63 protein-coding genes and 1 tRNA gene (1 of these 64 running past the window's edge) are annotated in these 57,671 nt (G+C 32.6%); 52 read left to right on the forward strand and 12 right to left on the reverse strand.

Translation table 11 applies throughout. The annotated features are described in order from the left end of the window. Positions 1-546: 546 nt before the first annotated feature. Positions 547-774: a CDGSH iron-sulfur domain-containing protein gene (locus IW20_RS06260; RefSeq protein ID WP_035619983.1), complete on the reverse strand. Its 228-nt coding sequence runs from the start codon at positions 772-774 to the stop codon at positions 547-549. Between the two features lie 475 nt (positions 775-1,249). Between IW20_RS06260 and metG the strand changes: the two genes are divergently transcribed. The 8 genes from metG to IW20_RS06305 all read left to right on the forward strand — a co-directional run bounded on the left by metG (position 1,250) and on the right by IW20_RS06305 (position 9,370). Further along, complete coding sequence (gene metG, locus IW20_RS06265; RefSeq protein ID WP_035619986.1) at positions 1,250-3,307, forward strand: methionine--tRNA ligase; 2,058 nt, start codon at positions 1,250-1,252, stop codon at positions 3,305-3,307. A 231-nt stretch (positions 3,308-3,538) separates the two neighbouring features. Continuing rightward, positions 3,539-3,814, forward strand: coding sequence for a hypothetical protein (locus IW20_RS06270; RefSeq protein WP_035619989.1), 276 nt, complete (start codon positions 3,539-3,541; stop codon positions 3,812-3,814). 174 nt (positions 3,815-3,988) lie between these two features. Continuing rightward, complete coding sequence (locus IW20_RS06275) at positions 3,989-4,876, forward strand: DMT family transporter (RefSeq protein ID WP_035619992.1); 888 nt, start codon at positions 3,989-3,991, stop codon at positions 4,874-4,876. A gap of 265 nt (positions 4,877-5,141) precedes the next feature. After that, positions 5,142-5,849 (forward strand): HAD family hydrolase, encoded by a 708-nt coding sequence (locus tag IW20_RS06280; protein ID WP_035619995.1) that lies wholly within the window; start codon positions 5,142-5,144, stop codon positions 5,847-5,849. Then, positions 5,849-6,478 (forward strand): chloramphenicol acetyltransferase, encoded by a 630-nt coding sequence (locus IW20_RS06285; protein WP_035619998.1) that lies wholly within the window; start codon positions 5,849-5,851, stop codon positions 6,476-6,478. The genes IW20_RS06280 and IW20_RS06285 overlap by 1 nt, the downstream gene beginning before the upstream one ends. A 165-nt stretch (positions 6,479-6,643) precedes the next feature. After that, complete coding sequence (locus tag IW20_RS06290; protein ID WP_035620001.1) at positions 6,644-7,780, forward strand: OmpA family protein; 1,137 nt, start codon at positions 6,644-6,646, stop codon at positions 7,778-7,780. Positions 7,781-8,016: 236 nt separating this feature from the next. Beyond that, positions 8,017-8,535 carry a ferritin gene (locus IW20_RS06295; protein WP_035620004.1) on the forward strand — a complete coding sequence of 173 codons (519 nt, stop codon included), beginning with the start codon at positions 8,017-8,019 and terminating at the stop codon, positions 8,533-8,535. Positions 8,536-8,890: 355 nt separating this feature from the next. After that, positions 8,891-9,370 carry a hypothetical protein gene (locus tag IW20_RS06305; RefSeq protein WP_035620007.1) on the forward strand — a complete coding sequence of 160 codons (480 nt, stop codon included), beginning with the start codon at positions 8,891-8,893 and terminating at the stop codon, positions 9,368-9,370. A gap of 21 nt (positions 9,371-9,391) precedes the next feature. Here the strand turns inward: IW20_RS06305 and IW20_RS06310 are convergent, their stop codons facing one another. Beyond that, complete coding sequence (locus IW20_RS06310; RefSeq protein ID WP_240478463.1) at positions 9,392-9,826, reverse strand: SRPBCC family protein; 435 nt, start codon at positions 9,824-9,826, stop codon at positions 9,392-9,394. A 209-nt stretch (positions 9,827-10,035) separates the two neighbouring features. Further along, a tRNA-Leu gene (locus IW20_RS06315) sits at positions 10,036-10,115 on the reverse strand. Positions 10,116-10,342: 227 nt separating this feature from the next. On the opposite strand from IW20_RS06315, the gene IW20_RS06320 reads away from it, so the two are divergent. From IW20_RS06320 to IW20_RS06335, 4 genes are all read left to right on the forward strand, one after another. Beyond that, entirely contained in the window at positions 10,343-11,284 is a 942-nt protein-coding gene (locus IW20_RS06320) for a ribose-phosphate pyrophosphokinase (protein WP_035620008.1), read from the forward strand. Between the two features lie 119 nt (positions 11,285-11,403). After that, positions 11,404-12,015 carry a 50S ribosomal protein L25/general stress protein Ctc gene (locus IW20_RS06325; protein ID WP_035620009.1) on the forward strand — a complete coding sequence of 204 codons (612 nt, stop codon included), beginning with the start codon at positions 11,404-11,406 and terminating at the stop codon, positions 12,013-12,015. A gap of 429 nt (positions 12,016-12,444) precedes the next feature. Further along, positions 12,445-13,071, forward strand: a complete 627-nt coding sequence (gene pth, locus IW20_RS06330; protein ID WP_035620011.1) for an aminoacyl-tRNA hydrolase — start codon at positions 12,445-12,447, stop codon at positions 13,069-13,071. A gap of 140 nt (positions 13,072-13,211) precedes the next feature. Next, the gene (locus IW20_RS06335; RefSeq protein ID WP_035620012.1) at positions 13,212-13,820 is read left to right on the forward strand and encodes a superoxide dismutase; all 609 of its coding nucleotides are present in this window, start codon (positions 13,212-13,214) and stop codon (positions 13,818-13,820) included. Between the two features lie 509 nt (positions 13,821-14,329). Here IW20_RS06335 and IW20_RS06340 read toward each other — a convergent pair. The 4 genes from IW20_RS06340 to IW20_RS06355 form a co-directional block, all read right to left on the reverse strand. Continuing rightward, entirely contained in the window at positions 14,330-16,228 is a 1,899-nt protein-coding gene (locus IW20_RS06340; protein ID WP_035620013.1) for an amidophosphoribosyltransferase, read from the reverse strand. 90 nt (positions 16,229-16,318) lie between these two features. Next, positions 16,319-17,242: a PfkB family carbohydrate kinase gene (locus IW20_RS06345; RefSeq protein WP_035620015.1), complete on the reverse strand. Its 924-nt coding sequence runs from the start codon at positions 17,240-17,242 to the stop codon at positions 16,319-16,321. Between the two features lie 202 nt (positions 17,243-17,444). Then, positions 17,445-17,843, reverse strand: coding sequence for a hypothetical protein (locus IW20_RS06350; protein WP_035620018.1), 399 nt, complete (start codon positions 17,841-17,843; stop codon positions 17,445-17,447). Positions 17,844-17,877: 34 nt separating this feature from the next. Continuing rightward, a complete protein-coding gene (locus tag IW20_RS06355) occupies positions 17,878-18,498 on the reverse strand; it encodes an RNA polymerase sigma factor (RefSeq protein WP_051885604.1) in 621 nt (206 codons plus the stop codon). A 128-nt stretch (positions 18,499-18,626) separates the two neighbouring features. Between IW20_RS06355 and IW20_RS06360 the strand changes: the two genes are divergently transcribed. Next, positions 18,627-18,974 (forward strand): DUF6249 domain-containing protein, encoded by a 348-nt coding sequence (locus IW20_RS06360; RefSeq protein WP_035620020.1) that lies wholly within the window; start codon positions 18,627-18,629, stop codon positions 18,972-18,974. Between the two features lie 58 nt (positions 18,975-19,032). On the opposite strand, the gene rnhA is transcribed toward IW20_RS06360, so the two are convergent. Further along, complete coding sequence (gene rnhA, locus IW20_RS06365) at positions 19,033-19,515, reverse strand: ribonuclease HI (protein ID WP_035620021.1); 483 nt, start codon at positions 19,513-19,515, stop codon at positions 19,033-19,035. Between the two features lie 222 nt (positions 19,516-19,737). Continuing rightward, positions 19,738-20,304 carry a phosphoribosylglycinamide formyltransferase gene (gene purN, locus IW20_RS06370; protein ID WP_035620023.1) on the reverse strand — a complete coding sequence of 189 codons (567 nt, stop codon included), beginning with the start codon at positions 20,302-20,304 and terminating at the stop codon, positions 19,738-19,740. Between the two features lie 175 nt (positions 20,305-20,479). Here purN and IW20_RS06375 point away from each other — a divergent pair, with 175 nt between their 5' ends. From IW20_RS06375 to IW20_RS06400, 6 genes are all read left to right on the forward strand, one after another. Next, entirely contained in the window at positions 20,480-20,716 is a 237-nt protein-coding gene (locus IW20_RS06375) for an acyl carrier protein (protein ID WP_007137004.1), read from the forward strand. Between the two features lie 193 nt (positions 20,717-20,909). Then, on the forward strand, positions 20,910-22,163 hold the full coding sequence (fabF, locus tag IW20_RS06380) for a beta-ketoacyl-ACP synthase II (protein WP_035620027.1): 1,254 nt from the start codon (positions 20,910-20,912) through the stop codon (positions 22,161-22,163). Between the two features lie 7 nt (positions 22,164-22,170). Continuing rightward, the gene (gene rnc, locus IW20_RS06385) at positions 22,171-22,911 is read left to right on the forward strand and encodes a ribonuclease III (RefSeq protein WP_035620031.1); all 741 of its coding nucleotides are present in this window, start codon (positions 22,171-22,173) and stop codon (positions 22,909-22,911) included. A 114-nt stretch (positions 22,912-23,025) separates the two neighbouring features. Beyond that, positions 23,026-23,514 (forward strand): IPExxxVDY family protein, encoded by a 489-nt coding sequence (locus IW20_RS06390; RefSeq protein WP_035620033.1) that lies wholly within the window; start codon positions 23,026-23,028, stop codon positions 23,512-23,514. Positions 23,515-23,519: 5 nt separating this feature from the next. Then, a complete protein-coding gene (gene pyk / locus IW20_RS06395; protein ID WP_035620036.1) occupies positions 23,520-24,950 on the forward strand; it encodes a pyruvate kinase in 1,431 nt (476 codons plus the stop codon). Between the two features lie 213 nt (positions 24,951-25,163). Next, positions 25,164-26,291 carry a serine hydrolase domain-containing protein gene (locus IW20_RS06400; RefSeq protein ID WP_035620040.1) on the forward strand — a complete coding sequence of 376 codons (1,128 nt, stop codon included), beginning with the start codon at positions 25,164-25,166 and terminating at the stop codon, positions 26,289-26,291. A gap of 62 nt (positions 26,292-26,353) precedes the next feature. Here the strand turns inward: IW20_RS06400 and IW20_RS06405 are convergent, their stop codons facing one another. Both IW20_RS06405 and IW20_RS06410 read right to left on the reverse strand, forming a co-directional pair. After that, entirely contained in the window at positions 26,354-26,818 is a 465-nt protein-coding gene (locus IW20_RS06405) for an OsmC family protein (protein ID WP_035620042.1), read from the reverse strand. Positions 26,819-26,859: 41 nt separating this feature from the next. Further along, positions 26,860-27,858, reverse strand: coding sequence for a GntR family transcriptional regulator (locus IW20_RS06410; RefSeq protein ID WP_035620044.1), 999 nt, complete (start codon positions 27,856-27,858; stop codon positions 26,860-26,862). 102 nt (positions 27,859-27,960) lie between these two features. Between IW20_RS06410 and IW20_RS06415 the strand changes: the two genes are divergently transcribed. Together IW20_RS06415 and IW20_RS06420 are read left to right on the forward strand one after the other, a co-directional pair. Then, positions 27,961-29,013 carry an aldose epimerase family protein gene (locus IW20_RS06415; protein ID WP_051885606.1) on the forward strand — a complete coding sequence of 351 codons (1,053 nt, stop codon included), beginning with the start codon at positions 27,961-27,963 and terminating at the stop codon, positions 29,011-29,013. 64 nt (positions 29,014-29,077) lie between these two features. Next, entirely contained in the window at positions 29,078-30,763 is a 1,686-nt protein-coding gene (locus IW20_RS06420) for a sodium/sugar symporter (protein ID WP_035620046.1), read from the forward strand. Between the two features lie 29 nt (positions 30,764-30,792). Here IW20_RS06420 and IW20_RS06425 read toward each other — a convergent pair whose 3' ends face one another. Continuing rightward, complete coding sequence (locus IW20_RS06425) at positions 30,793-32,055, reverse strand: NAD(P)/FAD-dependent oxidoreductase (protein ID WP_035620048.1); 1,263 nt, start codon at positions 32,053-32,055, stop codon at positions 30,793-30,795. A 101-nt stretch (positions 32,056-32,156) separates the two neighbouring features. Here IW20_RS06425 and IW20_RS06430 point away from each other — a divergent pair, with 101 nt between their 5' ends. The 31 genes from IW20_RS06430 to IW20_RS06580 form a co-directional block, all read left to right on the forward strand. After that, entirely contained in the window at positions 32,157-33,677 is a 1,521-nt protein-coding gene (locus IW20_RS06430; protein WP_035620050.1) for an HAL/PAL/TAL family ammonia-lyase, read from the forward strand. Positions 33,678-33,715: 38 nt separating this feature from the next. Then, positions 33,716-34,948, forward strand: coding sequence for a WG repeat-containing protein (locus tag IW20_RS06435; protein WP_035620051.1), 1,233 nt, complete (start codon positions 33,716-33,718; stop codon positions 34,946-34,948). Between the two features lie 130 nt (positions 34,949-35,078). Further along, entirely contained in the window at positions 35,079-35,810 is a 732-nt protein-coding gene (gene fabG / locus IW20_RS06440; protein WP_035620052.1) for a 3-oxoacyl-ACP reductase FabG, read from the forward strand. 21 nt (positions 35,811-35,831) lie between these two features. Further along, positions 35,832-37,067, forward strand: coding sequence for a beta-ketoacyl-[acyl-carrier-protein] synthase family protein (locus IW20_RS06445; protein ID WP_035620055.1), 1,236 nt, complete (start codon positions 35,832-35,834; stop codon positions 37,065-37,067). Continuing rightward, positions 37,060-37,314 carry an acyl carrier protein gene (locus IW20_RS06450; RefSeq protein ID WP_035620058.1) on the forward strand — a complete coding sequence of 85 codons (255 nt, stop codon included), beginning with the start codon at positions 37,060-37,062 and terminating at the stop codon, positions 37,312-37,314. Before IW20_RS06445 ends, IW20_RS06450 begins: the two co-directional genes overlap by 8 nt. Then, complete coding sequence (locus IW20_RS06455) at positions 37,314-38,195, forward strand: LpxL/LpxP family acyltransferase (RefSeq protein WP_035620063.1); 882 nt, start codon at positions 37,314-37,316, stop codon at positions 38,193-38,195. Before IW20_RS06450 ends, IW20_RS06455 begins: the two co-directional genes overlap by 1 nt. Positions 38,196-38,355: 160 nt before the next feature. Continuing rightward, positions 38,356-39,258, forward strand: a complete 903-nt coding sequence (locus IW20_RS06460; RefSeq protein ID WP_035620065.1) for an NADPH-dependent FMN reductase family protein — start codon at positions 38,356-38,358, stop codon at positions 39,256-39,258. 10 nt (positions 39,259-39,268) lie between these two features. Then, entirely contained in the window at positions 39,269-40,402 is a 1,134-nt protein-coding gene (locus IW20_RS06465) for a beta-ketoacyl-ACP synthase III (protein WP_035620068.1), read from the forward strand. A 3-nt stretch (positions 40,403-40,405) separates the two neighbouring features. After that, the gene (locus IW20_RS06470; protein WP_035620072.1) at positions 40,406-40,834 is read left to right on the forward strand and encodes a hypothetical protein; all 429 of its coding nucleotides are present in this window, start codon (positions 40,406-40,408) and stop codon (positions 40,832-40,834) included. Between the two features lie 8 nt (positions 40,835-40,842). Beyond that, positions 40,843-41,301, forward strand: a complete 459-nt coding sequence (locus IW20_RS06475; protein WP_035620075.1) for an ABC transporter permease — start codon at positions 40,843-40,845, stop codon at positions 41,299-41,301. A gap of 285 nt (positions 41,302-41,586) precedes the next feature. Further along, positions 41,587-41,991: a hypothetical protein gene (locus tag IW20_RS06480; protein ID WP_035620215.1), complete on the forward strand. Its 405-nt coding sequence runs from the start codon at positions 41,587-41,589 to the stop codon at positions 41,989-41,991. Next, positions 41,991-42,989, forward strand: coding sequence for a BtrH N-terminal domain-containing protein (locus IW20_RS06485; RefSeq protein WP_035620078.1), 999 nt, complete (start codon positions 41,991-41,993; stop codon positions 42,987-42,989). The genes IW20_RS06480 and IW20_RS06485 overlap by 1 nt, the downstream gene beginning before the upstream one ends. 60 nt (positions 42,990-43,049) lie before the next feature. Next, positions 43,050-43,748: an ABC transporter ATP-binding protein gene (locus IW20_RS06490; RefSeq protein WP_035620218.1), complete on the forward strand. Its 699-nt coding sequence runs from the start codon at positions 43,050-43,052 to the stop codon at positions 43,746-43,748. Beyond that, the gene (locus tag IW20_RS06495; RefSeq protein ID WP_035620080.1) at positions 43,738-45,021 is read left to right on the forward strand and encodes an ABC transporter permease; all 1,284 of its coding nucleotides are present in this window, start codon (positions 43,738-43,740) and stop codon (positions 45,019-45,021) included. The genes IW20_RS06490 and IW20_RS06495 overlap by 11 nt, the downstream gene beginning before the upstream one ends. Next, positions 44,996-45,445 (forward strand): acyl-CoA thioesterase, encoded by a 450-nt coding sequence (locus tag IW20_RS06500; protein ID WP_035620083.1) that lies wholly within the window; start codon positions 44,996-44,998, stop codon positions 45,443-45,445. The genes IW20_RS06495 and IW20_RS06500 overlap by 26 nt, the downstream gene beginning before the upstream one ends. A 15-nt stretch (positions 45,446-45,460) precedes the next feature. Continuing rightward, complete coding sequence (locus tag IW20_RS06505; protein ID WP_035620086.1) at positions 45,461-45,922, forward strand: pyridoxamine 5'-phosphate oxidase family protein; 462 nt, start codon at positions 45,461-45,463, stop codon at positions 45,920-45,922. Positions 45,923-45,924: 2 nt separating this feature from the next. Next, positions 45,925-47,076: a beta-ketoacyl-[acyl-carrier-protein] synthase family protein gene (locus IW20_RS06510; protein WP_035620093.1), complete on the forward strand. Its 1,152-nt coding sequence runs from the start codon at positions 45,925-45,927 to the stop codon at positions 47,074-47,076. 48 nt (positions 47,077-47,124) lie between these two features. Further along, on the forward strand, positions 47,125-47,616 hold the full coding sequence (locus IW20_RS06515) for a hypothetical protein (protein WP_035620094.1): 492 nt from the start codon (positions 47,125-47,127) through the stop codon (positions 47,614-47,616). Positions 47,617-47,647: 31 nt separating this feature from the next. Continuing rightward, positions 47,648-48,337 (forward strand): hypothetical protein, encoded by a 690-nt coding sequence (locus IW20_RS06520; RefSeq protein WP_035620095.1) that lies wholly within the window; start codon positions 47,648-47,650, stop codon positions 48,335-48,337. Positions 48,338-48,443: 106 nt separating this feature from the next. Next, positions 48,444-49,082 (forward strand): 3-oxoacyl-ACP synthase, encoded by a 639-nt coding sequence (locus tag IW20_RS06525; RefSeq protein WP_035620097.1) that lies wholly within the window; start codon positions 48,444-48,446, stop codon positions 49,080-49,082. Positions 49,083-49,084: 2 nt separating this feature from the next. Beyond that, entirely contained in the window at positions 49,085-49,342 is a 258-nt protein-coding gene (locus IW20_RS06530) for a phosphopantetheine-binding protein (protein WP_035620100.1), read from the forward strand. 276 nt (positions 49,343-49,618) lie between these two features. Continuing rightward, the gene (locus tag IW20_RS06535) at positions 49,619-50,821 is read left to right on the forward strand and encodes a beta-ketoacyl-[acyl-carrier-protein] synthase family protein (protein WP_035620103.1); all 1,203 of its coding nucleotides are present in this window, start codon (positions 49,619-49,621) and stop codon (positions 50,819-50,821) included. Next, on the forward strand, positions 50,818-51,879 hold the full coding sequence (locus tag IW20_RS06540) for a beta-ketoacyl synthase N-terminal-like domain-containing protein (RefSeq protein WP_035620105.1): 1,062 nt from the start codon (positions 50,818-50,820) through the stop codon (positions 51,877-51,879). The genes IW20_RS06535 and IW20_RS06540 overlap by 4 nt, the downstream gene beginning before the upstream one ends. Beyond that, positions 51,876-52,652, forward strand: coding sequence for a polysaccharide deacetylase family protein (locus tag IW20_RS06545; RefSeq protein ID WP_035620106.1), 777 nt, complete (start codon positions 51,876-51,878; stop codon positions 52,650-52,652). The genes IW20_RS06540 and IW20_RS06545 overlap by 4 nt, the downstream gene beginning before the upstream one ends. Then, positions 52,642-53,277, forward strand: coding sequence for a LolA family protein (locus IW20_RS06550; RefSeq protein ID WP_035620107.1), 636 nt, complete (start codon positions 52,642-52,644; stop codon positions 53,275-53,277). Before IW20_RS06545 ends, IW20_RS06550 begins: the two co-directional genes overlap by 11 nt. Then, positions 53,243-53,881 (forward strand): hypothetical protein, encoded by a 639-nt coding sequence (locus tag IW20_RS06555; protein WP_035620109.1) that lies wholly within the window; start codon positions 53,243-53,245, stop codon positions 53,879-53,881. Before IW20_RS06550 ends, IW20_RS06555 begins: the two co-directional genes overlap by 35 nt. A gap of 30 nt (positions 53,882-53,911) precedes the next feature. Beyond that, positions 53,912-54,523 (forward strand): porin family protein, encoded by a 612-nt coding sequence (locus IW20_RS06560; RefSeq protein WP_035620110.1) that lies wholly within the window; start codon positions 53,912-53,914, stop codon positions 54,521-54,523. A gap of 10 nt (positions 54,524-54,533) precedes the next feature. Continuing rightward, positions 54,534-54,905 carry a hotdog family protein gene (locus IW20_RS06565; protein ID WP_035620113.1) on the forward strand — a complete coding sequence of 124 codons (372 nt, stop codon included), beginning with the start codon at positions 54,534-54,536 and terminating at the stop codon, positions 54,903-54,905. A 2-nt stretch (positions 54,906-54,907) separates the two neighbouring features. After that, the gene (locus IW20_RS06570) at positions 54,908-55,393 is read left to right on the forward strand and encodes a hypothetical protein (RefSeq protein WP_035620114.1); all 486 of its coding nucleotides are present in this window, start codon (positions 54,908-54,910) and stop codon (positions 55,391-55,393) included. A 17-nt stretch (positions 55,394-55,410) separates the two neighbouring features. Beyond that, positions 55,411-56,604, forward strand: a complete 1,194-nt coding sequence (locus tag IW20_RS06575; RefSeq protein WP_035620116.1) for a DUF2062 domain-containing protein — start codon at positions 55,411-55,413, stop codon at positions 56,602-56,604. Positions 56,605-56,686: 82 nt separating this feature from the next. Beyond that, positions 56,687-57,671 carry the 5' portion of a 1-acyl-sn-glycerol-3-phosphate acyltransferase gene (locus IW20_RS06580; RefSeq protein WP_035620117.1) on the forward strand. 2,699 nt of this gene lie beyond the right edge of the window, so the window shows 985 of its 3,684 coding nt (coding positions 1-985); its start codon is at positions 56,687-56,689; its stop codon lies off the right edge, out of view.

Here is a 57,671-nt window from a genome sequence, read left to right on the forward strand (position 1 = left end):
CGTTTGTCGTTGTTGCGGGTGCAAAACTACCACCTTTATCTAGATAAACAACACCTTTTCTTGAGTATTTTTCGTTTATTTTTTATTCTTTTCTTAACTCTCTGATAACACAAAGATTACAATTTAACAAAATTTAGCATTTTTAAGATTTTTCTTAACTCCGCTGTGTTTTCAATAAAAAACCCTCTTTAAAACGTGTCACTATTACGAGTTTTTCACTAAAAGCACACGTTTATTAATAACTCAATCATATAAACCCTCTTCTTTCCCAATCTAAAAGAAACAATCATATCTCTTTTCTCCTGGACACTCCAAATAAACCATTATGCATACCTATATTATAGTATACTCAAAATAACGCTCATTCCTTTTAACCATCTTACCTCCTAGCCCTGATAGTAGCAGAAATCTGATCCTATATATAGTATAGCCAAATACCACTCATATATATAGGGAGAAAAACTCTCCTTATATATAGGTACAAAAAACAAGAAGCCCTCTCATAATTTGATAGGGCTTCTTATTAGCTTTTTGAGAACTGAATTCTTAACTCGTTTTCATTGGTGGCAAATCGAATGCTTTTGAATCGTGCTCGAAGTTGTTACGGTGTGAACCATCGCAAAAAGGTTTGTTTATAGATAGTCCGCAACGGCAAAGTCCTAATGCTGCTCTTCCTTGTAATCCGTACACTGTTCCTTCTGAATCTAGGATTTCGAAATCACCTTCTATCTTAATAGATCCGTTTTTATTAATTATTAGTTTAGTCTTACTCATAATGTTCTTTTCTTTTTTTGCATCAAAGATTGCAAAATATATTCCGAACGATTTGCATTGGTTTATGGTTTTTATGGATTGGAGGCTTAGTTTAAATTAATTCTACTTTATGAGGTTGTTGTGCTTAGCTATTACGCGAAGTTGCGCAAAGGCTACGCAGAGATTCGTAAAGGTTTTACAAGACTTCGACAGTGTTATTATTGCTTGGTTACTTTGTAACTCTGCTACGCTATATATTTAATACTTATAATGTATAAATCTTGGTGTTTTCTAGCCCAGATAGGAACGGCATCCTTTGCTTGCCTTCTTTAGGCAAGTAAAGATAAAGTGGATAGCTGGAAGGAGCTCCTAATAAAAAACAATATCCCGAAGCGTCGGGACTCGATTCTATTGCTTATTTTTGCACAGAATTTATAATGTTAAAACCTAAAGTCGGTTTATTTGCGGCTTTATCAGAAAAATAAAAATCAATTTTATGTTACAAAATCCTAAGAGATATACCATTACTGCTGCTTTACCTTATACGAACGGACCGATACACATTGGCCATTTGGCGGGCGTTTACGTGCCATCTGACATTTATTCACGCTACTTACGTATGCAGGGAAAAGATGTGGCTTTTATTTGCGGAAGCGATGAGCATGGTGTGGCGATTTCTATGAAAGCTAAAAAGGAAGGTATTACTCCGCAAGAGGTAATTAATAAATATGACGGAATTATCCGTAAATCTTTTATCGATTTCGGAATTTCTTTTGATAATTATTCTAGAACTTCGGCTAAAATTCATCATGATACGGCTTCGGAGTTTTTTAGAACGTTGTATGATAAAGGTGATTTTATTGAAGAGGTTACGGAACAATTATATGATGCTAAGGCTAATCAGTTTTTGGCAGATCGTTTTGTGATTGGAACTTGTCCTAAATGTGGCAATGAAGAGGCTTACGGTGATCAGTGCGAAAAATGTGGGTCTACGCTTAATGCAACTGATTTGATTAACCCGAAATCGACTATTACTGGTGAAACTCCTATTTTAAAATCGACTAAACACTGGTTTTTACCTCTAGACAGATATACTGATTTCTTGACGGAATGGATTTTGGTTGGTCATAAAAATGATTGGAAACCTAATGTTTATGGTCAAGTAAAATCGTGGGTTGATGGCGGACTTGAACCTCGTGCTGTAACTCGTGACCTTGATTGGGGTATTGATGTTCCTGTGGAAGGTGCTGAAGGAAAGAAATTATATGTTTGGTTTGATGCTCCAATTGGTTATATCTCGTCGACTAAAGAATGGGCTGCTCGCGAGGGTAAAGATTGGGAACCATACTGGAAGGATGAAGATACGAAACTCGTTCATTTTATTGGGAAAGACAATATTGTTTTTCACTGTATCATTTTCCCTGCGATGCTTAAAGCTGAAGGCAGTTATATTTTACCGGACAATGTTCCTGCAAATGAATTTTTGAATTTGGAAGGAAATAAACTTTCGACTTCTAAAAACTGGGCGGTTTGGTTACACGAATATTTAGAAGATTTTCCTGAGAAGCAAGATGTTTTGCGTTATGCACTTACAGCTAATGCTCCGGAAACTAAAGATAATGATTTTACCTGGAAGGATTTTCAGGCTAGAAACAACAACGAATTAGTTGCCGTATTTGGTAACTTTATTAATCGCGTTGTGGTTTTGACTAATAAATATTACGACGGTTTTATTCCTACTCCTAATGAATTAATGGAGATTGACGAAGCTACTCTAGCTGAATTAAAAGCATATCCTGCTGTTATTTCTAGCTCAGTGGAGCGTTACAGATTCCGTGAAGCTTTGGGCGAATTAATGAATGTTGCTCGTTTAGGTAATAAATATCTTGCTGATGAAGAGCCTTGGAAAGTTATGAAGGATAATCCGGAGCGTGTAAAAACTCAGATGTATGTAGCTTTACAAATTGCTGCTGCGTTGAGTATTTTATCTGAACCGTTCTTACCTTTTACTGCTGCTAAATTATCGAGAATATTAAAGAATGAAGATAAACTAAAATGGAGTGACATTGCTGAAATTTCGGATTTAATTCCTGCTGGACACCAGATTGGAGAAGCAGAATTACTTTTTGCTAAAATCGAAGATGAAGAAATCCAGAAACAAATAGATAAATTGGAAGCTACAAAAACTGCTAATCTTGCTGAAAGCAAGCAACCTGAACCTCAGAAAGATTTAATTCAGTATGAGGATTTCGCCAAAATGGATTTACGCGTAGGAACAATTATTGAAGCTGAAAAAATGCCCAAAGCTAATAAGCTTTTGATTCTTAAGGTTGATACTGGAATTGATGTTCGTACGATTGTTTCGGGAATTGCTGAAAGCTTTACTCCTGAAGAAATTGTTGGTAAACGTGTAACTGTGTTAGCAAACTTAGCTCCAAGAGCTTTACGTGGTGTTGAAAGTCAAGGTATGATCTTGATGACTACAAATGCTGAAGGAAAATTGGTTTTTGTAAACCCAGATGCTGATGTTCCTAATGGAGAAACGATAAACTAAACCCTTAAATAAAACATAAGAATTTTCTTGTGTTTTATTACTATTTAATCGATTTATATTTATAAGTTTGTATTGACAAAATACCTTAAGGAGCAATCCTGAAACTATATTATAAATTAACATAAGCGATTCCCTCGCCATGATGTCCCTGTGGAAACTATGGGAAATCTATCCTTACGGGTATTTTGTCACATCTAAAGCGAGGGTTTCGTGTGTTTAATATTTTCGATTATGACAAAAGAAAATCAAAAACCATCATATAATGATGTAATGCCATCGGTGGCAAATTTCCTTTCGGCTCTTTGGCTTGAAGGTGAATTTAGAAACCAACCTGAATATCTTGTAGAAATATTCGACATGATTCTAGAATCTGAAATTGGGAATAATCTCGATATCAGAACTAAAATGATTGGTTGTATAAAAACCAGTCGGATGCTGGCCAAAGCGTTGGAACCTTTTTCGGATAAACAAATAGAGAAAGCTTGTAATAAAATTATTAGTGCTTAACATCAAAATAATAAAACGCGTGAATTTCTTAATTGATTCACGCGTTTTTTGCTTTTAAACACATCGCAAATAATTTTAATTTGCTGTATTTTTGCTCAAAAAAACTCTTTTCAAGAGGCATAATTTAAAAGTCTTAATTTAAGTATATTGTACTAGGCTTGAAAAACTTTAAAAATGAAAATTACAAAACCAAGATTAGCCCTAATCTGTGGAATACTCTGTATATCGATTTTCCCAATATTGATTAAACTCCGTTTGACTCCAGGGTTAATTTCGGCTTTTTACAGAATGGCAATTGCTGTAAGCTTACTTTTACCTTATGTACTTCTTACAAAGAATTTCAAACTCCCAAATACTAAATTCGTTATCCTAGCGGCACTTTGTGGTGTTTTGTTCGGGTCGGATGTTGCCGTTTGGAATATTGCCATACAAGAATCGAGTGCTACGCAAGCTTCATTGCTTACCAATTTATCTCCGCTTTGGGTTGGTATTGGTTCGTTTTTATTTTTAAAATCTAAACCTGCAACTAATTTCTGGATAGGAACTGTTGTAGCATTATTTGGGATGATTACTTTGGTTGGATTCAGCTTTTTTATTAATCTAAGTTTTGATTCCGCTTTTCTTTTAGCTGTATTGTCTGGTATTTTATACTCTATATATTTATTGGTTAGTAAAAATGTACTTTCGGAAGTTGATGTTTTATCGTTTATGACGATTAGCTTATTGGCATCAAGCATTTATTTAGGAATTCTTTGTTATTTTTTAAATGAGCCTTTTACCGGATTTTCAAACACTGGCTGGTTTGTATTGGTGCTTCAGGCTGTAATTTGCCAATTGTGTGCTTGGCTTTCTATAAGTTATGCAACACAACATATGCGCGCTACGAGAGTTTCTTTAAGTTTATTGAGTCAGGCAGTGTTAACATCTATTCTGGCATGGTTATTTCTGGATGAAATGATTACTTTGCAAATGATTATTGGAGGAATTATTTTATTATTCGGAATTAGAATTACATTTTACGATAAAACAATTACGCTTAAAAATTTATTTTCTAAGAATTAAGATTGGGAAAAGCACACGATTTTGTGTAGCTTTATTAATTCGTTAAGCAAAATAGTACGCAGATTTATGAGATAAAGCTAGGAATGCGAAAATAGAACGCAGATGACGCAGATTCGCTAATGCGAAAACGCAGATAAAAACGGATTTTTTAATTTTTATCAAAAAATGTTCTCGTAGATTTGGCTGATTCAGCAGATTATTTTTTAATAATTCGTGGTGAAAAACTTTAAACAAAGAAAACTTCAAACTTTAAACAAAATTTTAAATGTTACATAAAGACAAAATATCAAAACTTAAAGTAATCGCATTTGATGCCGATGATACTTTATTTGTAAACGAACCTTATTTTCAGGAAACAGAACAAAAATTTTGTGTGTTGATGGAAGATTATCTTTCGCATCAAGGTTTATCTCAAGAATTATTTAAAACTGAAATTCAGAATCTATCTTTATATGGTTACGGAATTAAAGGATATATTCTTTCGATGATTGAAGCCGCGATACAAATTTCGAATAATACGATTTCTATCGAGGTTATTGCAAAAATCATTGAATACGGAAAAGAATTACTTGAAAAACCTATCGACTTGCTTGATGGTGTTGAAGAAACTTTACAAGCGCTTCAAGGCAAATATAAACTTGTTGTTGCTACAAAAGGAGATTTAAAAGACCAACACAGTAAATTACATCGTTCTGGTTTAGGGCATTATTTTCACCATATCGAAGTAATGTCGGATAAACAGGAAGTGGATTATGAAAAACTATTGAAACGTTTGGATATTAAAGCCGATGAATTCTTAATGATTGGAAATTCTTTAAAATCGGATGTTTTACCTGTTTTAGGAATTGGAGGATATGCAGTTCATATTCCGTTTCATACAACTTGGGAACACGAAAAAATTAGTCATAAAGTAGAACACGAAAACTTCTTCGCTTTTGAAAAAATAACCGAAGTAGTAAATAAATTATTATAATGAAAACCCTTTTGGATTTGGAAACTTGGAACAGAAAAGAACATTTTCTGTTTTTCAAGCAAATGGATGAGCCTTTTTTTGGAGTAACTGTTGAGATTGATTGTACGATTGCTTACGCGAATGCCAAGAAATTAAACGCTTCTTTTTTTATTTATTATTTGCACAAAACATTAGTTGCTGTAAATGCTATCGAAAATTTTAGATATCGAATTGCCGAAGATCAAGTTTATATATATGACAGCATAAGTGGCTCGGCAACAATTGGTCGTGAGGATGGTACTTTTGGATTCTCCTTGATTGAGTATAATCCAGATTTTAAAATATTTGAACAAATTGCCTTGACCGAAATTGAGCGTATCCAAAATACAACGGGACTTTTTACCCGAACATTTAATGAGGATAATCTCATTCATTTTTCGGCAATTCCATGGATTAATTTTACTTCACTTTCTCATGCCCGAAGTTATACTTTTCCAGATAGTTGCCCTAAAATTTCCTTTGGAAAAATGATGGTTTCTGAAACTGGAAAAAGAACATTTTCTATGTCTATTCATGTACATCATGGCTTAATGGACGCCTTACATGTTGGTCAGTTTATAGATTATTTTCAAAAACTGATGAACTCCTAATCATAAAAAACATCATAACACCTAAAAGTCAGCTACTTAGCTGACTTTTTTCCTTTAATTTCTTCTCTTTGTTTTTGTCTTATTTTATTACTTTTATACCTTTTTTGGATACAGAATTTTCTGATAATTTTGTTTGTTTGGGCAAATTTAAAATTCCAAATGAAAATGAAAAAAATTACAATCATTCTGGCTTTTGCAATAGGTGCATCTAACTTACATGCACAGTCAAAAACAGAGAAAACGACTGACAATAATTACAATAAATGGTCTATAGAATTAGATGGAGGTTTTAACAAACCACAACGTCCTTTTGCTGCTGGTTATTCTACTACTACGATAAGCCCATATACAGTTAATTTAGGTGCTCGATACATGTTTAATAACAAATTTGGTTTAAAAGCCGATTTGGGATACAACAATTTTGAACCAAGTAAACACTCTCTTGACTTTGACTCTAAATATTACAGATTCGGTTTGCAAGGAGTTGCTAACTTAGGTAGAATCATGAATTTTGAATCTTGGACTAATACAATTGGTTTATTAGGACATGCTGGTGTTGGTGTAGGTCGATTTGAAAGCAACAGATCAGTTGATCAAGACTGGGTAGGTAATTTTATGGCAGGTATTACTGGTCAGATTAAATTAACTAACAGAGTTGCTTTAACTGGTGATTTTACTACTTTTCTTATGGCAGACCAAGATGCTACATTTGATGGTACAAGAGACAGAAGCATGAGAGGTTTTTCTGGACTTCTTTTTACTGGTACTGTAGGTTTAAACATTTACTTAGGTAAAAATGAAAAGCATGCTGACTGGGTTGTACTTACACAAGATGCTGATGTTTCTGCATTAGAGAACAAAGTAGCTAACCTTGAAGCTTTGGTTAATAAAATTCCTGAGAAACAAGTAATTGTTGAAAAAGCAGTAATTGCACCAATAGTACCTGAAAAAGATCTTGTAAAAGAAATGATTAATGATAAATACTATAGTGTTTATTTTGATTTTAACAAATCAACTCCAATCGAAAATTCTACAGCTGCAATAGATGTTGTTTTAACTTACTTAAGAAAAAACCCTTCTGTTTCTCTTGATATCATTGGTTATGCTGATCAGGTTGGTAAGTCAGAGTACAATGACAAATTATCAAACTTAAGAGCTAATAATGTAAAAACTATTTTAGAGAAAGCAGGTATTTCATCTTCAAGACTAAATGTAGTTGGAAAAGGTGCTGATACATCTATTGAGAAAAACTCAGAAGAAGCTAGAAGATTAGCAAGAAGAGTTACTTTCCAAGTAAGATAATTTATTTTAATAAAATCTCAAGCCCTAAAAGATTAGTCTTTTAGGGCTTTTTTTATGCGTCAGAAAATCTGTATTTAAAATCATATAATTCTCCATCCTGCGATAATTGTATAAAGCTTACTATGAGTAACAAACTAATGATATTGTATTTAGTCTGAATCTGAATTGTTCCTAATGAAGATTAAGGCTTCCTTCGATTGCTTAATTTTTTTTAACTTTACCAAAAACTCACGATTATGTTATCAAAAAATATAGAAACAGCGCTAAACAAGCAAATTCGCATAGAAGCAGAATCTTCTCAAACTTACTTATCTATGGCTTGTTGGGCAGAAGCTCACGGACTAGAAGGAATTGCAGAATTTATGTACACACAATCTGACGAAGAGCGTGCACATATGCTAAAACTAGTTCGTTATGTTAACGAACGTGGAGGAGCAACAACAATTACTGATCTTAAAGCACCAAAAACTAGTTACGCTACTTTTAAAGAAATGTTTGAAGAATTATACAAGCATGAATTATTTGTTTCTGAATCTATCAACGAATTAGTACACATTACTTTCTCTGAGAAAGATTATGCTACACATAACTTCTTACAATGGTACGTTTCTGAACAAATTGAAGAAGAAGCTACAGCTAAATCTATCCTAGATAAAATTAACCTAATTGGCGATGATAAAGGTGGTTTATACTTATTTGACCGTGATATTAAGCAATTAACCGTAACAAGTTCTATCGCAATTAATCCAAAATAGTTAAAGTTTATTTAGAATATATAAAAATAACTTATATTTGCATCAGTTTTTTAATTCACAGGAAAATTGGGCAAGAAAGATAAGGTTAAAGACAAGGACAAAAAAAAGGATAAAAAGAAAAAGAAGAAAAAAGATATCCTTGATAAAATTAAACGTGCTGAAAATTGCAAGTCGAGTTGTTGCGAAAAATACAAAAAAAGCGAGAACAAGCGTTGTAGTCGTTGCCCTATGTTTGATTTAATCAAAAAGGTTGCTTAACACTATTTATAGATATATAAAATGCTCTCTTAATCGAGGGCATTTTTTTTATGATAAAGTTCAAACAAATAATCATCCCAATACATAAACTCAATAAATGAGAAAGAAAAATATCCCTTTTATAGATCGACTAGATTTTTTCTTCATACTAATTAATCTAGGCTTATTAATTATTTCTGGAATATTTATCCGCATCTTTGGATTTGAGATGTCTAATTATGACAAAGTATATTACCCTATACTTATACCATTTTTCATTTCCTGTTTATTCTTTTCTCTAGGATTGTATGGCTTTATAAAGACATATAAAAAAGCCATTATTTTTATAAATGAAATCCAAGTAAGCAACAAAGCCATAATCCTTAAAGGCTTAAGGTATAATACAAATTGGGAACAAACTCTAACTATCAATAATATTGAGATCTACTTGAAAGAACAAAGTAACAGAAGACCATATATCTATCATTTAGAATTCGTCGATGAAGATGATGCCAAGTATTCCATAAATACATCTATTTATTGGACATATCCCGAAATCTTAGCTATATATAAAGACATTAAAAACTCCCAGAAATAAGAATTACTTTAATATCTGGATCTAAAATTTACGTTTTTGATAAGGAGTTCCTTCGCCATCCTCGCAATAACTTTTTAGACTTAACAAGAACATTGCCCAATTATAATTACACCATTGGTAAAATTCGGTCAGTTCCCGCCAATCAAAATGCTTAAGAACAACTGATGTTACTCCATTTTTTTCTGATAAGTCAAATGATATCTTCGTTCCAACCCATTCTGGATCTGACTCTACACATTCCCATAATACTCTTTGATTTAGAACCAACTCTACTACTTTCATTTTTGTGTTATCATCATCGCCAAAGTTAAACTCATTGATAAAACCCAATTCTGGCTTAACAATTAATTCCTCTGTCCAAACAGCACCAAGTCCTTCTTGTGTTGTTAATGCTTTGTAAACTTCTGTAATGGGTGATTTGATATAATTGATGTGCTCGATCTTTTCCATTTTCATAACTGATTATATTTTACAAACACAAAGTTAAAAAGTTTTGTATACCTCTGACAAAGAACGTATTTAAAATAAAAGTGCATTTAAACAGTACCAATTAAATCTATTAGATAACTTAAAAAAAGGCTTTAAAAAATAATGAAACGGTAAAATTAGTTTAAACAAAAACTGTCTAAAACCAAAAAAAACCTCTTCTTTCGAAGAGGTTTTTGTACCCGGAGCCGGAGTCGAACCGGCACGGTTTCCCACAGGTGTTTGAGACCAGCGCGTCTACCAATTCCGCCATCCGGGCTTAGCAGACGAAAAAACAATTAAATAAATCAATTATTTTAACGCAATAGAACAGTTTTTATCGTTATAATAACCCCTTGTTCCTTTAACACGGTGCAAATTTATAAAAATATTTTACATTTTCTAACAAAATACTTAAATTTTTACTTTCAGTCTTCAATAAATTTTATAAATTTGCACCTCGTTAAAACGACGTACACACAACTAACTACAAAACAACAAATTATAATGTCACACCTAGAACCAGAAGCTAAAATTTTTGCGTGTTCAAAAAGTGTTTATCTTGCCGAAAAAATTGCGGAGCAATACGGAATACCGTTAGGTAAGGTTACAATGTCAACTTATAGCGATGGCGAGTTTCAGCCATCATATGAAGAGTCTATCAGAGGGTTACGTGTATTTATTGTTTGTTCGACATTTCCAACAGCAGATAATTTGATGGAATTGTTACTTATGATTGATGCTGCTAAACGTGCATCAGCCAGACATATTACAGCAGTAATACCATATTTTGGTTGGGCTAGACAAGATAGAAAAGACAAACCAAGAGTACCGATTGGAGCTAAATTAGTAGCCAATCTATTAGATGCTGCAGGAGCAACAAGAATTATGACAATGGATTTGCATGCAGATCAAATTCAAGGATTCTTCGAGAAACCAGTCGATCATCTTTTTGCTTCAACAATCTTTTTACCATATGTAGAAAGTTTAGGTTTGGAGAATTTAACAATCGCTTCTCCAGATATGGGAGGCTCAAAAAGAGCTTATGCTTATTCTAAATTTTTAGAATCAGATGTAGTGATTTGTTACAAACAAAGAAAAGTTGCCAATATTATCGACACCATGGAATTAATTGGTGAAGTAAAAGGCAGAAACGTAATATTGGTAGACGACATGATCGATACCGGTGGTACATTAGCGAAAGCAGCCGATTTAATGATCGAAAAAGGAGCATTGAGTGTTAGAGCTATTTGTACACATGCTATTCTTTCTGGGGATGCCTATGAGAAAATAGAAAATTCTAAATTAAGCGAATTAATCGTTACCGATTCAATCCCGCTAAAAAAGGAATCAAAGAAAATAAGAGTGTTGAGTTGTGCACCTCTTTTTGCTGAAGTTATGCACATGGTGCACCACAACAATTCCATTAGTGGAAAATTTATAATGTAGAAACCATAAGCTTTAGGCCGTAAGCCATAAGCGTTGTTACTCATTATTAAAAGCCCAAAGCCTTGTGCCTAAAGCTTTAAAAAACAAGAATATTTATTAATAACTATATTTTTTTTACAATGAAATCGATTACAATTAAAGGATCAGAAAGAGAAAGCGTGGGCAAAGTGTCAACTAAAGCCTTACGTAATGCTGGAGCGGTTCCTTGCGTGTTATACGGAGGAAATCAGGCAGTACATTTCTCAGCGGACGCTGCGGCATTCAAAAACTTGGTTTACACTCCAAACGCTCACACAGTTGTGATCGAACTTGGAAAAGGAAAATCATTCAATGCAATTTTGCAAGACATTCAGGTTCACCCTGTATCTGACAAAATTTTACACATTGACTTCTTCCAATTATTTGATGATAAAGAAATCACAATGGAAGTTCCTGTGAAAATTGTTGGTACATCTAAAGGTGTTCTTTCTGGAGGTGTTTTACGTTTAAACTCTCGTAAATTAAAAGTAAAAGCTTTACCTAAAAATCTTCCTGATTTTGTTGAAGCTGACATTACTCCACTTGAAATGGGTAACAAATTATATGTTACTAAAGTTGGTTCTCCAGAATACAAAATTATGCACCCAGACAACACTGTTGTTGCTCAAGTAAGAATCTCTCGTGCTGCTATGAAAGCTGCTCAAGAGGCTGCAAAAGCTGCAAAAGCTCCTGCAAAAGGAAAGAAAAAATAATTTTTTTCAAACAATTACAAAAAACATCAGTTGCAAAACTGGTGTTTTTTTTTGCTCAATATTTTTCAGGAGCAGAAACTTCTCGATTTCAAACAACCTAAACCTCCTGCTATTCGCTATATCTTTTATTTTTCATAAGGTTCTAAACTACTAAGCTGCAAAGGTTCTAAGATTATGAGTAAAAACACCAAAATCTAGATTCTCTTTTCCTCTTGCCACCTCTACATTAATCTTAACACACTTTGCGGTTAAAATCATTCGTTTAAATCTGCATTCTTTTTCCTTTAGCACTCTTTGTGCTATAAAGCCACAAAAAAAGAAACTACCTAATTATCACATTTTCAAATTATCTAATTGACACATTCCTTAATTAGCACATTTTATAATTATCCAATTGCCCCATTATCTAATTAAGCTTACTTTTGTAAAATGATAAAATGGATAACAAACCTGTTTTCATCAACAAAAACAGAAGAGAAATCAGATTATATGAAGAAATTTTTAATCGTAGGATTAGGCAACATTGGCGCAGAATACGTAAATACAAGACACAACATAGGTTTTAAAATAGTCGACTTTTTGGCACGAAAAGAAAGCATCTCTTTCGAAACCGTCAAACTAGGCTCTCTTGCTGAATACAAATTTAAAGGAAGAACCTTTTTACTTTTAAAACCAAATACTTACATGAACCTTAGCGGAAAAGCAGTAAAGTATTGGATGGACAAAGAAAATATTCCGTTAGAAAACATCATGGTAATTACCGATGATCTTAATCTATCGTTCGGTACAATTCGTATTAAACCAAAAGGAAGCGATGGAGGTCATAACGGACTTAAAAATATCAACCTGGTTTTAAACACACAACAATACACCCGTTTTAGATTCGGAATTAGCGATGAATTTAAAAAAGGTCAACAAGTAGATTACGTATTAGGCGAATGGGATGAAACCGAAAAAGCTAAATTACCTGAACGCCTTGAAGTAGCATCCGAAATAATTAAATCCTTCGGAACTGCGGGACTCGAAAATACAATGACAACTTATAACGGAAAGTAAGAATTCCTGAAAATATAAGTGCTAGATAATCAAATCATCAATGAATTTAATTCGATTATAGTCAAATACTATTTTCAATTCCAAACTTAAATGTATAAATTTGGATTAAATTTAATTATAAATCATAAAACAATAATATTATGGCTTTTGAATTACCACAATTACCTTATGCATATGATGCATTAGAACCACATATTGATGCTCGTACAATGGAAATCCACTATACAAAACATCACAATGCTTACACAACAAATCTTAATGCAGCAATTGCAGGAACAGATTTAGAAGGAAAAACAATCGAGAACATCTTAATTAATTTAGATAAAAAAAACGCTGCAGTTCGTAACAACGGTGGTGGATACTATAACCACAATTTGTTCTGGACAGTAATGTCACCAAACGGAGGCGGATTACCTACAGGAGATTTATTAGCAGCTATCGAAGCTTCTTTTGGATCTTTTGAAGAATTTAAAGCTAAGTTTGCTAAAGCTGGTGCAACACAATTCGGTTCTGGATGGGCTTGGTTATGCGTACTTAAAGGAGGAAAATTAGACGTTTGTGGAACACCAAACCAAGATAATCCATTAATGCCAGAAGTAGGATGTGAAGGAACTCCAATTTTAGGAATGGATGTTTGGGAACATGCTTACTACTTAAACTACCAAAACAGAAGACCAGATTATATCGAAGCTTTCTTCAGTGTAATTAACTGGACTGAAGTTGCTAGAAGATATGCTTTAGACAAATAGTCGAAAATAGAGTAAAGAAAAAAGACGGATAACTTAAATGTTGTCCGTCTTTTTTTATGTTTAATTTTCAAATTCTCTTTGTCCTTAAATCTGCAATCTTTTTTCTATGTTCTTTATTCTTTTCTCTTCATAAGAAAAAATAAAAAAGGTGGAATCTCTTCCACCTTTTTTGCCCCAAATCTACCATAAACTTAACCTACTAATGTTATGGTTCATCAAATGTATGGTGACATTGTAGCTATACCAAATATTTCTGTTTAACTACAAAAAAAATCGTTGATTAGACTTATTTTACTATAAGGAGACCTTTTTAAGTTCTTCTCCTTGACTTGATTCCAATAAAAAAGGTGGAATTGCTTCCACCCTTTTTGCCCCAAATCTACCATAAACTTAACCTACTAATGTTATGGTCTTTCAAAAGTATGTTAGCAGTGCATTTTTACCAAACAATTAGGATAAACGGCAAAAAAAACCGATGAAATGCACTTTTTAACCTTTTGTTATGCTTTTTAATATGCTCTGGCGTCTTTTCCTTCGTAAAAATTCATAAAAGCACGGTTCACTACTCTATTTCCTCCTGGAGTAGGATAATCTCCCGTAAAATACCAATCTCCTAGATTCTTAGGACAAGCAATATGTAAATCTTCTACCGTTTGAAAAATAATTTTCACTTCGGCTTTTATTTCTGGCGAACTCAACATTTCAGCAATTTTATCTGAAATCTCTTGTGGTTCGAATTTATCGTAAATAGCTGTAACATAATTTACAACATCACTATCCAAATAATTTTCTTGCGCCTTACATTTAGCATAAACCTCATCTACAATATGATATAGATTACGTTCTTTTAATAATTCTAATGCTGCTCTAAAAGCTACAAGTCCTTCTAATTTTGCCATGTCGATTCCATAACAATCAGGGAAACGAATTTGTGGTGCCGATGATACAATTACAATTCGCTTAGGATTTAAACGATCCATCATTTTTATGATACTCATTTTAAGCGTAGTTCCACGAACAATACTATCATCGATAATCACCAAATTATCGGTTGGTTTAATTACACCATAAGTTACATCATATACGTGAGCCACAAGGTCATCACGGCTGCTATCTTCTGTAATAAAGGTTCTTAACTTAGCATCTTTAATAGCCACTTTCTCAGTACGTATTTTTACAGCAAGTAATTCTTGCAACGTTTCGGCAGTAAGCGTATTTCTATTAGCTATTATATAATTGTTTTTTCTCTGATTTAAAAAATCTTGTGCCGCTTCGACCAAACCATAAAAAGAGGTTTCAGCCGTATTCGGGATATAAGAGAAAACGGTATTATCTGTATCACTATCAATTGCATTTAAAACTGCAGGCAAAATTAATCTACCTAAGTTTTTACGTTCCTGATATATTTCGGCGTCACTACCTCTAGAAAAGTAGATTCTTTCAAACGAACATGCTTTTTTAACTGTTGGCGTTAAAATTTCTTCCATCGAAACTTTACCGTTTTTCTTAATGATCAATGCATTTCCAGGCTCAATTTCCTGAACGCTATCAAAAGGTACATTAAAAACTGTTTGAATAACTGGTCTTTCTGACGCTACAACTACTACTTCATCATCTTGATAAAAATAAGCAGGACGAATTCCCGCTGGATCTCTAAAAACAAAAGCATCACCATGACCTAATAAACCAGCCATTGCATATCCTCCATCTAAATTTTTAGCCGAACGCATTAATATTTTCCCAATATCCAATCGATCTGCAATTACAGGAGAAGCTTCTCTTTTAGAATACCCTTCTTGTTTACAATCCTGATACAATGACATAACTTCTTTATCAAGAAAGTGACCAATTTTTTCCATCACTGTAACTGTATCCGCCATTTCTTTAGGATGTTGTCCTAGCTCTACCAAATTTTCGAAAAGCTCTTTAACATTGGTCATGTTAAAGTTACCTGCCAAAATAAGGTTACGATGCATCCAGTTACTCTGACGTAAAAATGGATGTACACTCTCGATACTATTTTTACCAAAGGTTCCATAACGAACGTGTCCTAAAAACAACTCTCCTATATATGGAATATTTTCTTTTTGTTTTGCAACATCATTTGCGTATTCAGGATGTGAAGTCATCTCTTCATTAATACGCTCATTTATTTGTTTAAAAACATCTTGTATTGGTTGTGCATGATTAGAACGTACTCTACTTATGTATCGTTGTCCTGGTTCAACATCAAGTTTGATGCTTGCAAAACCAGCTCCATCTTGTCCACGGTTATGCTGTTTTTCCATCATAAGGTACATTTTTTGCACCCCATAAAAAGCTGTTCCGTATTTTTCTTTGTAATATTCAAGCGGTTTAAGAAGTCTAACCAAAGCTATACCACATTCGTGTTTTAAAGCGTCGCTCATTGTATTTGTGTTTGTGTGTTGTTGTTGTAGTTTGTATTGTTCTTTGTAATAGCAAAATCAAAAAAGCCCCGTGAACGAGGCTTTAATTCTTTATAGTTCTATGTCAAACTGAGTTAGCGATTTAAATTGTTCTAATCTCGCAACTACTTCGTTTTTATCTAAGGCAACCATTCTTTCAGTTCCAAATTTCTCTACACAGAAAGAAGCTAAATTTGATCCGTAGATTACCGCATTCTTCATATTTTTGAAAGAAACATTTTCGCTTTGCGCAATAAACCCTGCAAAACCTCCTGCAAAAGTATCTCCAGCTCCAGTTGGATCGAAAACATCTTCTAAAGGTAATGCTGGTGCAAAAAACACTTCTTTATCATGAAATAATAATGCTCCGTGTTCTCCTTTCTTGATTACCACATATTTTGGTCCAAGAGTATGAATTTTTGCTGCAGCTTTAACTAATGAATATTCACCAGAAAGTTGTCTTGCTTCTTCATCATTAATTGTAATTACATCAACACGTTTTATAACGTCTAGTAATTCTGGTAAAGCACAATCCATCCAAAAGTTCATCGTATCCAAAACTACTAATTTTGGTTTAGATTCCATCTGATCTAAAACACTGCTTTGTACAAGAGGATGTAAATTACCCAACATTACAACATCAGCATCTTTGAAGTTTTGTGGAACTTTAGGCTGAAAATCTGCCAATACATTAAGTTCAGTTGCTAATGTATCTCTTGAGTTCAGGTCGTTATGGTAAAGTCCGCTCCAAAAGAAAGTTTTCCCACCTTTTACGATTTCAAGTCCAGAAATATCAATATTTCTTGACGTTAATAAATCTAAATGTTCTTGAGGAAAATCATCTCCAACTACAGAAACAATAGCCGATTGAAGGTTGAAAAACGATGCCGACAAACCAATATATGTCGCTGCACCACCTAATATTTTATCTGTTTTCCCGAATGGGGTTTCAATAGCATCGAAAGCAACTGTTCCGACAATCAGTAATTTATTCATTTTATGAATTTCGAATTAAGGTGCAAAGATACTTTATAAGTTTCAGAGTTGCAACGATTGATTGTATCAAAATTTTCATAAAAAATAAAACACAATACCGCAACAAAACACCCTAAAAACCAAACACTTACACAGTAAAAATACTGGAATATTTCTTACATTTATAAGAATAAATAAACCAGAAAATTCTAAAAAACACGATTTAGAATCTATATCTTTTATCGTAATAATTCTTTAATAATGGTATTTGAATTAAGACCATTAAAACTACAATTAAAACTGCATACGAGGTATTTTTTGAAAACTGAAATAGAGGAGTTATATTCTCCATTTTAGAATACAGCAAATCACCTACAACCGAATCATCTTCCTTCACGTTTATTCCAAAAATTGCATAACCAACAAAAGCAATTAAGCATCCAAAAATTAAAACCCAAACTGATTTAGAAATTAGCGGTTTATACACTATTGCTTTATTTTTCTCTGCAATTAATATTTGAGACATAATTTTTGAAGTAAAATCAGCAGAAGGTTTTTGCAAAGTAGTTTCTGCCATTACTTTGTCAACTAGATTTTCGTAATATTTATCGCTCTCTTTCATACGTAGATACTATTTCTTTTTTTAACGGAATATGTTATCGACATTCTTCACTTTTTGTTTGCTCTGAAATTTTACCAATTTCATAATAATCTAATATTTCTGGCTCTAATCGCTCTTTTAAAATAACAGCAAGTTTTTTTCTGCTCCGGAATAATTTTATTTTGACATTATTAGCACTAATATCCATAATCTTACCAATTTCGTTCAAGTTTTGGTCTTCAAAATAAAAGAGTGTTAATAAAAAACTTTCTTCACTTGGTAACAAATTTAAACAATTCTGGATATCCTGTTTTCGTTCTTGATCTTCTAAATCACTTAAAGCATTGTCTGTCGTTTTAATTAAATGCCCTTTAAGCTCATCAATAACAACATGGTTTTCTTCTTTTTTATTCTTTTTCAAATAATCCAGACAAGTGTTGTAAGCAATTTTATAAATCCAGGTCGAAAACTTAGAATCTCCTTTAAATTTATTCAGGGAATTAAAAATTTTAATAAAAGTATCCTGAGAAACTTCTTCGGCTATTTCCCTATTTTTCACCATCTTTATGGCCAAAGTAAATATCAGGTCTTTATAACGATCAACTAATACTGCAAACATATTAGTTTCACCTAAAAGAATCTGATTGATATAATACTGATCATTTACTTTATCCATATTCCATATGACGACAACAAACTCATTAAGGTTACAACTAAATTAAAATATTTTTTTTTAGTAAAATCTGTAACCTTCGTTAAACTTCTTTCGTCATATGGAATATCAATCAATTAAATTATAAAATTATGGGTTCACAAATTTTAATACCGATTAGTCTCTTCCTTATGATCTTCGGAATTGTCTATCTTATTTACTCAACCAGAAACAGGGAACGTTTAGCTCTCATAGAAAAAGGCATAGATGCAAGTATCTTTGCACAAGGAAAAAACAATGGTATTCCTATATGGAAAGTTTTTATTCTAAATTTTGCGTTTTTACTAATAGGAAGTGGAATTGGAATTTTCTTAGCTTTACTTATTACAACTTATACCTCGCTACAAGATGGTGCAGTTTATCCTTCTACTATTTTTACAATGGCAGGAATCGGTTTACTTGTTGGATTCAACCAATCTAAAAATTTAAACAAAGACTAAGTTCTGTTTATTTCTAAAAAAAACGTGTCAAGAAAATATATTTTTTGACACGTTTTTTTTATGCTTCTTTAGAACCTATATTTTCATAATAAGCATCTATCGAAAGTTGTTTTTGCATGGAAGCCATGACTGCTAATTCGTCACAACGTTCATTTTGAGGGTGATTATTATGCCCTTTAATCCATTTAAAATCTACTTGATGTTTTCTATAAATAACCAAGAATCGTTTCCATAAATCAGGATTTTTTCTCCCAACAAATTTTTTCTTCTCCCACCCAAAAACCCATTTTTTCAGAACAGAATCCACCACATATTTTGAATCTGAAATAACCAGAACTTTCATATTTGGTTTTTTAAGTTTTTCAAGCCCTACTATTACAGCCAAAAGCTCCATCCTATTATTGGTCGTAAGACGGAATCCTTCATAATATTCTTTTTTGTGTGGTGTTCCAACCAATTCCATCACAACACCATATCCTCCATTGCCAGGATTCCCCTTAGCCGCGCCATCTGTATATATATGTACTTCGTGTTGATTCATTTTAGACTTCTTACATTGTTAGACTACTTAGATATTAGACTTGCTTCGCTTTTAGACTTCTTAGATTATTAGACTTCTTAGACTGTTCGAGTATTGCATCATTAAACAATTAGCTTCATTTATGATAACTTAAAAATTCATACCAAAACATCAATTCAATTCCTTTTTTAAATCCGGAATAAAATTTATGATCCCAATTAAAAGTCTAAAAATCTAAGAAGTCTAAGCCAGTCTAATTAATCTATCAATTACTTCTGGAAAATGCTTTTGCTCTAATTCATGAATTTTAGCAGCAACATCTTCTGCTGTATCTGTATCGGCTAAAGCAACTTTTTCCTGAAAAATAATTGCTCCTTCATCGTAATTCTCATTTACATAATGAATGCTTATTCCTGTCTCTTTTTCCTTATTTTCGACTATTGCTCTGTGAATGTGCATTCCATACATTCCTTTCCCGCCATAATTAGGTAATAGCGCAGGATGAATGTTAATTATTTTATTAGGATATGCCTCGATAATGTTTTTTGGGAATTGAAGCAAGAAACCAGCCAAAACGATCAAATCGGGATCGATATTTTTTACTTTTTGTAGTACATTACCGTCAATTAATTCAGTTTTCGTGAAAATTTCGACCTCAACTTGATGGTTTTTGGCTCTTTCAATTACTTTCGCATTAGCGTTATTGGTAAACACCGAAACCACATTTGCAATTTGACTCTTTGCAAAATATTTTATAATATTTTCAGCATTACTACCTGAACCTGAGGCAAAAACGATAATTTTTTTCATACTCGAATTAATTTATTTTTTGCAAAAAACGGAATAAAAAACCAAAATAAATAACATTCGAACCCCTTTGTTGAAATAAATTTTATAAATTAGTGTTACATTTATTAACTAAATCGTGGTTTTAAAATAAAGTTTTTTATTTTTGCCAACAAATTAAATTCTAAAATTAAAGATTATGTCAGACATTGCATCAAGAGTAAAAGCGATTATCGTAGACAAATTAGGTGTTGACGAAAACGAAGTTGTAACAGAAGCAAGCTTCACTAATGATTTAGGAGCTGACTCATTAGACACTGTTGAGCTTATTATGGAATTCGAAAAAGAATTTGATATTCAAATTCCAGACGATCAAGCAGAAAACATTGCTACTGTAGGTCAAGCTATTTCTTATATCGAAGAAGCTAAAAAATAATAAATTCCCACCCGATTTTTTTTATAAACTATAAAAGGTCGGGTGTTATTATTTTTTATAAAAATTTAAATTTTGGGTTGATTTTCAATCAAAAAAATATATTTATATTGTAATACCCATGGCTCTTTTGTAATATAATACAATCAAGAAAGCGTGGGTTTTATTTGTTTAAAGCTAATAAAACACATTATTTATGGTATTAAGGCGAGTTGTTGTAACAGGATTAGGCGCACTTACCCCTATTGGGAATAACATCCAGGATTATTGGAACGCGCTTATTAATGGAGTAAGCGGTGCTGCCCCAATAACGTATTACGATACAGAGAAACATAAAACGAAATTTGCCTGTGAAGTAAAAAACTTCAACATCGAAGATTTTATGGATCGTAAAGAATCACGTAGATTAGATAAATTCGCTCAATATGCTGTTGCTGCAAGTGACGAAGCTATAAAAGATGCTGGACTTACAGATGACAACGTCGACAAACAAAGAGTTGGTGTTATCTGGGGAGCTGGAATTGGTGGTTTAGAAACTTTTCAAGAAGAAGTTATTTACTACGCTAAAGGAGACGGAACACCAAAATTCAATCCGTTTTTTATTCCTAAAATGATTGCTGATATTGCCCCTGCACACATTTCTATGAGAAATGGTTATATGGGACCAAATTATACAACTGTTTCTGCTTGTGCTTCTTCTGCCAATGCACTTATTGATGCTTTTAACTACATTCGTTTAGGAATGTGTGATATTATCATCTCTGGTGGTTCTGAAGCTGCTATTACAATTGCAGGAATGGGAGGTTTTAACTCTATGCATGCTTTATCAACCAGAAACGATAGTCCTGAGACTGCTTCAAGACCTTTTGATGCTACTCGTGACGGTTTTGTTTTAGGTGAAGGAGCTGGTGCATTAGTTCTTGAAGATTACGAACACGCTAAAGCACGTGGAGCAAAAATATATTGCGAAATTGGCGGTGGCGGAATGTCATCTGATGCATACCACTTAACAGCACCACATCCGGAAGGAATTGGAGTAATTGCTGTAATGAAAAACACATTACGTGATGCTGGTATGAATCCTGAAGATGTTGATCATATTAATACGCACGGTACATCTACTCCACTTGGAGATGTTGCTGAATTAAAAGCGATTAGTGCTGTTTTTGGTGATCATGCCAAAAACATCAATATCAACTCTACAAAATCTATGACTGGACACTTACTTGGTGCTGCTGGTGCTATCGAAGCAATTGCTTCTATACTTGCCATGAAACACGGTATTGTTCCTCCAACAATCAATCATACGGTTGCTGACGAGAAAATAGATCCTTCATTGAATTTAACACTAAACAAACCTCAAAAAAGAGAAGTTAATGTTGCTATGAGTAACACTTTTGGTTTTGGAGGTCATAATGCTTGTGTTTTATTTAAAAAATTAGTTGACTAATTTTCTTATGAGTATTTTCAAAAAAATATTTTCAAAATCCCGTTCTCAAGAAGACGGGATTTTTTTTGATTCTATTCAAAAAATACTTGGATTTTCACCAGTTTCGATTGAATTTTATAAGAAAGCCTTTACTCATCGCTCTTCTAACAGACTGGATGAGAATGGAAACCCTATTAACTACGAACGTTTAGAATTTCTTGGAGATGCAATGCTAAGTGCTGTAATTGCAGCACATCTCTTTAATAAAGCTCCTGCTGGAGATGAAGGTTATCTGACCAAGATGCGTTCTAAAATCGTAAGTAGAGAACATCTGAACGAACTAGGAAAAGACCTTAATCTAGCTCGTTTTATAGAAAGCAAAGTGCCTTTACAACACTTTGGAGAAAACATTCATGGTAACATTTTTGAATCACTTATTGGAGCCATTTATCTTGACAGAGGATATTCTTTTTGCGAAAAATTTATCCAAAGTAGCGTAATCGGCCCATACGTAGATATTACCCGACTTGAGGGAAAAGTAATAAGCTACAAAAGCTTGGTTATTGAATGGTGCCAGAAAGAGAAAAAGATATTTCATTATGATATTTTTGAGGATAATGGCATTGGTGGAGAACGTTTATTTGGCGTCAAATTAAGTATTGACGATAAAGTAGTCGCAAGAGCGCGAGCTACTTCCAAAAAGAAAGCAGAAGAAAAAGCGTCTCAACGTGCGTATTTTGCATTTCAAGAAAAAATGGACAAGAAATAAAACTGATTTTCTTAAAACTATATCGTTTTCGTTTATAAATTAACAAAAACATACCAATCTTAACTATTGAACCAGCAATAGAAATAGTATATTTACAACTTATTTTTTCAGGAAATGGCTATTCATAAATTAGAATTAGGCGAATTTGATGAAATTGATTATAATTTGATTGCCATACATACTTCAATGGAAGATTATCGATTGGCTTATTTTATCAATCAAAACTTCCCAGTTCTTTTGAGTAAAAGTAAAAATGAAATCCAAATTAATGTGAAAGAAGGTGAGACTCATTTTTCACGATTTGATTATTACGATGAAGAAAAAGAACTTTATTGGGATTTGATTCAGAATAAGAATGAAGTCATTCAGAATACACCAAATGACAGTCAGGATTTATTTTCAGACACTTCGATGGAAGTCGCCACAAAAGTGTATTTACTACCTGAGTTTAAAAAAGTTGATTATTTTTTAAAAATTGAAAAGAGTGAGGAAGCTTTCGATATATTAAAAATACAACAAATATTAAATACCATTGATACCATCTCAACGGTTTATATAGTTGATACAAATAAAATAAAATCAAAAAACAATTTAATTTTTTAATAGAAATGCTTACAAACAAAAAAACCAAAATTGTAGCCACACTTGGGCCTGCATGTGGAACTAGAGAGATCATCAAGGACATGATCGAAGCAGGTGTTAATGTGTTTAGAGTTAATTTTTCGCATGCAGATTACGAAGGAGTAAAAGAGAAAATCAACATTATTAGAGGACTTAACGAAGAGTTTGGTTATACCACGGCAATACTCGGAGATTTACAAGGACCTAAACTTCGTGTAGGAGTAATGGAAGAAGGAGTTGTAGTAAACGATGGTGATATCATCACTTTTACTACTGCAGAAGATATTATAGGTACTGCAAAAAAAGTTTTCATGAAGTACCAAAACTTTCCAAATGATGTTAATCCTGGAGAGCGTATTTTATTGGATGATGGAAAACTTATCTTTGAAATCCTTACAACTGATAAAAAATCAGAAGTTACCGCTGTAGTTATTCAAGGTGGTGAATTAAAATCTAAAAAAGGTGTAAACCTTCCTAATACTAAAATATCTTTACCTGCATTGACAGAAAAAGATATTGCAGATGCAATTTTTGCTATTGAGCAAAAAGTAGACTGGTTAGCTCTTTCTTTTGTAAAAACACCACGTGACTTACAAGACTTACAAGAGTTAATTGCTAAACATTCTGATTATAAAATTCCGATTGTAGCTAAAATCGAAATGCCAGAAGCATTAGAGAATATGGATAAAATCGTTGCTTATTGTGACGCTTTAATGGTTGCTCGTGGAGATCTAGGAGTTGAACTTCCTGCTCATGAAGTACCATTAGTTCAAAAAGAATTAATCCGTAGAGCAAAAACTGCTCGTATTCCTGTAATTGTGGCAACACAAATGATGGAGACTATGATTACTAGTTTAACTCCAACTCGTGCAGAAGTAAACGACGTTGCAAACTCTGTTATGGATGGTGCTGATGCTGTAATGCTTTCTGGAGAAACTGCTGCAGGAAACTACCCAGTACAAGTTATTCAGAAAATGACACAAATTATCGAAGCTGTTGAAGACTCTCCGCTAATTCATGTTCCACAAAACACACCACAAATAAAAACAAAACGTTTTATTACTAAAACAATTTGTCAGCAAGCTGCGCTTATGGCTAACGTTATCAAAGCTAAAGCAATTTGTACATTAACAAATAGCGGTTATACTGCTTTCCAAATTTCGGCTTGGAGACCATCTGCTCATATTTTAGTATTTACTTCAAACAGAAGAATCTTAACTCAATTAAGTCTTTTATGGGGAGTTAAATCATACTACTATGACAAAGATGTAAGTACTGATGATACTGTAACTGATGTAAATCAAATCGTAAAAGATAAAGGATATGTTGTAAAAGGTGACTACTTAATTAACCTTGCTGCAATGCCTATTAAAGATAAAGGAATGGTAAACACCATGAGAGTTACTGAAGTAGAATAATCTTATTTCTTTTCAAAAATATTAAATCCGTCTTGTAGTTTCTACTTGACGGATTTTTTTTATATCAAAATTAATTTCGCAAGACATCTTGTTTCTTAACTCATAAACATCAAATAATCAAAAGCTAAACAACCTTAATCTAGGTTTCTATTATTATAAATAGTGTAACATTTTAATTGCCGTAACGTCTTTATTTAAAAACCGGAAAGCTTTATGAAAAAAATATTCCTCTTTTTAATTTTTCTAACGTATCCTTTAATCTGTTCTGCTCAAATAAATAAAATAAAAATCCCCACAGATAACAAGCTAAAAACTACATTAGATTCATTAGTAGATCAATCCGTTTTGGTGTTTATGAAAAACAACTCCAGAGTTGGTATCTCAATAGGTATTATTAAGAACGGAAAACAATACATCTATAATTATGGCTCTACTCAAAAGGAAAAATTAGAATTACCAACTAGTAATACAGTTTATGAACTTGCATCTATTACAAAAACATTTGCATCGACTTTGCTCGCAAAAGCAGTTATCGAAAACAAGGTAAAACTAAACGATGATATACGTAAGTATCTTAAAGAAGATTATCCTAATTTAGACAATAACGGAACACCTATTACCTTACTTAATCTGGCTAATCTCACATCTGGATTACCCAATTGGATGCCAGATAAAGATCTTTTTGGAAAGGCAAATCCTGACGACATACCCTATATCTTAGATTCTGTTCACAAAAAATATAGCCGACAAGATTTTTACCGAGATCTTCATAATGTAAAACTACAGACAATACCCGGAACCGTTTCCCGCCATTGTAATACCGCCGCTCAATTACTTGGCTATATTATGGAAGAGGTTTACAATGACTCCTATGAAAACCTCTTAAAAATGTATTTTGTAGATCCTCTCAAAATGAAAAACACATTCTTACTAAAAACTGGAAAAACTCCAGCAAAAATGGCAAAAGGTTATGATGGTAAAGGACGCGTTATGCCGATTATTGATTGGGAAGATTTACGAGTTGCGGCAAGTATAGCTTCTTCAACTTCGGACATGTTAAAGTATATGACATTTCAGCTAAACGAAAAAAATAGTATTGTAAAGCTGAGTCACGAACCAACTTTTGGAAAAATCGAAGATGGTGCTATTGCTCTTAACTGGAAAGTAAAAAAAACAAATAACGGCAGGAGCATTTCACATACAGGCGGTAGTTTAGGATTTAGTAGTTATATAGTATTTTATCCTGATTTAAATTCAGGCATTATTTTACTTTCTAATGAAGCCGATCAAGGCACACAAAATGAACTAATTACCCTATCTAATGAAATTTTAAAATCTTAATTTTATTAAACAAATTTTCTCCTTAGCATTTTTTGGGGAAAGCTTTAAGTTTTTTATATCTCTTATACGTTGAGGATTTCGCAAGTTGGATTATGCAAAATCGGGAAATTACATGAATTGGCTATAAAGCATAATTGATTTGCTTTTTTGTGCAAATCTAGTGCCAATTGAATTTTATCAGGATTAGCAATTGTAACTTTAGGATTTAATCGAGCTTCAGTAAAACGTCCGCTTCCGTCGAAATCTACTTCTAGCGTTGCTTCGGCGTTATCAGAATAACTCAAAACTTCAATTCCGTTTTGTCCACAAACATAAAGGTATGACATCATGTGGCAAGAAACCAGACTGCTCAACAGCATGTCTTCTGGATTATATAATTCTGGATCACCTTTAAAAGCTTTTGCAGCCGAGACATTCAAAACTGGCTTGCCTTCAATTATTATTTTATGATTTTTAGAAACAAAACCTTTCTCATTTTTATGTAATGACCATTTAGCTTCTGCTTTAAATAAATGTTTAAATCCCATACTTTTTTTATTATTTAAAAATGTAATCTCGAAGTTTCCGATTATAATGAGTTACGCATTATCAATGAAGATTTGTTTTCGATGTTTTGTTTTTTTCCAGACAAAACCATCTTTGCCATAATTTTTCCCATTTCTTCAAAGTTTGTCGAAATAGTTGTTATTCCATTTTCTACCACTTTTTTTAATGGTGTTTCGTTGTAAGAGATAATTCCGAAATCCTGACCTAATTTTAAATCCTGACGTTTGGCTTTTTCTATAACCCGAACCAAATCTCTATCGTTAGGAATAATATATACCTCTCCTACTTTAATTTCTCTTTCTCTAAACTCAGTTATCACTTCATTATCAAATGAAAAATCATTACAAAAATTCAGAAATCCAATTTTCATCCCTAACGGTTCTCTAAATCCAGGAAAAATCATAATTAATTTGCTGTACTTATCTAGCTTAGGTTTTCCCTTAACTAATGCATCATAAATGTCTTTTGGAAAATTCTGACAAACTGATGGATACGCTTTTAAGGCTTCACTAGTCTGATCCAAAATATAAACTTCATTTACTGGTAGGGTATTTATACACGAAGCCGCATCTGCTAAATCGGTTGGCATAATTATATATTTAGTATATGCCCCGTTATTATCATTTATTAGTTTCTTAAAGACTTTTGTATTGAAATAATAAAAAAAGATATCAACCTGTACTTCTTCTCCAATATTTCTTAAAAAGGAAATATAGATATCTTCCTTAAAATTATTAAGCTCATCAAAAAGTAAAAAAACTCGCTCTTTGATTGTGATTTCAACACTTTTAATATAATATCCCTTTCCTGGGATGGCATAAATAATACCTCTCTTTTTTAATTCATCATAAGCCTGCAAAACAGTATCTCTTGATAATGAAAAAGCCAAACACACTTTATTTACCGACGGCAATCTGTCGCCTTTCTTTAAGTATTTCTTATTAATGCTACTTTCAATTGAAGCTATAATCTGTTTGTATTTAGGAATTCCTAGATTATTTTGGATAGAAATTATATTCATAAAGATTAAGATTTGATGCAATATACAAAAAACTGGTAGGTGCTGGTATGGATTACGTTAATAATATATATATTTTTGAATTTCATTTTTCACAAAAAAATAATGAAAATAAAACACAAATCACATTTAACAGATATAAACACAAAAGAATTCTTGGGGATATTACCCAACAATGAAGCTATACACTCTTATAAATTAACCAATAAAAATGGCATGCAAGCTACTATTATTGATTATGGTGCAACAATTACTTCGCTAATAGTACCTCTCGAGAGTGGAGAACTTATAGATGTTGTTTTGGGTTTTGATACTTTAGAGAAATATTTAAAATCCTACTCTTTATCTGACGCACCTTATTTTGGCGCTACAATAGGACGCTATGCTGGCAGAATAAATAACGGAACTTTTACCTTAAATGATAAAACATATCTTTTAAACAAAAACAATAATAATCATTCTATACATGGCGGAATTATTGGCTTTTCTCAAAAAAAATGGGAAGTTGAGACAATTATCAATGGTGAAAATTCATCCATAACAATGACTCTTTTAAGTCCGGCAAATGAAGAAAATTATCCCGGAGATTTATCTGTAAGCCTAACCTATACGCTAACTGATGACAATGAGCTACAATTAGAATATAATGCTACTACGACACAGGATACAATTATAAACTTAACGAATCACAGTTATTTTAATCTTAACGGACATGGTTCTAGTGTTACTGACCAAGAAATGATTGTAAACTCAGATAAAATATTAGAAACATCCTCAGAGAATATCCCAACAGGAAATATTTTAAATCTTTTAAACCATCCTTTCGATTTTAGAACTCCTGCAAACTGCCCTCCTATTATTGATAATTCATTTATAATAGAAACTAAAAACGATATCGCCGCTGCACTTTACAGCCCAACAAGCAGATTACGAATGACGGTTTATACAGATCAGCCAAGTGTACATGTTTTTGTAGGTGGTAATTGTTCTACCGAAATAAAAGGAAAAGAAAACGTTACTTATCATGCTTTAAGCGGCATTTGTTTCGAAGCTCAAAACTATCCCGATGCGCCTAATCAATCTCGTTTTCCTAATTCAGTACTAAAAAAAGAAGATAAATACCATCATAAAACTGTCTATAAATTTCAGTGCATTTAAAAAAAACCAATAACTATAACCACGAAATACTTTATATTAACTTCCTCCTTAAACACAATTAACCATGAACCAAAACCTTGCCCTCGCAGATTATGCGGTTTTTATAATTTACTTTATCGTAGTATCTACCTACGGTTATACTATATATCGCAAACGTAAAAAAGACGAAAAAGATGCCAAAGCTTATTTCCTTGCCGAGGGAAATCTAACCTGGTGGGCAATTGGAGCTTCATTAATTGCGTCTAATATTTCGGCAGAACAATTTATCGGAATGAGTGGCGAAGGCTTCTTTTTAGGAATTGCAGTTGCTGCTTACGAATGGGTTGCTGCCATTACCTTAATAATTGTGGCCGTATGGTTTATTCCTGTTTATCTTAAAAATAAGATATACACCATGCCTCAGTTTTTAAAAACACGTTATAACGAATCAACTGCTTTGATCATGGCAGTTTTTTGGTTGTTTTTATATGTTTTTGTAAACCTTACTTCTATTTTATACTTAGGAGCTGTTGCTATAAACGGATTGGCGGGAGGAGAATACCTTCATGTTATTATGGTAGGATTGGCACTTTTTGCTCTTATAATTTCGTTGGGAGGAATGAAGGTTGTTGCTTATACCGATGTTATCCAAGTTGCCGTATTAATCATAGGCGGATTAGTAACTTCTTATATTGCTTTAACAACCGTAGGGCAATATTTTGGTGTGGGTCAAAATGCAATTGCAGGTTTTAAAGTTTTAATGCAGGAAGCTCCGGAACATTTTAAAATGATTATCCCAAAACCAACAGCAACTTCTTCACAACTAGAAATAGATAAGTACTTAACTTTTCCTGGTTTATTATCTTATGTTGCTGGTATCTGGATTATCAATCTTAATTATTGGGGTTGTAACCAATACATTACTCAAAGAGCCTTGGGCGCCGATTTACAAACTGCTCGTACAGGAATTTTATTTGCAGGTTTCTTAAAATTATTAATGCCTCTAATAGTTATGTTACCAGGTATTGCTGCTTATGTTTTATACCAAAACGGACATTTACCTCAACTTGTTGGCGGAAAAGATGGAGCATATTCTGCGGTACTAACCTTTTTACCAACTGGATTAAAAGGACTTTCGGTAGCAGCATTAACCGCTGCAATCGTGGCTTCGCTGGCTGGGAAAGTAAATAGCATCTCGACTATTTATACACTAGATATTCATAAAAAATACATCCAAAAAGAAGCTGGCGAAAAGCAACAAGTAAACATTGGTCGAATTGCCGTTTTTGCTGCAATGCTTCTGGCTGTTTTATTTACTTGGAATGATATTTTAGGTATTGGCGGTGTTGGTGGGTTTACCTATATCCAAAAATATACTGGTTTTATTAGCCCCGGAGTTTTTGCTATGTTTATTCTTGGTATGTTCTGGAAAAGAACAACTGGAGCTGCGGCTATTGTTGGTGTAATTTTAGGATTTGTATTATCTATATTATTTAATGAATATGCTCCAATGCTATTTGGTAATGACACATTGTTATATACTGCTTATCCAAACGGAAAAGGAGCCTATGAAATTCCGTTTCATATTTGTATGGGATTATCTTTCTGCTTTACTACACTTGCAATGGTTCTTATAAGTTTTGCAGGTCCAAAAGTAAACCCGAAAGCATTCGAATTAGACACTACAATGTTTAAGTTAAAACCACAAACAACTGTATTAATCGTAATTACTTTATTGATAATCGCCTCTTTATATGTAAAGTTCTGGTAATACACTTAAACTTAATCAATAAAAAAACCCTAGTTTGCACTAGGGTTTTGTTTTTTCTTGCTTTCCATATTTAATAAGTAAGCCATATTTTTAATTACATTATCATGTTTCTTTACAAATGGGTTTTCCTCGTCCCAAACATATCCGGCAAGTACAGCACATATTTTACGTTTTACATCTGGATTTTCTGGCTGATGAAAAAATAATGTTTGCAAGTTACCCGTATACCATTCTTTCACGTAAGTGGTAAAAACGTTAATACCGCGTTTCATATATTCCGTAAACTCTACTTCCCAATCTACAGGAATCCCTTGCGATTGTTTCAAATATAATTTTGCTGCAAGCATACCCGATTCGGTAGCAAAAGCAACTCCTGATGAAAATACCGGATCCAAAAATTCGGTACTATTTCCCGTTAAGGCAAAACCATCACCATACATTTTCTTAACTGAGCGCGAATAGTTTTCTAACTTTATAGGCTCGAATAAAAACTCCGTTCCCTGAAACCTTTTTATATAATAATCTGAAAGCTGAATTGCATTTTTTAAAGCTTCGGCATTGTCTTTATTCTCCGAAAGGGAATTTATAAAATCTGTTGGCCCTACAACTCCTAAACTTGTATTTCCGTTAGAAAAAGGAATTACCCATAACCAAACTTCGGTTTCAAGAACATCAAAAGAAATCAATGTTCCTTCTTCTCCTTCTGGTCTGTTAATATCTTTTACATGTGTAAAAATAGAAGAATGCGGATCTAAAGCAGATGGTTTATCTAAATCTAAAAGTCTTGGTAAAACTCTACCATATCCGCTAGAATCTATAATAAATTTAGCGTGAATTTCTTTTAAATTTCCGTTAGCATCTTTTACAATTGTTTTTGAGTTGCTACCTTCAAAAGAAACTTCAAGAACTTCCGACTCAAATTCTAAATCAATTCCTTTGCGAATTAATTCCTGAGCCATCGTATTATCAAAATCGGCTCTGGGCACTTGCCAAGTCCAATCCCAACCTTCAGAAAACTTATTAGAAAAATCAAAAACACAAATTTCATTTCCTCTTATAAATCGTGCTCCTAATTTCTTCTCAAAATTCATTGCATTAAGGCTATCAAACAATTCGGCTTCGGCAAAATGATCCATAACACGTGGTATCAAACTTTCTCCAACAACAATTCTAGGAAATTTAGTTTTCTCAACCACTTTTATTTTGCAATTATTCTTACATAAATATGCCGCCGATACGCATCCAGAGGGTCCCGCTCCTATTATTAAAACATCTACAAACTCCTGTAACATATACGAATTGTTATTAATTATTGCCTTACATTTGCCATCATCAAAATAACTACATTTATTTTAATAAATAAAATTAATTTAGCATAATCAAAAAGGGTTAAATGAACACAATTGGCGAATATTTAAGTTTAAAAGAATTTGAATCCATAATCTTTGGAAATACTAAAATCGACATAAGTAAAGTTGTCTTGGATCGGGTAAATGAAAGCTTCGATTTCTTAAAGGAATTTTCAGGAAACAAAATAATATATGGCGTAAATACAGGATTTGGGCCTATGGCACAATACCGTATCAAGAACGAAGATCAGATTCAATTACAATACAATTTAATAAGAAGCCATTCTTCTGGAACTGGTAAACCATTAAATGCTGCATGTGTAAAAGCGGCAATTTTAGCTAGACTAAATACACTTTCTTTAGGGAATTCTGGAGTACATCCGTCAGTAATTCATTTAATGAAAGAGTTCATAAATAAAGATATTACTCCATTAATTTTTGAACATGGAGGAGTTGGAGCAAGTGGCGATTTGGTTCAATTATCTCATTTGGCACTAACATTAATAGGTGAAGGTGAAGTTTTTTACAAAGGAGAAAGAAGACCTACAAAAGAAGTTTTTGAAATCGAGAACCTAACTCCAATACAAGTAGAAATAAGAGAAGGACTTGCGCTTATAAACGGAACTTCGGTAATGACAGGAATAGGTGTTGTAAATGTACATCATGCTAACAAATTATTAGATTGGTCTTTAAAATTTTCATGTGCAATTAATGAAATTGTACAAACATATGACGACCATTTTTCGGAAGAATTAAACCAAACAAAACGTCATAAAGGACAACGAGAAGTAGCTGCAAGAATGAGACAAAATCTTTCTGACAGTACTTTAATCCGCAAAAGAGAAGATCATTTATATACTGGCGATAACACTGAAGAAATTTTTAAAGAAAAAGTACAAGAATATTATTCTTTAAGATGTGTACCACAAATTTTAGGTCCTATCTTAGAAACTATCAATAATGTTGGTTCAATTCTAGAAGATGAGTTTAACTCGGCAAATGATAATCCTATTATAGATGTAAAAAACAAACATGTATATCATGGTGGTAACTTTCATGGTGATTACATTTCATTAGAAATGGACAAGCTAAAAATTGTTATTACCAAACTTACAATGCTTGCTGAACGCCAATTGAATTATTTATTAAATTCTAAAATTAACGAAATCCTTCCTCCGTTTGTGAATCTTGGAACATTAGGATTTAATTTCGGAATGCAAGGGGTTCAATTTACTGCAACCTCAACAACTGCCGAAAGCCAAATGCTGTCTAACCCAATGTATGTACACAGTATTCCGAACAACAATGACAATCAAGACATTGTAAGCATGGGAACAAATGCTGCCGTTATTACTGCAAAAGTTATAGAAAATTCATTTGAAGTTTTGGCTATAGAATTGATTACTATTGTTCAGGCAATTGATTACTTAGAGCAAAAAGACCAAATCTCGTCTGTGACCAAAAAAATATATGACGATATTAGAGCAATTATACCTAAATTTAAAGAAGATCAGGTTATGTATCCTTTTGTTCAGAAAGTGAAAGACTACCTGATAAATAATTAATATTTTATTTTACATTATTAATCTTGAATCTTAAAATCATGAAAAAAACGCTTATTTTTTTATTGCTGTGCAGCATTCAATTTGTTAATAGTCAAGAACTGGCATTAGTTAGAAAAAACGGAAAATTTGGATATCTTACCAAAGATGGAACGTTTCGTATTGAACCTAAATATAAAAACGCCAAAAGCTTTTTTGATGGTTTAGCTGCTGTAGAAGAAAATGGAAAATGGGGATTCATAGATACTAAAGGAGACTGGGCAATCCCTGCAACTTTTGATAATGTAAAAGATTTTAATAGCGGTATCTGTATTGTATCTAAAGATAAAAAATGGGTTTACATCAATACCAAAGGAGAAGTTCAAATCGCTCCACCTTCAGATAAATTATATGATTTTGGAGATGGTGTAGCTTTTATAAAACAAGGAAACAAAATTGGATTAATCAATTCAAAAATGGCAATTGTTTTAGAACCAAAATATGATGTTATAAAGCCTTTTGAAAATGGTTTTGCAAGAATAGAAAACAATAAAAACTGGGGAATTATAAATACCGCTGGAAAAGAAATTATAGAACCAGCTTATGCCGAAATTGGTAATTATAATAAAAATGCAGCTTGGGCAAAGAAAGACAAAGTTTTTGGGTTAGTAACTGGCGGAAAATTTATTCCTGTAGAAGGTGCTGATAAAATTTGGGATTTCGAATCTCAAGATTTGACTTATGCCAGAAAAGATGGAAAAATCGGATTCATTGACTTAAAAGGAAATTGGGCAATTCTACCTATATATGATAAAGCTAAAGCTTTTTCTAAAAACCTGGCTCCGGTTTGTATTGGGTCTAAATGGGGGTATATTAATCCTAAGGCAGATTTTGTTATTCCGCCAACTTATAGCGATGCCGAAGTTTTTAGCACAAACGGATTAGCTCCTGTAAAAGAAAAGAACTGGGGTTTTATTAATGAAACAGGAAAATTAGTAATTCCAACTCAATATGGTATAACCGCAAACGGATTCGTAATTGCTCTATTTGTACAACAAGACAAAGGATTTATTGATGGTTTAGCAAGAGTAAAAAATGAAGGAAAATGGGGGTTTCTTAAACCTGACGGAACTGTATTAAGCAACCAATGGTTTGAAAACGCAGAACTATTTTCGCAAACAAAAGAAAAAAACACAATAAATGAAATCGCTACTGATAAGCCTAAAACAGAAACAAAAACGACTACAAAGTCAGAAACAAAACCTGTTACAAAATCAGTAAAGAAAAAAAAGTGATAACACAAACTGACCTATAAAAAGTAAAATTTACATATATGAAATCGTCACGAATAAAAATTGTGTCAACAAAACCAATAAATAAAAAGACGATACCATATATGACCTATAAAAAACAAAATTTACATATATGAAATGTGCATTAGTAACTGGTGGTTCACGAGGAATTGGGAGTGCTATTTGTAAAAAATTAGCTGTAGATACAGATTACCACATTCTGATTAACTATCATTCAAACAAAACTGCTGCTGAACAAACACTTGAAGAAGTAGTAAAATTAGGCGCAACTGCTGAGATTATACAATTTGATGTTTCTAATTTTGAAGAAGTTCAAAACGTATTAACCAAATGGCAAGATGCAAATCCTGAAGCAATTGTTGAAGCAATTGTAAACAACGCCGGAATTACAAAAGATGGCTTGTTTATGTGGATGACGCAAGATGACTGGAACGGAGTTATGAACACAAGTGTGGGTGGTTTTTTTAATGTCACTCAATTTTTTATTCAAAAAATGCTTCGTAATAAATACGGACGTATTGTTAATATGGTTTCAGTTTCGGGAGTAAAAGGTACTCCTGGCCAAACCAACTATTCTGCTGCAAAAGGTGCAATTGTAGCAGCCACTAAAGCATTGGCTCAAGAAGTAGCCAAAAGAAATATTACCGTAAATGCCGTTGCTCCTGGATTTATAAAAACCGATATGACAAGTCAACTAGACGAAAAGGAATTATTAAAATTAATTCCTGTTAATCGTTTTGGCGAAGCCGAAGAAGTTGCAAATTTGGTAAGCTTTTTGATTTCAAATAAATCAAGTTATATAACTGGTGAAGTTATAAACATAAACGGCGGAATATATTCTTAAAAAATTACTATAAAAAAGAAGATGAATAGGAGAGTTGTAATTACAGGAATGGGAATTTACTCATGTATCGGAACTTCATTAAACGAAGTAAAGGAATCCTTGTACAATGGAAAATCAGGAATACAATTTGATGCAGAGAGAAAAGAATTTGGTTTTCAATCGGCCTTAACAGGCATGGTTCCGAAACCAGATTTAAAAAGTTTATTAACTAGAAGACAGCGCATGAGCATAGGTGAAGAAACCGAATATGCTTACATGGCTACTATCGAAGCATTAAAAAATGCTGGAATCGACGATTCATTTTTTGATGATAACGAAGTTGGTATTATGTATGGTAACGATAGCGTTTCTAAAGCTATTATCGATGCAACCGATATTGTTAGAGAAAAAAAAGATACTGCTTTAATTGGTTCTGGAGCGATTTTTAAATCGATGAACTCTACTGTAACCATGAACCTTTCGACAATCTTTAAATTAAGAGGTATTAATTTAACTATAAGTGCTGCTTGTGCAAGTGGATCCCACGCCATAGGCCTGGCTTATTTTTTAATAAAAAGCGGATTTCAAGATACTGTTATTTGTGGCGGAGCACAAGAGATCAACAAATATGCAATGAGCAGTTTTGATGGTTTAGGTGTTTTTGCTTCTGAAGATGATGACCCAACCAAAGCGTCAAGACCTTTTGATTCTAATCGTGATGGTTTAGTACCAAGTGGCGGAGGAGCAACTTTAATCTTAGAAAGTTATGAATCTGCGATAAAACGTGGTGCAACTATAATTGCCGAAATTGGTGGTTACGGATTTTCATCAAATGGAGGACATATTTCGACTCCAAATGTAGAAGGTCCAGCCATAGCAATGCAAAGAGCGCTCGATGATGCAAAATTAATTGCGTCGGACATTGACTACATAAATGCACATGCTACCTCTACTCCTGTTGGAGACGAAAATGAAGCCAAAGCAATCTTTGAAATCTTTGGAAAAAGCAATCCTTATGTAAGCTCCACAAAATCAATGACAGGGCATGAATGCTGGATGGCAGGCGCAAGTGAAGTCATTTATTCTATACTAATGATGCAAAATGATTTTATAGCTCCAAACATCAATTTAGAAAATCCAGACGAAGCTGCCGCTAAATTAAATTTAGTTAAAACTACGTTAAATAGAAAAATTGATATATTTTTGTCCAATTCCTTCGGATTTGGAGGAACAAATTCTGCACTCGTAGTTAAAAAGTTTAAATTGAATAATGAATAAGCAAGAGATAATAGAAAAGATTAATGGTTTTTTGGTTGATGAATTTGAAGTTGATAATGATGACATTGAACCGAACGCTAATTTAAAAGATACTTTAGGACTAGATAGTTTAGATTATGTAGACTTGGTAGTATCTATTGAATCAAATTTTGGCGTAAAATTAGTTGAAGTTGATTTCGTTGGCATTGCTACTTTTCAAAATTTTTATGATCTTATTGAGACTAAACTAAAAGCAAAAACTGCTTAATGAGTGAATGGGATGGCAAATCAAAAGGAACTGTTTTAGGATATAGAATATTCGTTTTTTTAATACAAAAAGCGGGTGTTAAATCTGCCTATCTCCTTTTGTATTTTGTAGCCTCCTATTATTTTCTTTTCCTAAAAAAAAGCAATCGCGCCATCTTTTATTACTTTAATAAAAGACTAGGATACTCTTATTTTAAATCTAAAAAAATGGTTTTCAAAAGTTACTATACTTTTGGACAAACCATAATAGATAAAGTCTCCATTTCTGCCGGAATGAGAGATCAATTTACCTATGAATTTGACGGAATCGAAACGCTAAAAAAACTCCTTGCCGAACAAAAAGGTGGTGTTTTAATTAGTGCTCACATTGGGAATTTTGAAATTGCGGAGCATTTCTTTGGAGAAATCGACATCAATTTTCAAATCAATTTGGTTACTACTGACTTGGAACATTCGAATATAAAAAAATATTTAGAAAGCGTTACCCAAAAACCAACTGTCAAATTTATTATTATAAAAGACGATTTGTCTCATATTTTTGAAATTAACGCCGCTCTAGGCAGAAACGAACTTATCTGTTTTACAGGTGATCGCTATTTTGAAGGGACAAAATCATTGTCGGATAAACTACTAGGACAAGAAGCTAATTTTCCTGCCGGACCATTTTTAATTGCTTCCCGATTAAAAGTTCCTGTAGTTTTTGTGTATGTAATGAAAGAGCCAAACTTGCATTATCACTTATATGCTCGCGAAGCCGTTGTAAAACATCGTGACGAAAAAGGACTATTAAGTGCTTATATAGAAAACGTTGAGTCTATGCTTAAAAAGTATCCGTTGCAATGGTTCAATTATTTTGATTTTTGGGGTCAGTTAAAAAAATAAAGTAAAATAGTACAAATTTATCTTGTGCTTTTTATACTTTAGTATCATTTTAAAAATTCATACTATTTAATAGTACTACCATTACTTTAGAGGAAACATATAACAACTATTAGTTCTTCTAAATTAATTACTTTTGCTATAACCAAAAGCCACAACCAAAATGAAAAATGTTCTTTTTATTTATTACTCTCAATCTGGACAACTCGAAAGCATCGCTCGAAATATAGCCAAGCCTTTCTTGAATTCTGATGAGTTTAAAGTAACGTTTCATGAAATACAATTAGAAAAACCTTTCCCTTTTCCTTGGGATAAAGATTCTTTCTTTGATGCTTTTCCTGAGTCATTTAGGCAAATCCCAACCGCATTAAAACCAGTTCCGGAAGAAATCTTAAATACAAAATTCGATTTAGTTTTATTAAATTATCAGGTTTGGTATTTATCCCCTTCTATCCCTATTAACTCCTTTTTAAAAAGTCCAGAAGCACATAAAATCTTAAATAATACGCCTGTTGTAACCATTAGCGGATCTAGAAATATGTGGATTATGGCACAGGAAAAAATTAAAGTCTTACTAAAAGAAGCCAATGCAAATTTGGTCGGAAACGTAGCTTTAGTAGATCGCGTTGGTAATTTAATTAGTGTGATTACAATTGTAGAGTGGATGTTCTCTGGAGTTAAAAAGAAGTATTTGGGTATTTTTCCCTTACCAGGAGTATCTGAAAAAGACATTCAGGAATCCTCAAAATTTGGAGACATTATAGCTTCAAATTTAAAAGAAAATAACTTAAAAGATTTACAGCCTAAACTTATCGCAAATTCAGCCGTTCGTATAAGTTCGTATTTAGTAACCGTAGATAAAACTGCCAATAAAATTTTCACCAAATGGTCAGGACTAATCTCCAGAAATGATAAAAACAGAAAAGTACTCCTTAAGGTATTTAATGTTTATTTATTCCTGGCAATTTGGTTAATATCCCCAATAGTGTATATATTGCACGTTATTACATATCCTATTAAAATAAACAAAATAAAAAAAGAAACTCAATATTACCAAGGAGTTTAGATCCCATATTATGTTTGAAGTATATATTACAAAAGCCGCAAAATATTTGCCAAATGAAGCTGTTACAAATGATGAAATGGAAAGCTATTTGGGGCTTATCAACGATACCGTTTCTAAAGCGAGACGTATTATCTTGCGTAATAACAAGATTGTAAGCAGATATTATGCAATAGACAAAGAAGGAAAAAGCACGCATAATAATGCTGAGCTAACCCATAATGCTATCGTAAAATTATTTGATAACGATTTTACTCCACAAGATATGGAAGTACTTTCTTGCGGAACCTCAACACCAGATCTTTTTTTACCATCACATGCAGCCATGGTTCATGGATTATTAAAAAACAAATCGGTTGAGTTAAACTCTTCATCAGGAGTTTGCTGTGCAGGGATGAATTCGCTAAAATATGGTTTCTTATCTATTAGATCAGGAAATTCAAAAAATGCAGTTTGTACAGGATCCGAGAAAGTTTCGTCTTGGTTCTTATCACAAAAATACAATCCAGAAGTTTCTAATTTAAAGAACCTGGAAGAACTTCCTATAATAGCCTTCAAAAAAGATTTTTTAAGATGGATGTTATCTGATGGTTCGGGAGCTTTTTTATTAGAAAATAAACCTAGAGGTCCTATCTCTTTAAAAATAGAATGGATGGAAGCTTTTTCGTATGCGTACGAATTAGAGACTTGCATGTATGCTGGAGGAGATAAACTAGAAAGTGGCGAAATAAAACCTTGGAGTGATTACTCTCCAGAAGAATGGTTAAACGAATCTGTATTTTCTATCAAACAAGATGTAAAATTATTAGATGAATTTATCTTGGCAAAAGGTGCAAAAAGCATGAGCGAAGCAATGGCAAAAAATGGTGTAACTGCTGATCAAATTGATTATTTCTTACCACACGTTTCATCACATTTTTTTGTTGAAGGTTTAAAGAAAAACCTAGAAGAAAACAATGTAGGAATAGCCGATGAAAAATGGTTTATGAATCTTGCTCGTGTCGGTAACGTAGGTTCGGCATCGATTTATCTGGCTGTTGAAGAATTAATGAATTCCGGAAAATTAAAAGTAGGTGATCGCATTCTTTTATCAGTTCCAGAAAGCGGACGATTCTCATTTGCGTATGCGTATTTAACAGTTTGCTAAATCATGACAAAACCTATTCTAGATAAAGAAGCAGTCGGAGATTTATTACCACAAAAGTTCCCTTTTGTCATGGTAGATAAAATGTTTTCGTTTGATGAAACTTCTTTGGTTGCTGGTTTAAAAATTGAAAGTGAAAATATTTTTACAGAAAATGGGATTTTTTTAGAAGCAGGGTTAATAGAACATATGGCACAATCTGTGGCTTTGCATACAGGATATGTTTTTTTCCTGAAACAAGAAAAAGCTCCAACAGGATATATAGGTTCTATCAAGCAAATTGATATAAAAAAATTGCCTAGTGTAAACGACGAAATTCAATCGACGATAACAATTATACAAGAATTTGCCGGAATAACATTGGTAGATATTGTTACGACATTAAACGACGAAGAAATTGCCAACGGACAAATGAAAACCGTTTTGGCTAAATAATATATCAAATGGACACTTTAGTAGACATCCGTAATTATCTTCCGCACCGTGAGCCAATGCTTATGGTCGATTTGATTCTTACGATAGATGCACAAAGTGTAGAAACCATTTTTTTGATAAAAGAAGATAATATTTTTGTTGACAGGAATACTTTTATCGAAGCTGGATTAATAGAGAATGTAGCACAAACTTGTTCCTCTATTGTGGCACAAAAATATTTTGCCAGTCCAAATGGAGAAGAAAATGTAAGCGTTATTGGTTTTATCAGTACGCTAAAAAATCTCAAAATATACGAATTACCAAAAGTGAACACAAGCATAATTACACGAGCAACATTAGTTTCTAAATTTGCTGGAGACGATTATACATTATGTACGATGAGTTGCGAAAGCTTTTATGAAGAAACACAACTTTTGGAATGTGAAATTAATTTGTTCATTCAAAAAACAAATCCAATCATGCAATAATTTAAACATGGATTTAAAAAAGATATTGTTTCATGTTTTAATACGAATAGCAATTTTAATATTGTTACTCATTGGTATTTTTATATATAGAAAAATAGACTTTTTTGAATCAGCTTTCTTTTTAATTCAAGCTTATTGTTTATTTCTGCTATTAGAAATGATTTATTATTTTGTAAAGAAAAACAAAAACTTAGCCTTAATAAATCTAATCTTTTTAATTGTAATCGAAATAATACCTGTTTTAGTTTTAATACAATTAACAGTGTAATTTTTAATAGTCCCAATATGGAAAAAGAAAAAGTACCACAAGACCAAGGTAATTTAACCAAAAACAATATGAAGGAGCTAGTATATGCAACCGATGAAAACGGTAATTATACTACAGCTTTAAGTACAGGTTGGGAACCCAAAACTATTGCGCTTTCTAATTCTATCGATGAAATAAACGAACGAATTTCCGACGCAAAATTGCAAGTAAAAAACGGAGAAGTAAGTCCTATTTGTTATTACATGGAATTAAACCGAATGGATTTGCTAATCCTTTCTAATTATGTTGGTATGTGGAAATGGCGCGTAAAAAGGCATTTTAAACCCGCTATCTTTGCAAAACTAAATGATCACATTTTACAAAAATATGCTGATGCCTTTTCGATTTCAGTATCCGAATTAAAAAATTTTAAAACAGATTAATGCAAACTACTTTTACACATCATCAATCGGCACATTGCGAAAATGGAGTAGCTTCAAATTTGCTAAAAAACAGTGGTTTAAATTTAAGTGAACCGATGGTTTTTGGTATTGGCTCAGGACTTTTTTTCGTATACCTGCCTTTTATAAAAGTAAATTATGCACCCGCAATAAGTTACAGAACCTTACCTGGACAAATTTTCAGAAGAGTTGCCAATAGGTTACATTTAAAAATAAAAAGACAAAAATTTTCATCCGTTACCAAAGCAAACCAAGCTTTGGATGAAAATCTAAAAAATAATATCCCAACAGGATTACAAGTTGGTGTTTACAACCTAACATATTTTCCTGATGAATATCGTTTTCATTTTAATGCACATAACTTAGTCGTATACGGAAAAACCGATACCGATTACCTTATTAGTGATCCCGTAATGGAAACCGTTACAACGCTTACACATGACGACCTAGACAAAGTCCGTTTTGCCAAAGGTGCTTTTGCTCCAAAAGGACAAATGTATTATCCTATTCATATTCCTGAGAACGTAGATTTAAAAAGTGCGATTATCAAAGGAATAAAAAATACTTGTCGTGATATGCTTGCGCCAATGCCAATTATTGGTGTGAAAGGGATAAAACTAGTTTCGGGAAAAATCCGAAAATGGCCTCTTAAACATGGAACCAAAAAAGCCAATCATTACTTGGCACAAATGGTACGTATGCAAGAAGAAATAGGAACTGGTGGCGGAGGATTCCGTTTTATATATGCTGCTTTTTTACAAGAAGCTGCTGTTATTTTAAACAATGAAGAATTGAAAGTCCTTTCAAAAGAAATGACACAGATTGGAGATTCATGGAGAGATTTTGCTGTAGAAGCTTCAAGAATCTACAAAAACCGTAGCGCCAAAAATGATGCTTACAATACTATTGCCGACCAACTTTTGGACATTGCCAATAGAGAAGAAGTATTTTTCAAGAAATTAAAAAAAGCAATTAGCTAATATATTTTGCAACCCATTATTCAAATAACATCCCTTTCTAAAAAGTACAAAAATGCAGAAATGTATTCTTTGAACGATTTAACGCTTACCATAAACGAGGGTCAGATTTTTGGTTTATTAGGTCCAAACGGAGCCGGAAAAACGACATTAATTTCGATGCTTTGTGGTTTGGTCAAACCTACATCGGGTTCTTTTACAATTAATGGAATGGCGTATGCAACTAATGCTACCAAAATAAAAAAGTTTATAGGTGTTGTTCCTCAGGAATATGCCCTATATCCTACCCTAACAGCAAGAGAAAATCTACACTATTTTGGGAGTATGTACGGATTAAAAGGTCAGGACTTAAAAGATAAGGTAATCGAAACTTTAGATCTTTTGGGTTTACTAAAATTTGCCGATAAACGCATCGAAACTTTTTCGGGCGGAATGAAAAGAAGGATTAATTTAATTGCAGGAATATTACACAATCCTAAAATTATCTTTCTGGATGAACCAACGGTTGGTGTCGATGTACAATCTAAAAATGCTATTATTGATTATCTAAAATACCTCAACCAAAACAGAACTACTATAATATATACTTCGCATCATTTATCCGAAGCAGAAGATTTTTGTAGTGATATTGCAATACTAGACCAAGGCAAAATTTATGCACAAGGCACTCCATCAGGATTAATTTCGAGCACACAAAATGCTCAAAATCTCGAAGACGTTTTTATTTCATTAACCGGTAAAGAACTGAGAGATGATATATAAATTATGGATGTCTGTCGTAAAAGAATTTCTTTTATTAAAAAGAGATTTAGGAGGATTAATCATTTTATTTGTGATGCCTCTAGTACTTGTTATTACCGTAACCTTAATTCAGGATAGTACTTTTAAAACCGTAAGCGATTCTAAAATAGAAATTCTTCTCGTTAATAACGACAATGGTTCTGTAGCTAAAACGGTTTATGATAATTTACAAAAAAGTAACTTATTTACTGTAGTAACACAGATCAACAATATTCCTTTAACCGAGGATGTTGCCAAAGAAGCTGTTTATAAAGGAAAGTACCAATTAGCAATTGTTATCCCGCAGAACCTAAGCAAAGATTTACAAGCAAAAATAGATCAGAATGTTCAAAAAATAGTAAGTAGTATAGGTTTAACCGATACACTTGCTCTGGCGGAAACTCCTAAAATAATCGACCAAAAGGAAGTTAAACTCTACTTTGATCCTGCGGTACAAATGAGTTTCAAGAATGCCGTTATGAACTCTATCGATAAAATGATTTCGCAAATAGAAACTCATTCTATTTACACCGCTTTTCAAGAACAATTAGGAGAAGGAAGCGCTAGTTTTGAACAAAAAAGTTTTATCACTTTCAAAGAAATAGTTCCTAGAGTAAACAATAAAGAAGTGTTGCCAAATTCAACTCAGCATAACGTTCCTGCTTGGACACTTTTTGCTATGTTCTTTATCGTTATTCCACTTTCGATTAATATTGTAAAAGAAAAAACACAAGGCACTTTTGTTCGGTTATTAACAAATCCGGTTTCAAACCGTGTTGTAATGCTGGGCAAAACAATTACGTATTCCGTAATTTGTATGATTCAGTTTTATATGATGGTTGCCGTTGCTGTATTTCTGTTTCCAGAAATTGGTTTGCCACCGCTTAATATCGAAGGGCATTTATTCCTAATGAGCATTGTTGCTTTGTTCTCTGGATTTGCAGCTATAGGTTTCGGGATTTTATTAGGAACCGTTGCCAAGACACAAGAACAATCGGCTCCGTTTGGTGCAACAAGTGTTATTATCCTAGCTGCAATTGGTGGGGTTTGGGTTCCTGTTTTTGCAATGCCAAAAATCATGCAAATCATTGCCAAATCATCTCCTATGAACTGGGGATTAAATGCATTTTATGATGTGTTATTGCGTAACGCATCTTTCTTAGAAATCATTCCAGAGATAAGTTTATTATTTCTGTTTTTTATAATTACCACAACAATTGCCTTAGCATATGATAAGAAGAAAAGAGCAGTATAATGAAGCTATTGCATTAACAGTTACCGAAGAAGTTAGAGTCCGCTTTAACGAAACCGATGCGCTCGGAATCGTTTGGCATGGCTATTACATAACCTATTTTGAAGATGGTCGTGAAGCTTTCGGGCGCAAACACGGGATTACATATCTAGATGTTGCCGATAGCGGTTATACAACACCAATCGTAAAATCTATTTGCGAACACAAACTATCTTTACGTTATGGCGATGTTATTCGGGTAGAAACGAGTATTGTCGATACACCAGCCGCCAAAATAATTTTTAGATTCAAGATTTTTAATACCAATAATGAGATTGTCTGTACAGGCGAAACCACTCAGGTATTTTTAAATAAAGAAGGAAATTTAATGCTTACCAATCCTCCATTTTATGAAGAATGGAAGAGAAAAGTAGGATTGTTGAAATAACCAATATATTGGATTATGATAAATGATGATGTAAAAAAATATATCAAGCAAAGTGTTCTCTGCTGGTTAGCCACCTCAGATAAAGATAACATGCCCAATGTTTCCCCAAAAGAAATATTTACTTATCAAGATGATTCAACTTTATTAATTGCACATTTAGCATCCCCAAACAGCGCAAACAATATACTGGAAAACCCAAATGTATGCGTGAGTTTTATAGATGTTTTTGTTCAAAAAGGATATAAATTAAAAGGAACTGCAAAATTAATAGACAAAGAAAATCCAGATTTTCAAACAAAATTAAAACCTTTGACTGATTTGTTTTCAGACAAATATCCTATAAAAGCCGTAATTGAGATTACGATTACAAAAATAGAAACAATAAAAGCACCAAGTTACTATCTGTACCCAGAAACAACAGAAGAAAGCCAAATAAACGATGCAATGGCAACATATAATGTTAGCCCAAAACAATAAAAATGACAAAAGCAGTATACATCACGCAAACCAATTGTATCACACCATTAGGATTTAATGTTCCATCAAACATTGAAGCTATCCTTAATGGAGAATCAGGTATTCAGTTGCATGAAGATGTGTCTTTAATGCCGATTCCTTTTTATGCTTCGATTATAAAGGAGGAGAAACTAGATACCGCTTTCGCGAAAGTTAGTTCTAAAACCAACTATTCGAGATTAGAGAAAATGATGATTTTGGCATTAGAACCAATAATCAAAAATTCTAAAATAGATTTAGATTCAAAGACCGCTTTTATACTTTCGACAACAAAAGGAAATGTTACTGCATTAAAAAATGATTCTCCAGATAGTTTTCAGAATGCACATTTGCATACGTTAGCGCAGACAATAGCTGATTATTTTGGATTTAAAACCCAACCAATAGTCGTTTCTAATGCTTGTGTATCTGGAATTTTAGCCGTTTCTGTTGCCAAAAGATTAATACAAAGTAAGCTTTACGACAATGTTTTTATCGTTGCTGGCGATGAAGTTTCAGAATTTGTTTTGTCAGGTTTCAATGCTTTTCAAGCAATGAGTAGTTTGCCATGCAAACCTTATTCATTAAACAGAACTGGTGTAAGCCTTGGCGAAGCGGCTGCTGCAGTTTTAGTTTCGGCGGAAGCAAAAAACGCAAAAATAAAAGTTGCTGGAGATAGTTCTATAAACGATGCCAATCATATTTCGGGTCCTTCAAGAACAGGCGAAGGCTTATACCGAAGTATTCAAAATGCATTGAACGAAGCACAAATAAAACCTGAGAATATCGATTATATTTCGGCACACGGAACCGCAACGTCATTTAATGACGAAATGGAAGCCATTGCTTTCAACCGATTAGAAATGGGAACTGTTCCAGTAAATAGTCTGAAAGGTTTTTATGGTCATACTTTAGGTGCATCAGGACTGTTAGAAACAGTAATTGCAATTGAATCAGTGCTTCAAAACAAGCTTTTTGTTTCCTTAGGCTTTGACGAATTGGGTGTAAGTCAATCGATAAATGTTATTCAGAAAAACGAAGATAAAAATATCGAAACGTTCCTAAAAACAGCTTCTGGTTTTGGAGGTTGTAATACGGCGGTTGTTTTTGAAAAAGTTAAACACCAATTGCACTAATTTTCACAAATTAGCCTTTTAAATTCATATTTAAGCAATAAAAAAAAGATGGAAAACGAGAAAATTTTTAAAACAAAAACTGGATATTGCCATATTCTACCTGATAAATTAATTTTGACAAGAGATGGAATAATTGGTAATGTTTCAGAAGCAGTCGTAGGAAATAGCATCTCAAGAACTTTAATCATCTATTCTGGAATTTCAATTTTCTTATTTTACCAAGCTTTCACAAGTTTTCAAAATAGAGAAAATGGTTCTGCAATATTTTGTAGTCTACTTGCAATTTTCTTGATTTACGGAATTATAAAAAGTGTTAATAATTCTGCAACACCAATCATTGAAAGAAATAAAATCAAAGAAGCTAAATTCGTAAACGGGAAAACAGGTTTAACTCGTTCAAGATTTGAAATTATGTTTAAAGATGAAAATGGAAAATTGAAGAAGCGATTAATTATGCTTCCAGGCTCTTTAAACGACGGGCAAAAAGAAACTGGAAAAGCATTGAAGATGATGGAAGACGAAAAAATAATCACACAATAAATAACTATTTCTCAAATCATAGAAATATTAAATGAAACTACAAAAATTCATATTTATCATTGTCCTTTTTCTTTCACTTTTTGGATGTAAAAAAGAGAAAATTGAGAAAGTCGATGAACTACAATTTGAGAAGAATGTTATTAATAATGTTTTTCTTGAAATAGTTGACTCAATATATATGGATAGAAGAACTATTCTTCCACCACCAATACCAAGAATTGATTTTAAAACCAATAAAGAAGATACAATTGGTTATCATGCTGAATTGAAAAAATATAATTTTGAACAAGACAGTATCAAAAACGATAAAACTCGAATTTTAATTGGTGTTTATGATGATGTAAAGAAAATTAGTCCTCAAGAAACTGAAATTCTTCCCAAAGAAATTAAACTTTCCAAATACTCTTATGACATTTCAAAAGAAACAGACGAATACAAATTTGATTTAAAAACTTTTGAAAATAACAAAAAGTTTAATTTTCAAAGAACATCAAAATATCCTCATGAAAAAAATTGGAATCTCGATGACAAAAGTAATTTATTGCCTGTTGGAACTATTTCAGTATCGAGAATCCAGTTTAATAAAACAAAAACATCCGGGATACTATCTGCCAGTGCTTCTTGTGGAGGTGGTAGATGCAGAAGAGGATTTTTAATTATAATTGAAAATAAATCTGGGAAATGGAAAATTGAGAAAATCATTCATACTTGGGTTTCATAAAATAAAAGAAATATTGCGACTATACATTTTAAAGTATTCAAATCTTAATGAAATTTAAAAAACCAAAAAATTAGTGCTAATTAGTGAAATTAGTGTTTAAAATAAAATGACTCAAAACAAAACATACATATACGATTTTTGCACAATCCAAAACAACGAAATTGTTTTGAACGGAGATTCTATTTTTAAAATAGAACCAACTTCATTTGCTGATTTTTCGAAGCAAACTTATCGCAATTTTGAGGTTAATTATCCTAAGTTTTTCAAAATGGATTCTTTAAGCAAACTTGCTTTTTTAGGAGCCGAATTACTTTTGAAATCAGAAACAGACCCGAACGATAGTGAACTGGCAAAACAAACGGAGAATAATACTGCTTTGCTTTTAGCAAATAAATCATCTAGTTTAGATACCGATGTAAAGTATCAGGAATCTATATCCGATAAGGAAAACTATTATCCAAGTCCTGCGGTTTTTGTTTATACCTTGCCAAACATTTGCCTAGGCGAAATTAGCATACGCCATCAACTAAAAAGTGAGAATTCTTTCTTTATATTTGACGCCTTCAATCCAGAATTTATGACCAGTTATGCCAATACGCTTTTGCATACCAATAAAGCAGAAAAGGTACTTTGTGGATGGGTTGAATTTTTTAATGAAGAATATAAAGCTTTTCTTTGCCTGATTGGTAAAGACGAGAATCATAAATACCAAAACGAAACGATAGAAACATTATATAATAAATAATCATGGACGCATTAAAATTAGAATTAAAAAATAAAATTATTACTGTTTTAAACCTTGAAGACATTACGCTTGAGGATATTAATGACAATGATCCTTTGTTTGGAGATGGTTTAGGTTTAGACTCTATCGATGCTCTAGAGTTAATTGTTATTCTAGATAAAGATTACGGAATTAAATTAGTTGACCCGAAAGAAGGAAAAGTAATTTTCCAATCAATTGAGTCAATGGCTGCATATATTACAGCAAACAGAACTAAATAGACTTGTTTAGACTTTCTTAGATAAAAGTATTGTCTAAAATTTAAAAAGTCAAATTTAAAGTTAGTCTGCGCATTTTTGTCATTTCGACGAAGGAGAAATCTCCGCAAGAAACTAACCCACAGTTTTTTCTTAATTTGTCGAGTTACTCGTGAAGATTTCTCCTTCGTCGAAATGACAAGTTTGGGATTATTTTGTGTAAAACTAAAACTAGATAAACAACTTTAGACTCTTAGAATTAAGAGATCTAAAAGCCTAAAAAACAAGTCGTCTAAAAAAATGGTAAAAGGAGTTGCTATAACTGGTATGGGGATAATTTCTTCAATCGGGAATTCGGTTGAGGAAAATTATATTTCATTAATAAATAACAAAGTTGCTATTACAACTATCGAAAATATTTCGACAGTTCATGCCGATGTTATTAAAGTTGGTGAAATAAAAAAAACCAATGCTGAGTTAATCGCTCAACTACAACTAGACGAAAACAACAACTTTTCGAGAACAGCTTTATTAGGTACAATTGCTGCCAAAGAAGCTGTTGCCAATGCAGGAATCACATCAATCAACGAATATAAAACGGGATTAATTTCGGCAACAAGTGTTGGCGGAATGGATATGACCGAGAAATATTACTATGATTATTTTGAAAATCCCGAAGTAAGAAAATATATTGTTAGTCATAATTGTGGAGATGTAGCTCAAAAAATTGCCGACGAAATTGGATTAAAAGGCATGGTTACAACAATAAGTACTGCTTGTTCTTCGGCTGCAAATGCAATTATGCTTGGTGCACGATTGATAAAATCCGGAAAACTAGATCGCGTAATTGTTGGCGGAACAGATGCTTTAGCAAAATTTACAATCAATGGTTTTAAAACTTTAATGATATTATCTGATGGTTATAATAAACCTTTTGATGATGAACGCAAAGGGCTAAACTTAGGTGAAGCCGCTGCTTTTTTGGTTTTGGAATCTGATGAAATTGTAGAAAAAGAAAACAAAAAAGTACTCGCTCGTGTTTCGGGTTATGGCAATGCCAATGATGCTTTCCATCAAACTGCTTCGTCGGAAAATGGTGATGGTGCATACCTTGCCATGAAAAAAGCATTTGATGTTGCAGCTTTAAATCCTACCGAGATAGATTATATAAATGTACACGGAACGGCAACTCCTAATAATGATTTATCAGAAGGAAGAGCCATTCTTAGAATATACGACGAAAAACCTGTTCCTGATTTTAGCTCGACTAAACCTTTTACAGGTCATACACTAGCAGCAGCTGCGGCAATCGAAGCTGTTTATAGCATACTTGCTATTCAGAACAATGTAGTTTTCCCTAGTTTAAATTTCGAAACACCAATGCAGGAATTTAACTTGACACCACAAACATCGTTAAAACATAAAAATATCGAACACGTATTATCCAATTCTTTCGGATTTGGTGGTAATTGTTCCACTCTTATATTTTCTAAAAACAAATGAGAAAGACGTATATAAATGGTACAGGTTGTCTTTCAGCTCAAAAAACATTTGATACTGTTTTTCTGGAAGATGCCGAATGGAATAAAAATGACAACGTTTTATTTATAAAAAAACCTGTTTACAAAGACTTTATTTCTCCCGTTGCAAGCCGAAGAATGGCTAACGGAATCAAAAATGGAATCGTAGCTTCGGCTTATGCCATGAAAGAAGCTAATGTTACCAATATCGATGCTATTATTACTGGAACTGGAATGGGTTGTATCGAAGATTCAGAGAAATTCCTGAAAGCAATTATCGACAATAACGAGGAGTTCTTAACGCCTACCGCTTTTATACAATCTACACACAATACAGTTGGAGCACAAATTGCCCTTACGCTACAATGCAAAGGATATAATTTTACTTATGTAAATGGTGCAATCTCATTTGAATCGGCTCTTTTGGATGCAAAAATGCAAATCGAAGGAGACGAAGCCAATTCAGTATTAGTTGGTGGAGTTGATGAAAACGGTGATTATACAATATCGCTTTTTAAACTAGCAGGATACATCAAAGAAGAAAGAAACGAACCTTACGAACTTTTAAATGAAACCACAAAAGGTGCTGTTTATGGTGAAGGTGCTAGTTTTTTTGTTTTAGAAAATGAAAGAAAAGAAACTACGTATGCAGAACTTGCAGATGTAGAAATAAAAAACAGATTATTAGAAGATGAAATTGAATCTGAAATTATCGAATTTCTGAAATCAAATAAATTACAAATCTCAGATATTGATGCTGTCGTTTTAGGATTTAATGGTGATGTTGAATTTGATTCTTATTATAAGAACTTAGCCGAAAAAGCTTTCGCAAATACACCACAAGTTTATTACAAACATTTATGTGGAGAATACAATACGGCTTCCTCTTTCGGGTTATGGGTTGGTTCTAAAATTATCCAAACACAAACAATCCCCGAACTAATTAAAGTAAATTCATTAGAGAAACCATCATATAATACCATTTTATTATACAACCAATTAAACGGTAAAGACCATAGTTTTACATTAATTACAAAATGATAACGCACAAAAAAACCTCTTTGTTTTTTATCATCCTATTGCTTTTACTGCTTCTTACGAAACTTTATATCGCAATCAATATTTGGTGGTTTATTATCATTGGAATAATCTGGTTGAGTATTGTTGCCATAAACTCGGCACGGATAAATTCTAATTATCATGTAAGAGCTTATTGCAATAATCCATCAATGACCAGAAAGAAAATTGCATTAACTTTTGATGATGGCCCAAGCGAAACTACATTAGAAATTCTGGATGTTCTAAAAAAATATGATGTAAAAGCTACCTTTTTTTGCATTGGAAAAAACATAGAAAAACATCCCGAAATTATAGAACGTATCCTATCCGAAGGTCATTTGGTAGGGAATCATTCTTATAGTCATTCTCATTTTTTTGATTTTTATAATGCAAAAAAAATACTCGAAGAACTGGAGAAAACAGATGCACTTCTGGAAAAATTCACCAACAAAAAAATCAAGTTTTTCCGTCCACCCTATGGCGTAACAACTCCATCCATCCGAAGAGCTTTAAAAATAAGCAAGCATAAAGTAATTGGTTGGAATATACGATCACTTGATGGTGGCATTAAAGATCAGGAAATCATTTACAATCGTATTATAAAACGACTTTCTCCCGGCGGAATTGTACTTTTGCACGATACAGCCAAACATTCCGTTTTGGTCTTGGAACAGTTCTTGCAGTTCCTGCAGCAAAACAATTATACCGTGATTTCGGTTAAAAAACTTTTGAATCTTAAAGCATATGAAGACTAAAATATATTTATTCGTTATTATCCTGAATCTGTTCGTATTGAACACCTTCGCACAAGAACAAAAAATGTCCGATAGTGAAATCACAGCTTTCAAACAATCCGTTAACGTAGTTTCTAAAAAAATAAAAACGTTAAGTACTGATTTTGTTCAATACAAGCATTTAGATTTTTTATCTAAGGATATTGAAACATCCGGAAAAATGATTTTTAAGGAACCAAGCTTATTACAATGGCAATACAAGAAACCTTATAATTATACTATTGTATTTAAGAACGGTAAAATCCTAATTAACGACGAAGGAAAAAAGAGCGCTGTAGACATTGGCAATAGCAAAATTTTTAGTCGTATTAATAAATTAATTGTAGGTAGCGTAAGCGGAGATATGTTTGATGATAAGGAATTTAGCATCAGCTATTTTAAATCCAAAAATCAGAACATCGCCAAGTTTATTCCAAAAGATGCAACTTTAAAAAAATACATCAAACAAATAGAATTGACTTTTGATAAAGAAGACGCAACTGTTGTTCAGGTAAAATTGCTTGAATCATCTGAAGATTATACTCGAATTGTACTTAAAAATAAAGTAATAAATGCAAAAATCGACGACTCCGTTTTTACTAATTAATTGCTTTCTAGTTATTTTCCTATTTTCTTGTGGTTCAAAAATTACCGAAAATTATTCTCCAAAACCATTAGAAAAAACGACTTACGAAGCACCTTATTTTTCTAACCCAAAAATCGATTATGTTTATAAAGCAAACATAACCGTTTATGGTCACGAATTATCTGGGATTTTTATAGCCAAGAAAATAAATGATACCACGCACCGAGTTGTATTTACAACCGAATTTGGTAATAAATTATTAGATTTTGAGATTTCGGAAACTACCTTTAAAGTCAACTCAATTGTGTCTGAATTAGATCGAAAAATTCTTATTTCGACCTTAAAAAAAGATTTCAGATTACTTCTTAAAAAAGACTATACAATAGACAAAAAATTTGAAAATCAAGAAAATACCATCTACCAAACTAAAGATGGCAAACAATATAATTTCATATTTTTATCTAAAGAAAATAACAAACTAGAGAAAGTAGTACACGCTTCAGAGACAAAAGAAAAAATAACTATCAGTTTTAGTTCGGAAAACAATATTTTTGCAGAAAAAACTGAGATTTTACATCAGAATATAAAGTTAAAAATAGAGCTAAACTATTTTAAAACAGAATAAAATTTAAACTAATCATCAAATAAAATCAGAATGAAAAAATTAACCTTAATTGCATTTGTATTTTTTATTGGACTAATAGAATCTCATGCACAAGTAACTGTAAGCCCAGGAATTCGTGGTGGTTTAAATGTTTCAAACCTTACCAATTTTGGATCTAGCGATGCAAAATCAGATTTTTATGTAGGTGGATTGGTAGCCATAAGATTCAATAAATATTTTACCCTTCAACCAGAATTAACCTATACAAGACAAGGAGCAGATGCTCGTGAATTTTCAATGGAATCAATTAGATCAAGAAAAGTAAAATACGAACTAAACTATATCTCATTAGGGACAGTTGCTAAATATCATTTTGGCGGAGGTGGATTCCATATATTAGGTGGTCCTTCTATAGATTTTAAAACAAGTGATAATTTTCCTTCATACGACTACAATCCTGTTGGAGTTGACATTGCCTTCGTTGGTGGTGTTGGGTATAGTTTACCTAATGGCTTAACCTTTGAAGCAAGATTTAAACAAGGGTTAATCGATATTTATGGATATGATGGTATTGATAACAACTACTATGATGACTATTATGATAATATCATTTTAAATACAGTTTTCCAAATTGGAGTTACTTACACTTTTAAAGTAAAATAAAAATACAACTATGGTTTTAAAAGACTTTTATAAAATACTCTCATTAGAAAACACAAGTGATTCTAAATACGATGCTGTCATTTTGGTAAATGATAAACACGATGTTTTTAAAGGTCATTTTCCAGACAACCCAATAATGCCAGGAGTATGTATGATACAGATTATAAAAGAACTTTCGGAAACAATAACCAAAAGTAACCTTATGATGCAAACGCTGAGTAATGTAAAATTCATGGCGCTGATTAATCCCGAAGTTACACCCGAATTACGTTTAGAATTGGATGTCATCACAACCGAAGATGGTTTGGTAAAAGTAAAAAACACGACTTATTTTAACGAAACGGTTGCTTTAAAACTGAGCAATGTTTATAAAAAGACTTAATCATGAAACTATTTTTATCCTTATTTTTATTAGTAAGTCTGGTAAGTACACCAGATCTTGCAACTATCCGGAAAATATATCCAACAGCTTCAGGGTCTGAAACAAGTGCAAAAGATTTTACTGCAAAACTAAACGATATTTCTACCACCGACGAGAATATTTTGGTAGCATATAAAGCAGCTTCGATACTATTGGATTCTAAATACGAGAAAAAAGTTTCTGCCAAAATGAGTCGTTTTAAAGAAGGTGCCAAATTGTTAGAAAGCACTGTCGTAAAAGAACCAAACTCGATAGAAATTAGAATGATTCGATTAAGTATTCAGGAAAATGTACCTGGAATTACAGGTTATAAAAAAAATATTAAAGAAGACAAAAAATTTATTCTGGCACATTATAAAGATCAAAATACTGCGCTAAAAGAATATCTTAAGAACTTTATCCTACAATCTAAAAGTTTTTCTGCAGAAGAAAAGCAAACCGTAAAGTAGTTAAAGAAAATCATAAAATGAAACCAATTTTATCTCAGGAAGAACAACTTGCCCAAACTAATTTTTGTGTTATTGTACCCACGTACAACAACCACAAAACCTTAGCAAGAGTTCTTGATTCTATTTTAGCCTACACCAAAAATGTTATTGTAGTCAATGATGGATCGACAGATAAAACAAGGGAAATATTAGAAGATTTTCCAGAACTCATACAAATTCACCATCCCGAAAATCAAGGAAAAGGAATTGCATTACAAAACGGATTTAATAAAGCCATTGCTTTAAACTACGAATATGCAATAACAATCGATTCTGATGGGCAACATTTTGCATCGGATATTCCTTCGTTTATCGATGCTATCCAAAACGAACCAAATTCACTACTTATTGGTAGTCGTAATATGACACAGGAAAATGTGCCTAAAAAAAGTAGTTTCGGAAATAAATTTTCAAACTTCTGGTTTTGGTTTGAAACTGGAATTCGACTTGAGGACACACAATCTGGATTTAGATTGTATCCTTTACGATTAATTCCCGAAAGACATTTTACTCCTAAATTTGAATTTGAAATCGAGATTATTGTACGTTGCGCATGGAAAGGCATTCCGGTTAAAAACATTCCGGTTAAAGTTTTATATGATCCACTAGAAAGAGTTTCTCATTTTCGCCCGTTTAAGGATTTTACCCGAATCAGTATTTTAAATACCGTATTGGTTTTTATTGCCCTTGTTTATATTAAGCCAAGAGATTTGATTCGGAAAATTAAAAAAAAAGGACTTAAAAAATTCTTACTTGAGGATATTCTAGAAAGCGACGAATCTAATTTTAAAAAGTCGGCAGCAATAGCATTAGGGGTTTTTATTGGGATTTCACCATTTTGGGGATTCCAGACCGTATTACTTCTTTTTTCTGCTACACTATTCAGACTTAATAAAGTCATTGCCTTTTTAGCATCCAATGTTAGTTTCCCTCCATTCATCCCGTTAGTAATATATGGATCATTAAAAATGGGAAGCCTTTTTATAACAAATACAGCTCCATTGGTATTAAATGATTCGCTAGCACTTACAGATGTATCAAAAAACGTAACACAATATGTTGTTGGGAGCCTAGTATTAGCATCCGTAATGGCATTATTATTCGGATCAATAGCGTACTTACTTTTAACAATATTTAGTACACAACAAAATAAAACCAATAACAAAATTTAAATCGTTCACAGAATAAAAGATTCGCTAAATCCCATTCAAGATTTGTGAAAATTCTAGTAATTCGTGACAAAAAAACATAAGCATGCATCATTATTTCTACGCCATACATTTATTTGTAAACAAAAGGAAATCGTTATCGGTTTTTCTGGCAATTGCAATGCTTTTTATATTCGGATTCTTTGCTTCAAAAATTAAATTTGAAGAAGATATCACTAAGCTTATTCCAACAAACGATAAAACCGATGTTACTGCCAAAGTACTGAAACAACTTAATTTTGCCGATAAAATCACCGTTATTTTCCAAATTGAAAAAGGAGGAACAGATGAAGATTTAAAAGAAATGGCAGCTGTTTTTACCGATAGTATTGCCAAAACTTGTAAACCTTATGTAACAGCTGTACAAGGAAAAATCGACGAAGAAAACATTCAGGAAACCATCGATTTTGTTTACAACAATGTACCACTTTTTCTAGACGATAAAGATTACGCAACCATACAATCTAAATTACAAAAAGATAGTATTGCCGCAACAGTACAAGGAAATTACAAATCGATAATTTCGCCTTCAGGATTTATTACCAAAGATTTTATATTACAAGATCCATTAGGGATTTCATTTATAGCTCTAAAAAAATTACAGCAATTAAATGTTGGTGATGATTTTACCCTCGACAATGGTTTTGTAATGACCAAAGACAAAAAGAAATTGTTGTTGTTTATTACTTCTAATTTGCCTTCGAGCGAAACAGAACAAAACTCCATTTTTGCAGCAAAGCTTAATACGATAAAAGATAATTTAAACAAGCAATTTAAAACCAAAGCTTCGGTAAGTTATTTTGGCTCAGCACTTATTGCTGTTGCAAATGCCAATCAGATTAAAGGCGATATTGTACTTACTACAACTATTGCAATGATTACACTAATGCTTATTCTGATTTTATTTTATCGCAAAGTATTTATCCCGTTAATCATTTTTCTACCTACAGTTTTTGGAGCATTATTTGCCATTGCATTTTTATACTTTGTCAAGGAAAGAATTTCGGCAATTTCACTCGGGATAGGATCCA

Source organism: Flavobacterium hydatis (assembly GCF_000737695.1).
Classification (GTDB): Bacteria; Bacteroidota; Bacteroidia; order Flavobacteriales; family Flavobacteriaceae; genus Flavobacterium; species Flavobacterium hydatis.

Bases quoted from the DNA above. Each gene is read 5' to 3' on its own strand.
- IW20_RS06280 (WP_035619995.1), top strand. From the start codon at position 5,142: ATGTTACATAAAGACAAAATATCAAAACTTAAAGTAATCGCATTTGAT.
- IW20_RS06450 (WP_035620058.1), top strand. From the start codon at position 37,060: ATGAATAAGCAAGAGATAATAGAAAAGATTAATGGTTTTTTGGTTGAT.
- IW20_RS06500 (WP_035620083.1), top strand. From the start codon at position 44,996: ATGATAAGAAGAAAAGAGCAGTATAATGAAGCTATTGCATTAACAGTT.
- IW20_RS06535 (WP_035620103.1), top strand. From the start codon at position 49,619: ATGGTAAAAGGAGTTGCTATAACTGGTATGGGGATAATTTCTTCAATC.
- IW20_RS06290 (WP_035620001.1), top strand. From the start codon at position 6,644: ATGAAAAAAATTACAATCATTCTGGCTTTTGCAATAGGTGCATCTAAC.
- IW20_RS06465 (WP_035620068.1), top strand. From the start codon at position 39,269: ATGTTTGAAGTATATATTACAAAAGCCGCAAAATATTTGCCAAATGAA.
- rnhA (WP_035620021.1), bottom strand. From the start codon at position 19,515: ATGAATCAACACGAAGTACATATATATACAGATGGCGCGGCTAAGGGG.
- IW20_RS06515 (WP_035620094.1), top strand. From the start codon at position 47,125: ATGGAAAACGAGAAAATTTTTAAAACAAAAACTGGATATTGCCATATT.
- IW20_RS06305 (WP_035620007.1), top strand. From the start codon at position 8,891: ATGAGAAAGAAAAATATCCCTTTTATAGATCGACTAGATTTTTTCTTC.
- IW20_RS06540 (WP_035620105.1), top strand. From the start codon at position 50,818: ATGAGAAAGACGTATATAAATGGTACAGGTTGTCTTTCAGCTCAAAAA.
- IW20_RS06420 (WP_035620046.1), top strand. From the start codon at position 29,078: ATGAACCAAAACCTTGCCCTCGCAGATTATGCGGTTTTTATAATTTAC.
- IW20_RS06560 (WP_035620110.1), top strand. From the start codon at position 53,912: ATGAAAAAATTAACCTTAATTGCATTTGTATTTTTTATTGGACTAATA.
- IW20_RS06460 (WP_035620065.1), top strand. From the start codon at position 38,356: ATGAAAAATGTTCTTTTTATTTATTACTCTCAATCTGGACAACTCGAA.
- IW20_RS06575 (WP_035620116.1), top strand. From the start codon at position 55,411: ATGAAACCAATTTTATCTCAGGAAGAACAACTTGCCCAAACTAATTTT.
- IW20_RS06335 (WP_035620012.1), top strand. From the start codon at position 13,212: ATGGCTTTTGAATTACCACAATTACCTTATGCATATGATGCATTAGAA.
- IW20_RS06405 (WP_035620042.1), bottom strand. From the start codon at position 26,818: ATGGGATTTAAACATTTATTTAAAGCAGAAGCTAAATGGTCATTACAT.
- IW20_RS06425 (WP_035620048.1), bottom strand. From the start codon at position 32,055: ATGTTACAGGAGTTTGTAGATGTTTTAATAATAGGAGCGGGACCCTCT.
- IW20_RS06530 (WP_035620100.1), top strand. From the start codon at position 49,085: ATGGACGCATTAAAATTAGAATTAAAAAATAAAATTATTACTGTTTTA.
- IW20_RS06415 (WP_051885606.1), top strand. From the start codon at position 27,961: ATGAAAATAAAACACAAATCACATTTAACAGATATAAACACAAAAGAA.
- IW20_RS06285 (WP_035619998.1), top strand. From the start codon at position 5,849: ATGAAAACCCTTTTGGATTTGGAAACTTGGAACAGAAAAGAACATTTT.
- fabG (WP_035620052.1), top strand. From the start codon at position 35,079: ATGAAATGTGCATTAGTAACTGGTGGTTCACGAGGAATTGGGAGTGCT.
- IW20_RS06570 (WP_035620114.1), top strand. From the start codon at position 54,908: ATGAAACTATTTTTATCCTTATTTTTATTAGTAAGTCTGGTAAGTACA.
- IW20_RS06320 (WP_035620008.1), top strand. From the start codon at position 10,343: ATGTCACACCTAGAACCAGAAGCTAAAATTTTTGCGTGTTCAAAAAGT.
- IW20_RS06555 (WP_035620109.1), top strand. From the start codon at position 53,243: ATGCAAAAATCGACGACTCCGTTTTTACTAATTAATTGCTTTCTAGTT.
- IW20_RS06350 (WP_035620018.1), bottom strand. From the start codon at position 17,843: ATGAAAGAGAGCGATAAATATTACGAAAATCTAGTTGACAAAGTAATG.
- IW20_RS06355 (WP_051885604.1), bottom strand. From the start codon at position 18,498: ATGGATAAAGTAAATGATCAGTATTATATCAATCAGATTCTTTTAGGT.
- IW20_RS06550 (WP_035620107.1), top strand. From the start codon at position 52,642: ATGAAGACTAAAATATATTTATTCGTTATTATCCTGAATCTGTTCGTA.
- purN (WP_035620023.1), bottom strand. From the start codon at position 20,304: ATGAAAAAAATTATCGTTTTTGCCTCAGGTTCAGGTAGTAATGCTGAA.
- IW20_RS06270 (WP_035619989.1), top strand. From the start codon at position 3,539: ATGACAAAAGAAAATCAAAAACCATCATATAATGATGTAATGCCATCG.
- IW20_RS06445 (WP_035620055.1), top strand. From the start codon at position 35,832: ATGAATAGGAGAGTTGTAATTACAGGAATGGGAATTTACTCATGTATC.
- IW20_RS06360 (WP_035620020.1), top strand. From the start codon at position 18,627: ATGGGTTCACAAATTTTAATACCGATTAGTCTCTTCCTTATGATCTTC.
- IW20_RS06325 (WP_035620009.1), top strand. From the start codon at position 11,404: ATGAAATCGATTACAATTAAAGGATCAGAAAGAGAAAGCGTGGGCAAA.
- rnc (WP_035620031.1), top strand. From the start codon at position 22,171: ATGAGTATTTTCAAAAAAATATTTTCAAAATCCCGTTCTCAAGAAGAC.
- fabF (WP_035620027.1), top strand. From the start codon at position 20,910: ATGGTATTAAGGCGAGTTGTTGTAACAGGATTAGGCGCACTTACCCCT.
- IW20_RS06455 (WP_035620063.1), top strand. From the start codon at position 37,314: ATGAGTGAATGGGATGGCAAATCAAAAGGAACTGTTTTAGGATATAGA.
- IW20_RS06275 (WP_035619992.1), top strand. From the start codon at position 3,989: ATGAAAATTACAAAACCAAGATTAGCCCTAATCTGTGGAATACTCTGT.
- pyk (WP_035620036.1), top strand. From the start codon at position 23,520: ATGCTTACAAACAAAAAAACCAAAATTGTAGCCACACTTGGGCCTGCA.
- metG (WP_035619986.1), top strand. From the start codon at position 1,250: ATGTTACAAAATCCTAAGAGATATACCATTACTGCTGCTTTACCTTAT.
- IW20_RS06490 (WP_035620218.1), top strand. From the start codon at position 43,050: ATGTATTCTTTGAACGATTTAACGCTTACCATAAACGAGGGTCAGATT.
- IW20_RS06295 (WP_035620004.1), top strand. From the start codon at position 8,017: ATGTTATCAAAAAATATAGAAACAGCGCTAAACAAGCAAATTCGCATA.
- IW20_RS06340 (WP_035620013.1), bottom strand. From the start codon at position 16,228: ATGAGCGACGCTTTAAAACACGAATGTGGTATAGCTTTGGTTAGACTT.
- IW20_RS06470 (WP_035620072.1), top strand. From the start codon at position 40,406: ATGACAAAACCTATTCTAGATAAAGAAGCAGTCGGAGATTTATTACCA.
- IW20_RS06520 (WP_035620095.1), top strand. From the start codon at position 47,648: ATGAAACTACAAAAATTCATATTTATCATTGTCCTTTTTCTTTCACTT.
- pth (WP_035620011.1), top strand. From the start codon at position 12,445: ATGATAAAATGGATAACAAACCTGTTTTCATCAACAAAAACAGAAGAG.
- IW20_RS06400 (WP_035620040.1), top strand. From the start codon at position 25,164: ATGAAAAAAATATTCCTCTTTTTAATTTTTCTAACGTATCCTTTAATC.
- IW20_RS06495 (WP_035620080.1), top strand. From the start codon at position 43,738: ATGATATATAAATTATGGATGTCTGTCGTAAAAGAATTTCTTTTATTA.
- IW20_RS06510 (WP_035620093.1), top strand. From the start codon at position 45,925: ATGACAAAAGCAGTATACATCACGCAAACCAATTGTATCACACCATTA.
- IW20_RS06430 (WP_035620050.1), top strand. From the start codon at position 32,157: ATGAACACAATTGGCGAATATTTAAGTTTAAAAGAATTTGAATCCATA.
- IW20_RS06375 (WP_007137004.1), top strand. From the start codon at position 20,480: ATGTCAGACATTGCATCAAGAGTAAAAGCGATTATCGTAGACAAATTA.
- IW20_RS06565 (WP_035620113.1), top strand. From the start codon at position 54,534: ATGGTTTTAAAAGACTTTTATAAAATACTCTCATTAGAAAACACAAGT.
- IW20_RS06390 (WP_035620033.1), top strand. From the start codon at position 23,026: ATGGCTATTCATAAATTAGAATTAGGCGAATTTGATGAAATTGATTAT.
- IW20_RS06525 (WP_035620097.1), top strand. From the start codon at position 48,444: ATGACTCAAAACAAAACATACATATACGATTTTTGCACAATCCAAAAC.
- IW20_RS06260 (WP_035619983.1), bottom strand. From the start codon at position 774: ATGAGTAAGACTAAACTAATAATTAATAAAAACGGATCTATTAAGATA.
- IW20_RS06505 (WP_035620086.1), top strand. From the start codon at position 45,461: ATGATAAATGATGATGTAAAAAAATATATCAAGCAAAGTGTTCTCTGC.
- IW20_RS06480 (WP_035620215.1), top strand. From the start codon at position 41,587: ATGGAAAAAGAAAAAGTACCACAAGACCAAGGTAATTTAACCAAAAAC.
- IW20_RS06410 (WP_035620044.1), bottom strand. From the start codon at position 27,858: ATGAATATAATTTCTATCCAAAATAATCTAGGAATTCCTAAATACAAA.
- IW20_RS06310 (WP_240478463.1), bottom strand. From the start codon at position 9,826: ATGAAAATGGAAAAGATCGAGCACATCAATTATATCAAATCACCCATT.
- IW20_RS06545 (WP_035620106.1), top strand. From the start codon at position 51,876: ATGATAACGCACAAAAAAACCTCTTTGTTTTTTATCATCCTATTGCTT.
- IW20_RS06345 (WP_035620015.1), bottom strand. From the start codon at position 17,242: ATGAATAAATTACTGATTGTCGGAACAGTTGCTTTCGATGCTATTGAA.
- IW20_RS06485 (WP_035620078.1), top strand. From the start codon at position 41,991: ATGCAAACTACTTTTACACATCATCAATCGGCACATTGCGAAAATGGA.
- IW20_RS06475 (WP_035620075.1), top strand. From the start codon at position 40,843: ATGGACACTTTAGTAGACATCCGTAATTATCTTCCGCACCGTGAGCCA.
- IW20_RS06435 (WP_035620051.1), top strand. From the start codon at position 33,716: ATGAAAAAAACGCTTATTTTTTTATTGCTGTGCAGCATTCAATTTGTT.